This window comes from Vreelandella halophytica, from assembly GCF_968193635.1.
The window spans coordinates 1025338-1083008 of the sequence record NZ_OZ309107.1 but is presented as its reverse complement, the minus strand read 5'-3'; the positions used below and the strand labels follow the sequence as shown (position 1 = coordinate 1083008).

The following is a 57671-nucleotide window of genomic DNA, read 5'->3' as shown; positions in this document are numbered from 1 at the left end:
TACCCCCTCCCGCTACTGACAGTTTCATGGACCCGGTGAACGGCATCGAATACCGATCAGTCCAGGTAGCCAAATTCCTGAGCAAGGCCGCGATAAAATTCGTACTGCTCTTCGGCGTAAGTCGCCATGTCGGCGCTACCAATCGTGGAGATCGAACCACGGTCTTCGGCACGACTCAGCCAGCTCTCGCTTTCAGCTACGCCCTCGAGCACCTCTTCCCAGGTCGTTATCACCTCATCCGGCAGGTCAGGCGGGCCATACAACGCGCTCCAACCAATGACCTGCCCCGCCCGCTCGTAGCCAAGCTCTTGAGCGGTGGGCACATCGGGCAGTGCTTCCATACGCTCGGGCGAGTAAACCATCAAGGGACGCATGTCGCTGCTTTCGATGTGCGGCATCAAGGAGCCGGCGGCAATCGCAAGAAAGTCCACGTGCCCGCCCAAAAGCGCGGTAGCAAGCGCACCGCCACCCCGGAAAGGCACCAGGGTGGCAGCGGTTAGCGGGTCCATCCCTGCATCGGCAAGCAGTGCCTGAACGGTGAAACCGTCGATTGCCGTCGCTCCCGAGGCGGCATAAGCCATTGCGCCCGGATCGCTCTCGATACCCTCAAGTAGCTCATCGACACTCTCGTAGGGCGAGTCTTCGGCGACCGCCAGGATCATCGGCGTGGCTTCGAGTTGGCTTAAAAAGGTGTATTCATCCCAGTCGACGCTGCTATTGGCGTTGACCGCCGGCGATAGCGCCATACCGACCCGTGCCAGCAACAGCGTGTAGCCATCCGGGTCCGCCTGCGTCACGTTACGCGCGCCGGTCATGCCGCCGGCCCCGGACTGGTTGGTTACGGTGATGGGCTCGCCAAGAAACGGCCGAGCGGCTTCAGCAAAGGCACGCCCAGCGAGATCCGAGGCGCCACCGGGGCCATAGGGGACGACCAGGGTGACCGCTTCCGACGGGTAGCTTTGGGCATGGGCCGTACACGTTACCGCCAGGCTCAGCGCGGTGAGGGTCAAGATACGTTTCATTCCTGTCTCCAACGTTGTTATTGCTTATATTTATTGACGTAGCGCTTGCCTACGCCACCACGACGCTAAAAGTATAGGCCTCTATGAAAATAATTACAAAAAACTCATTCAGTATGCAAATATGTACTACTCATACAGCATAATTGCATGCCCAAACGGCGCCAAAGGTGCCGGTCAAAGTGATTCTGAACCGCTAAACACCGGGTGCAGTGACTAGCGCTGCGCTCGACAGATACGGCACGAGATATGAAAATCAAAGAGATAGAAGCGTTCGATGCTTTCATGAAGCACGGCACGACAAAGGCCGCCGCCGAAGCACTGGCGATCAGCCAATCCATGGTGAGCAGGCTACTGACGGGGCTCGAGGAGGAAGTTGGCTTTACGCTTTTCAAGCGAACGCGTAACCAGATAGAACCCACGCCAGAAGCGTTCGCCTTTCACGCCTCGGCGCGGCGATTGATCTCGAGCATACGCGACACACAAAAGGACGCCGAGGCGATCGCCAACAATCAGGTGGGCAACGTGGTAATCGCCGCCCAGCCGATTTTTTGCGACACCTTTTTGCTCGATGTCATCAAGCGCTTCAAAAAGCGCCATCCCAAGGTGGGGGTACGCCTAGTCGACGTCGGGATGCAGGAGTTGCTCAAGATGATCGACAACAACACCTGCGATATAGCGCTGGGTATCACCCTGGAGGCGGATACCTATGGCGCCAGCGTTACCAGCCTGGCGCGCTGCTCGGCGCGCTGCATCATGCACCGACAACATCCGCTAACGGCGCTGGACGAAGTGCCCATTGCCCGACTACGCAACCAGACCTTTGTGGAGCTGATGCCGGATAGCCCGCTGCGCTCGCGGGTCGACTACATCATGCAGACGATCGATATAAAAAGAGATATTGCGGCGGAAATCCGCCCCATGCGAGGCGTGTGTGCGCTGGTCGACCGCAACGTAGGACTGGCGGTGGTCGACCCGATAGCGGAGCTTCTACTGGCAGGCACCAACATTGTTTCAAAGCCGATCACCCCCAGTATCGAGTGGGAAATAGCGTTACTCAAATCCAAGCGACGCCCGCTCAGCACCGTCTCGGCCGCCTTTTACGATGAAATATGCCAGGAAATCGACACCCTCATCGATATGGGTATTCTCCAAAAAAGACGATGAGCATGAGCCCGTGAAAAGCGGCAGCGCTTTTTACGCCTCAATGCAGTATCCGTTGATCCCCGGGTAGGGTGTCGATATGCAGCGGGGCAAAGTGGCGCGGTTTGGTGCCGGGGAAGTCCAGGCTCGTCCAGGGGCCGGCCAGAATCGGTGCGCCGCTCAGCCAGGCGGTTAGGGCCTGGCGGAAGCCGGCCAGAAACTCCTCGCGCTCGGGCGTTTCGCCCATGAAAAAGGAAAATCCGGCGTACATGCCCGCCGCGTACTCCTGCCAACCGGCGTAGTGTGCGTCGGCCAGTTGGTAGGCGCGGTCCAGCACGCGGTTGAACGCCTCCCGCTCCAGCCAGCCAAGCTGGCGCGCGGCAATCGCCAGGTCCATCAACTGGGCGATGTCCCAGGCCGCCATGTCCACATCGTTGCAGCCATCCTCGTTGTCACGCACCCGGCGAAGGCGAAGCAGATGGTGGCGCTCTTCCTCCACGCAGTCGCCGGACTCCAGAATGGCGATTTCGCTGGCCAGCCGCCCGGGGTTGAGCGTGTAGGGGGCGTAGTTGATCTGATACTCCTGACGGTCGCCGGATTCGAGCATGAAGTTCAGAAAATCCTGCATGTCGGCGGCGCTGGCCAAGTGGTAGTGACTGTCCACCCACTCGCGAATCGAGGCCTGTTCGCGCTCGCTTTCGGGCTGGGGGTCGCTCCACACGGCGCTGTTGAGCGGACCGACCAGCGCCATGGCGGTAAAGTGGCTGATGCTGGGCCGCTCGCCGGGCTCCTGCCAGGCGCCGGGCTGCCAGTCAAGCCAGTAGAAGAGGCTGCCCGGGTCTTCCAAGTGCCAGGCGATTTCGCCGATCAACGAGTCGTGTTCGGGCTCGGGCAGGCAGCTCTCCCAGGCAAACCAGGCCTCCAACAAGCGCCGCGGGGAGGTATAAAAGCGGCACAGGCAGCTCTTCAAGGCGCTGGCGTAGTTCAAAAGCGCTGGCTGCTCGAACAAGCGGCTATCAAACGCCATGTGCAGATAAAAGGCGAACTTCTCGGCCATGTGAACCGTGGCGGCGTGGCGGCTCACGCCCTTGAGGCTTTGCAATTGGCGGACTTCATCGGCGCCGGGCTGGCCAAAGGGCGTGCGTTTGGGCGGCATCACACCGTGAACCGCGTCGGCGGCCAGCTGATTGAGGTGATGCGCCTGGGCCGGCAGCCAGTAACGGGCCAGCGCCCCCGCCCCTTCGTCGGCGTGAAGCCCGAGCGCGTCCTGCAAATAGACCGCCGCATCGGCGCGGCGCTTTTCGCCCATAAAGGCGCCGGGGTCGAACTGGCGCAGCATCGCATCGGGTTCGCGAACGCTTGCAAGCGCCAGCAGCCAGTGGTGGTCCGTCGAGCGCCACGCCTTGATACGCGCCCGCGAACCCGACAGCACCGCCGGGTCCAAAAGCGCGCCGGGCTCCATGTCCCAGGGGCTACAAAACGCTTCCAGCAGCAGCGTATGCTGGGCACTGGGCGTCATCGCGCGCCGGTCGATGCCTTCGAACAGGCTCTGCCCACGGCGGTAGGCGGCCAAAAGCGCCGACCAGTCCGCGTAGCGCTGGGTAATCAGATCAGCGCCGTGGGCGGCAATATCATCGGCTTCCTGCTGACTCAAAAGCCCGCTGCACGCCCCCGCCCAGGCAAGCTCGACCATACGCAGCCAGTCCCAGGCGGCCCACTCGAGCGGCTCGTTTTGACTAACGAACCGATCGAGCACCGGTGCGTAGGCAAACTCGTCCTGGGCGCCACGCTGCCACTCCAGCCGCTGGGCGGCGTCCATACCCGGCAGCTCCCGCGCCTCGATATCCCAACGCTGGCGGTCGCCCTGGGCGCTGAGCCACAACGCCACACCCAGAAGCTGGTCGCGGTCGTTGACCTGCCAGATTTGCGCAAGCCACTGGCGCGCCTCGGGCCAGTCCCCCGGCGTTGCCGGGTAGCACATGACCGGATGAAACAGCGCGCCCAGCCGCCAGGGCCGGGCGTTGGGCGTATCCGGCCAAAGGGGGGTCGGCGGCGGTGTCTCGGCGAGTGCCCGCTCGAAGGTGGGCCAGCTCACGGCGCTGGCCTCGCTCTCCCATTGGGTCAGGGTTTGGCACGCTTCCAAAAAGCGCTCTTGAACCTCGGCGGGAGCACTTTCGCCCACGGCCTGGCGCAGGTCGCGCAGCCAGCTGCGCAGGTCACGATACTTCGCGGCGATGCGGCGCATCACGTGGTGTGCCCAGCTCACCGCCTGTTCAGAGGAGATCCACCCGGCGGCGCCGGCGAGCGCGCTCCACTCGAGCGCACCCAGCAGCTGGTGAGGGTGCGCATCGAACGCCCCCAGCCCATGCAAAAACTTTTCGACCAGCTCCCCCCGATGGGTAATGCCCAATGCCTGCAGGCGCTGTTCGGCGTTTGCGCTATCCATCGCTAAAGGGTGTGACAGGAACGCCCAATCGCACAGCACAAGCTGTTGGGACCACCAGGAAGTTAATGCTTCGGCCAAAAGACACCTCGAAAACGACACTCGGCAACGCGCCAGAAAAAGCGCCCTAGTGTAACGGAAACTCCCGGCAAGGCCGATAGCGCGCTTGGCAATTAACCAAAAACACCGCCCCGAAGAAGACTCCGGGGCGGTGTTTAAAAACGTAGTGCCGGCTTAGCGGGTAAACCGTTTGCCTTTAGTGCTTGGGCAGCCAGCGTTTAGGCGCTTCGCACCTTGCTGATGATCCACAAAAGCACCACGGCACCGACAGTCGCCGTCACCAGCGAGCCAATGAAGCCCCCGGCGGACAGGCCCAGAAGGCTAAACAGGAAACCGCCGATCACCGCACCCACGATACCGACACCGATATTGGCGATAATGCCGAAGCCGCCGCCGCGCATAATGTTGCCAGCGATCCAGCCAGCCAGACCACCGATAATAAGCCATGCTAAAAAGCCCATAATTCCTCCTTGGTTTTTTCACTTATACGCAGGTTTTACCTACCGTGCGCGCTTGTCCTAACATAGCACACAGCGCTAAGGTTCTGCCTGGTTTATGTGCGCCGTAACCACCCCATAAGCGCCCCCGCCAACGCGATACGCTGACCCAATTGAGGAAACCCCATGATCCCCGACTCGCTCAACGCCCTTATCTCCAATGTGGCCGATCAGGCACAAACCACCTGGCAAGGCCGCGAGGTGATCATTTTCAACATGGCGTGGGGGGAAATGGTCATCAGCCTGCAGGGTGGCCAGGTGCTGCATTTCAAGCCCCATAACGACACGCCTTGGCTTTGGGTGACGCCCACCCCCGCGCCGCTGCCCGCCACCATTCGCGGCGGCATACCGCTTTGCTGGCCCTGGTTTGCCGACGAGCGCTACGCCGATGAAAGCCCTAATCACGATGGCCCGTTCCATGGCCTGGCCCGCCAGGCCCAGTGGCGACTGGACGCCGTGGACGAGCACGCCGAAGGTATCGAGGTCCACCTCTCCCCGGCCGAGCGTCTGCACGGCCTGCTGACCGCCCGCGTGGTCGTTCAAGCCAACGCCCAGCGTCTGAACGTGGAGCTCATTAGCGAGAACATCGGCGAAACGCCGGTGAAAATCAGCGCTGCGCTGCATACGTATCTGGGCGTGGCGAACACCCACCAGTGTCGTCTGGAAGGCCTGGCCGGGGCCCGCTATCTGGACAAGCTCAAGGATTTCGCCGAGGCCGAACAACAGGGCGTGCTGGCCGTTCAAGGCGCGGTCGACCGTATCTATCACACCAACGAAGCGGTAACACTCAGTGACGGCGAGCGCACCCTGCGCGTCGCCAAACAGTCCAGCGACTCCACCGTGGTGTGGCACCCAGGCGATGTGCTACCCGCCGACACCCCGGCAAAAGCCGCCTACCGCTTCGTGTGTGTCGAAGCCGCCAATACCCGGCTCGACCCGGTATGGCTGGTCCCCGGCGCCCAGCACCTGCTCGGCACGACGATCAGCCGCGGTTAATCGCTGGTTAATGAACGCTTTGCTATGCTGTAGCGCTACCCGCCGAACCCTTTGCCCAAGGAATGCCCAGCATGCCCCAGCCGTTAAGTCGGGAGCTCAATAATTTACTCGAACGCGGTCGCGACCGGCAGCTAAGGCTTGCCGTGACCGGGCTTTCCCAGGCGGGCAAGACGGCGTTTTTAACCTCGCTGGTCAACCAATTGCGCCATGCCGGGCTCGATGCCCGCCTCGATTTACTACCTGCCGCCCGCGAAGGGCGGCTTTTAGGCGCCATGCGGCTCAACCAGCCGGATCTGGGCGTGCCGCGCTTTCCTTATGACCCGGGCATGGCGGCGCTTTCGGAGACACCGCCTCGCTGGCCCGCGCCGACCCGCGGCATTAGCGAGCTTCGCCTGGAGCTTCGCTTCAAACCGGCGCAAAGTGGCTGGTTCACGCCGGAAACCGCCAAGCTGACGCTGGATCTTTTCGACTACCCCGGCGAGTGGCTTTTGGATCTGCCGCTTTTGCAGCACGATTTTTATAGCTGGTGTCAGGCGCAGTCGCACCACCAGGGCCCCCACCGCCGGGCGCTATTTACCGAATGGCTCGAGGCGGTCGAAAAGCTCGACCCCGCCGCCGAGGTCGACGAGAGCACGCTGGCGAGCCTGTCCCAGGCCTACGCCGAAGGGCTAAAGCGCGCCAAGCAGGCGGGTTTTTCGGATCTTCAGCCCGGGCGATTTTTGCTGCCCGGCGAGCTCGAGGACGCACCGGTGTTGCAGTTCTTCCCCCTGCCGGACTTGGCGCAGCCCCAGGAAATGCTCGAAGCGCTGCCGGCACAGAGCCTTTACGCGACGCTGGCCGCGCGCTTTCGCTACTACCAGCAGCAGGTGGTGCGGCCCTTCTACCGCGACCACTTCCGCCGTTTCGATCGTCAGATCGTACTGGTCGACGTGCTCGGCGCGCTCAACGCCGGCCCCGAACGCTTCGAGGATCTCTCCAGCGCCCTGGGCCAGCTGATGCAGAGCTTCAACTACGGCAAGCGCAGCCTGCTCACGCGGATGTTCGCCCCCAAAATCGACCGCCTGGCCATCGCCGCGACCAAGGCCGACCACGTCACCCCGAACCAGCACGCCAACGTGGTCACGCTATTGGAGAACCTGTTGGCGGAGCCGATCAAAGACCTGCGCTACGCCAACGTGCCGGTGAAAGCGTTGTCGCTGGCCGCGATTCGCGCCACCCAGGCCCGCGAGGTGCAGGAGAACGGCAAGCGTACCCCGGCGCTGCGCGGTACGACCCTGGATGGCGAGGAGGTGCTGCTCTACCCGGGCGATGTCCCGAGCCGCCTGCCCACCGCGGAATTCTGGCAGCGCCAGGGGTTCGACTACCCGAGTTTTCGCCCCGCGAGCCGCGACGGCGACGCCCTCGACCACATTCGGATGGACGCCGCGCTTGACTGGCTGATTGGAGACAAACTGCAATGACACCCACCGAGCCGCGCCGCCACTTCGCGCTTGACGACATACCGCCAGCGGCTGATAAACGCGTTGATGAAGCGCTCGATGAGCCCTTCGATGAAACGCTTCGCGCCCACCAGCGCTTCGACCCGGCACAGGGAGATGCGCCGCTTGCCGAAAGCGAAGCGCGGGCGCTACCCGAGGCCACCCTGGGCGCACCGCGCAAGCGCCGCTGGGGGCTGATGTTCGCGTTGGTCGGCTTTGCGGGGCTGGGCGCGGCGGAGTTTGCCACCGGCATCCCCGAGGCGATCGAAGGCTCGGCGTGGCTCAATGTCGCCTGGCAGGCCTTTGGACTGGGCCTGATTACCCTGGGCGGCGTATCGCTGGTCAAGGAGCTTGGCCGTCTCAAACGGCTCAAGCGCCACGACCAATTGCGTGAAGAGCTCGCCACGCTCCCCCACTGCTCTTTCGAAAAGGCCGAGTCGCTTGCCGAAAAGCTGAGAGTGCAGCTCAAGCTCAGCGACGACGACCCCCACTGGCAGGCGTTCACGAAGGCGTGCCAGCCGCACCACAGCGGCGAAGAGGTCCAGACGCTTTTGTGCTATCACCTGCTGGCGCCGCGGGATCGCAAGGCGCAGCAGCTGATTACGCGGATGTCCGGGGAGACGGCGCTGATGGTGGCGATCAGCCCGCTGACCCTGGTGGATATGGCGCTGGTCGCCTGGCGAAGCCTGGCCATGGTCGACCGGCTCTGCCGGCTTTACGGGCTGGAGCTTGGCTACGCCAGCCGCCTGCGCCTTTTTCGAAACGTCTTGCACAATATGGCCTTCGCCGGCGCCAGCGAGCTCGCCACTGACGTCAGCATGGACATGCTGTCGCTGGATTTGACCGCCCGGCTTTCGACCCGGGCGGGCCAGGGGCTGGCCACCGGCCTTTTAAGCGCACGCCTGGGGCTTCGCGCTCAGCGCCTTTGCCGCCCGCTTGCGTTCACCGTCGAAGAGCAGCCCAAACTTGCCGACCTGCGCCAGGCACTATGGCGCCAGCTCAAGCGCGCGGATAAAGAGCCCTCTTCCTAAGCGATACGGTGCTCGGTTTGCGCATCGAATAAAATCGCCCGGCCCATATCGACGCGCAGCGCCAGGCGCTGCCCCGCCATCACCGTACACTTGGGCCCGACACGGGCGGTGACTTCCTGCTCACCCAGCGGCAGGCGCAGCAGGATATCCGCGCCGGTCGGCTCGACCACCGCCACGTTCGCCGTCAGCAGCGTGCCCTCGGCCTGGGCGGTCAGCCGCTCGTCCTCTTCGCTGAAGTGCTCGGGGCGCAGGCCCAGAATCACCGTCTGGCCTACCCGCTCGGCAAGCTCATCCGCGTAGCGCTCCTGGGGCCAGGGGAGCACCAGGTCCTCTTCTTGAGGCGTGGCGATACGCAGCTGATAGCCACCGTCTTCACCTTCGAGCGTTGCCTGGATGAAGTTCATCGACGGCGACCCCATGAAGCCGGCCACGAACATGTCCACCGGGTCGTTGTAGACTTCGTTCGGCGAGCCCAGCTGCAAAATGTGCCCGTCGCGCATTACCGCGATACGATCTGCCAGGGTCATCGCCTCGACCTGGTCGTGGGTCACGTACACGATGGTGGTACCCAGGCGCTGGTGGAGCTTTTTGATCTCGGTGCGCATGTCCACGCGCAGCTTGGCGTCCAGATTCGACAGCGGCTCGTCGAACAAATACACCTTGGGTTCGCGGGCCAGCGCCCGGCCCATCGCCACCCGCTGGCGCTGCCCACCTGAGAGCTGAGCAGGCTTGCGCTCCAGAAGGTGCGATATCTGCAGAAGATCCGCCACCCGCTCCACCGCTTGTGCCCGCTCGGCCTTGGGGACCTTGCGCATCTCGAGGCCAAAGCTTATATTCTGGCGCACCGTCATGCTCGGGTAGAGGGCGTAGGATTGAAACACCATGGCGATATCACGCTCGGCGGGGGTGCGCGTGGTCACGTCCTCGCCATCGATGCGGATATGGCCGCTGGTGACCGGCTCCAGCCCGGCGATGGCGTTCATCAACGTCGACTTGCCGCAGCCCGACGGCCCCACCAGAATCAGAAACTGTCCGGACTCGATGGAGAGACTGACATCCTTGAGTACTCGCTCGCGACCGAACTCCTTGCGTACCTGATCAATTTCAAGCGCTGCCATAAATATCGTTCCTGTTGTGACGCTCTATTGTGAGTAATCGACCGACGACTTAGCCCTTCACCGACCCGGCCGTTAACCCGCGCACGAAGTACTTGCCCGCCAGCACGTAGACGATGAGGGTCGGAAGTGCCGCGATCATCGCCGCGGCCATATTGACGTTGTACTCGCTCACCCCGGTCGAGGTATTCACCAGGTTGTTGAGTGCAACGGTCACCGGCTGGGTGTTGTGCCCGGAAAACGCGACGCCGAACAAAAAGTCGTTCCAGATCTGGGTGAACTGCCAAATGATCGACACCACGATGATCGGCGCCGAGACCGGCACCAGGATGCGCCAGAAAATGCGAAAGAACCCGGCGCCGTCGAGCTTGGCCGCCGAGACCAGCTCGTCGGGAATGCCCACATAGAAGTTACGGAAAAAAAGCGTGGTAAACGCGATGCCGAACACCACGTGGACCAGTACCAGGCCCGCCCGTGAGCTCGAAAGCCCGAGCCAGCCAAGGGTTTGCGCCATGGGCAGCAGCACCACCTGAAACGGGATGAAGCAGCCAAAGAGCATCAGCGCGAATACCAGCTCCGAGCCCTTGAAGCGCCACTTGGTCAAGGCGTAGCCGTTGAGTGCGCCCACCGTGGTCGAAATCAACACCGCCGGAATCACGATGGCGAAGGAGTTCCAGAAGTAGCCCCCCACCCCTTCGCAGCGCATGCCGGTGCACGCCTCGCCCCAGGCCTTGGTCCAGGGCGCCAGGGTTGGGTTTTGCGGCAGCGACAAAAGCGAGCCGGCGGTGATCTCGCTGAGCGGTTTGAAGGAGGTCATCAGCATCACGATCAGAGGCAGCACGTAGAAAAGCGCGGCGATGATCAGCACCAGGTAAAGCGCCCCCCGCCACAGGCGCGCCGCGGGGGACTGGCGGCGAATCACGTTAGCCATGCTTGCGGCTCCTTAGTTCGGAGTAGAGATACGGAATCAATATCGCCAGCACGCCGCCGAGCATCAGCATGGCGCTGGCGGAGCCCAGCCCGATCTGGGCGCGATTGAAGGCGTGGGTGTACATGAAGGTCGCGGGCAGGTCCGTGGCGTAGCCGGGCCCGCCGCCGGTCAACGCCACCACCAGGTCGAAGCTCTTGATGGCGATGTGCGAAAGAATCATCACCGCGCTGAACACCACCGGGCGCAGGCACGGCATGACCACGCGCCAGTAGATGCGCGGCAGGCTCGCCCCGTCGAGCTGGGCGGCCTTGATGATGCTGTCGTCGATACCGCGAAGCCCCGCCAGGAAAAGCGCCATCACAAAGCCCGAGGCCTGCCAGACCGCGGCGAGTACCAGGGTGTAAATGGCCATGTCCGGGTCGACGATCCAATCAAAACGAAACGACTCGAACCCCCAACTACGCACCATGGCCTGGATCCCCAGCTGCGGATTCAGAAGCCACTTCCAGACCACGCCGGTGACGATGAACGAAAGCGCCATCGGGTAAAGATAGATCGTGCGAAGCGCCCCCTCCTGGCGGATTTTTTGATCCAGCAAAATCGCCAGCACGGCCCCGAGTACCAGGCACACCGCGACGAACAAGACGCCAAAGATCATCAGGTTGGTCGAGGCCACCCACCAGCGGTCGTTGGCCATGAGCCGCGCGTACTGGCCAAAGCCAACGAAGTCGTAGCTTGGGAGCATCCGCGAGCTGGTCAGCGAGAGCACGAACGTCCAGAGCATGAAGCCGTAAACGAAAAACAGCGTAATGGCAATGGAGGGGGCCAACACCAGCCGCGGAAGCCAGCCTTGTAGCCAGCCGGAAACCGTCGGCCGATGGGCCTTGGGCAAAGTTGTGTCGCTCATAGGGAGTTCGCCTGTCAGCGTGGCGCCGCCGGACGGCGGCGCACCTTGATCAAAAGGCTTTTAGAAAGAAGCGGCCTGCGCGGCACTCACCAGGCGCTCGGCGGCTTGCTCGGCGGGCATGTCGGCGTCGTTGAAGTAGTTGGTGACGACATCGAAGATCGCCCCCTGGACATCGGCGCGCACGGCCATGCCGTGGGACATGCTGGGCACCAGGCCGCCCTCTTCGGCGGTGCGCTGGAAGTCGGCCAGGGACTGCTCGGCGCAGCTATCGAATTCACTCATGTCCAGGTCCGGGCGCGCAGGGATCGAGCCCTTGGCCAGGTTGAAGGCTTCCTGGAAGGTAGGCTCGAGCACCAGCCGCGCCAGCGCCTGCTGGGCTTCGCGCTCGTCATCGTCGCTGACGCGGAACATGGCGAGGCTGTCGATATTGAACGAGAAAGCGTCCGCGCTTCCCGGTGCCGCGGCGCAAAGGTAGTCCTCGCCGGCGGTGAGCCCGGCGGCGGTGAATTCACCCTTGGCCCAATCCCCCATCAGTTGAAAGCCCGCATCCCCCTCGATCACCATATTGGTGGCGATGTTCCAATCGCGCCCGGGCATGCCGTCGTCCATAAGCTCGCGCAGACGCTTGAAGGTCTCGAGTGCGCTGATCATTTCGTCGCTACCCAGCGCCTCGGGGTCGAGCTCCACCAGCGACTGGCGGTAAAAATCCACGCCCTGGCTTCCAATCACTACGCTCTCGAACACGGTGGCGTCCTGCCAGTCCTGGCCGCCGTGGGCAAGCGGCACGAAGCCCGCCTCGCGGATCGCCTCACCGGCGGTGAAGAGCTCGTCCAGGGTCGTCGGCATCTCCACCCCGGCGGCGTCCAGCACCTCCGGGTTCGCCCACAGCCAGTTCACCCGATGAACGTTGGCGGGCACGGCCACGTATTGGCCGTCATAGCGCATGATATCGGCGACCACCTCGGGAAGCAGGTCGTCCCAGCCCTCCTGCTCGGCCACGTTGTCCAGATCGCCCAGCAGGCCAAGCTCGCCCCACTCCTGAATTTCCGGGCCCTTGATTTGCGCCGCCGACGGCGGGTTGCCGGACATGGCGCGGGATTTGAGCACCGTCATGGCGGTTTCGCCGCCGCCGCCGGCCACGGCGAAGTCTTCCCAGCCGTAGCCTTCGGCTTCAAGAAGCTCCTTGAGCACGTTGGCCGCGCGCGCTTCGCCGCCGGAGGTCCACCAGTGGAGGACCTCGACGTCGCTTGCCTGGGCAGAAGTAGTCGCGGCCAGCGCAAGCGCGAGGCTGAGGGCGGACTGGCGCATGGAGGGTAAACGCAATGTCGACATGATGACTCCTGGCGTTGTTATTGTCGGATCGTTTTTTATAGATCGCTTGTGCGAACCGTTTGAGTGAAACACTCGTTTGAATCGTTTGTCTGAATCGTTCGTGGGAATGGTTACGCGTAGCGCTTACTGCAGAGTACGCCGCAATACCTGCCAACGGGAGTTACCCTTTACTACATAGTCCTGGGGTTTTCTTACAAACCTGTAATAGGTGCGTGGCGCAACAGCACCAGGGTGGCGACGAGCCCGCCTTGTGGATGATTGGCCAAGGTGATATCGCCGCCGTGGGCGCGGGCGATATGCCGGGCGATGCCCAACCCAAGGCCACTGCCGCCGGTGTTGCGGCTACGCGAAGCTTCCAGGCGCACGAACGGTGAAAAAACCCGCGCCCGTTGGTCTTGAGCAATACCGGGGCCGGCGTCGTGAATACGTAACGTGATTTGCTCGGGCGTATCGCTTATGTGCACCGTCGCGCGCTTGCCGTAGAACACCGCGTTTTCCAGAAGATTGGCCAGGCAGCGCTTGAGCGCCAACGGCTTGGCCGTAAGCGGCGCGGCCTGGCCTGTCACCCGGACCTCGCCACCCTGCAAGCCAAGCTCGTCGGCAAGCGTTGTGGCCAGGGCGGTGATATCCACCGCGGCGGGGTCTTCGTGCAGATCGAGCCCCTTTACCGAGGCAAGCGCGCCTTTGACGAGCTCGCCCAGCTCATCGAGCGAGGCGCAAAAACGCTCGCGTTGAAGTGGGTCGTCGAGCATTTCGGCGCGCAGGCGCATCCGGGTGATCGGCGTTTTAAGGTCGTGGGAAATCGCCGAGAAGAGCCGCTCGCGCTCGTCGAGCTGCTCGCGTATGCGCCGCTGCATACGGTTGAACGCCACCGCGGTGGCGGCGACCTCTTTGGGGCCGCTCTCCTTGAGCGGCGGGCGGTCCAGGTCATCGCCGAGCTGGCGGGCGGCGCTGGAGAGCCGCGCCAGTGGCCGGGTGACGCTGGTAATGCCCCAAAAGGAGAGCGCCAGCACGCTCATCAACACCAGCAAGCCCACCAGCAGGCGCTCTTCGGAAAGCCAGCGATAGCCGTTAAAGATATCCGGCACGCCCAGTAGCGTGGCCACGTAAAGCCACATGCCCGGGGCAAGCTCGAGCTGTACCACCAGAATCGGCGGCGACAGCGGCTCCATCAGCAGGCTGTGCTGGCCCCAGCGCGGCGGTAAATCGTGAAGCAGCACTTCGTTGTTGAAAACGCGCAGGGTTTCCGGCCGCGAGAACTCGACCACGACGTCGTCGATGGCCAGTTCCTGGGTCAAAATACGATGCACGTTCCCCACCACCAGCGCTTTTTCGGCGCCGCTGCCGATATCGGTCACCGGAATACGCCGCTCGTTGACGCTAACGAAAAAGCGCGTTCCGCCCATGTTGCGTAACTGGTCGAGCACGATATGGCGGTAGTCCACCGGCAGCGAACGGAAAAACTTCATGGTGGAGGCGATGCTCAGCGCCATGTTGTTGGAAAGCTCGTCGAGCTGTTCGAGCTGGCTAGCGCGCACCTGGGAGCTCCAGAGCGCGTAGCTCGCCGCCTGGGCCGCCAGCACCCCGGCAATCATGATGATCACGAAGCGCCCGCGCAGCGTACTCGGCAGACAGCGTTTCAAGACGCCTCTGAGCGTGCTCACACGACGGCTTCGACCTGGGCGGTGAGCACGTAGCCCGCGCCGCGCACGGTGCGAATCAGCTGCGAGTGCTGGGCGTCCTCACCCAGGCGCTGGCGCAGCCTGCAAACGTGAACGTCGATGGAGCGATCCAGCGGCGGCGCGTGGCGCCCGCGTGACAGCGTATAAAGGTCGTCCCGAGTGATCACCGTGGCTGGGCGCTCGAGAAACACCTGCAGCAATTGAAAGTCCGCCCCGGAGAGCGACGTATGCGCCCCGCCCTGGTCCACCAGCTCGCGGGTGGTGCGATCGAGCTGCCAGGGGCCAAAGCGCACCCAGCGGGCGTGGCCGGCGCTGGGTGGCTCGGAGCCGGCGCGAGTGCGCCGCAGCACCGCTTTGATGCGCGCTAAAAGCTCACGGGGGTTGAAGGGCTTGGCCATATAGTCGTCGGCGCCCAGCTCCAGGCCGAGAATCCGGTCGGTTTCATCACTGCTTGCGGTGAGCATGATGATCGGCATATCGCCCTGGCGGCGAAGCGCCCGACAAACGGCGAAGCCGTCGTCGCCGGGCATCATCACATCCACCAACACCAGGCTCGGCGTTTGCTTGTCAAGTATGGCGTAGAGCGACTGGGCGTTGTCGGCGGTCAGCACCTGGTAGCCGTGGCGGCCCAGGTAATCCGCCAGCAGCTCGCAAATCTCCGGGTCGTCGTCGACGATCATGACGCAATCAGACGCGTGGGTCATAGTAGCGGGCTCCCTCTCTTTTATTATCGTCGTTATTATCTTTTTCGCGCTAGATAATGGTGGAGAGCCCTGCCGACCACAAGCGGCTATCGACTAAGGTGGTAAAGCGATCACAGCTGTTGGCTCAAAGCCCAAAGCGCTCGCGCAAAAGTGCAGCGACCCCGGCTTCGCCGTGGTGGCCTATTTGACGGCCACGCCCCAAGCGCCCGGCCATTTCCGGGTGGGCGTTGGCCATGAAGTGCGCCTCGCCTGCCAGGCTCAGCATTTCGATGTCGTTCAAGTTATCGCCAAAGGCCAGGCACTGCTCGGCCTCGATATCCAGCCGTTCGAGTAGCGCTTTCAAGGCGACGCCCTTGTTGACGTTGCCCGCCATGATCTCGAGCGACTCCGGGGTCGAGTAAGTAACGTGCAACTCGCCGTCGCTAATGTCGCGCACCGTTGCCTCGATCTTTGCAAGCGCCTCGGGTTTGCCGCCGTAAAGTACCTTGCCGATGCCCTCGGCGGGCATGTTGGCCGGCGAAACGACCTGATAGACGAAGCCCGTGGCGGCGTGCATGGCCAGGTGCCCAGGCGAGGCGGCATCGATGTACCAGGCGTCGTCCACATAAAGGCTCAACCGGACATCCTCCGGGCGCGGTAGATCGATCAAGGCGCGGGCCTTTTCCGGCTTCACGTGGTGGGCGCTCAGCAGCGTATCGTCGGGGGCGTGGGTGTAGGCCCCGTTACTGCTGATCAGGTGCATGGGCACATTGAGCTCATCGCGAAACACCCGCATGTCCAGGTAGTGGCGGCCGGAGGCCAGGGTCAGGTGGTGGCCCTGCTCGACCAGGGCGCGCAGTACCTCCTTGGTACTTTCGTGCAAAACGTGATCGCTTCCTAAAAGCGTTCCATCCAAATCGGAAACAATCAGCCGGGGGGTCATCGCACGCTCCTCTCAAGTGGTCGCTCTTGGGGGTTTATAAGGGTCTTTCAGCTTAACCGATTATACAAAGCGCGGGTAAGTCATTGACCTTACGCCCGCGCGGCGACTTCATCGCGGCGGGTAATTGGCGCGGTGAGCGGGAATCCGTATAGTGGCAGGCTACCCTCGTTAACTGATAGAGCTCATGCTGCAAAATAACTCCGCGCTTGCCCAGCTCAAGCAACAGATTCGTGACACCACGCCCCGCGTCGAAGGCGTGATCAAGGGCACTGAAAAAGGCTTTGGCTTTCTAGAAACCGAAGGGGGCGAGTCCTATTTCGTGCCGCCTCCCGCCATGAAGCAGGTGATTCACGGCGACCGCGTCGAGGCGGTGATTCACGAAAACGGCGACAAGAAATCCGTCGAGCCGGAAAAGCTGCTCGAAGCCGGGCTCGACCGCTTCGTGGCCCGCGTTCAAAAGCGCGAAGACCGCCTGGCCGTGGTGCCGGATCACCCGTCGATTCGTAACGTCATCAAGTCGCGCATCAAGAACAGCCTCGATGAATCGACCATCGCTGACGGCGACTGGGTCGTCGCGCGGCTGGTGCGCCACCCGATGAAAGAGAACGACCGCGGCTTTTTCGCTCAGATTGACGAACTGGTGGCCAAGTCCGACAACCCGGCAGTGCCCTGGCGCGTGACCCTGGCCCGCCACGCCCTGGAGCAGGCAAGCCCGGAGGCCGGCAACGACTGGCCGCTGCGCGATGAAGGCCTGACCCGGGAAGATCTTACCGCCGAGCCCTTCTTCACCATCGACGGTGAAAAGACCAAGGACATGGACGATGCGCTGCGCATCACCACCCGCGACGACGGCGGTTGGGATTTGTCGGTGGCGATCGCCGACCCGACCGCTTATGTCGACGAAGCGCACGCGGCGGACCTGGAAGCGCGCGTACGTGCTTTCACCGTTTACCTGCCGGGCCAGAACGTCACCATGCTGCCCGAGCAGCTGGCCGACGATCTCTGCTCGTTGTGGGAAGGCAAGAGCCGCCCGGCGCTGGCCTGTACGCTGACCATCCACGCCGACGGCCGGCTGGGCGACTACCGCTTCTTCGCCGCCGACGTGCAGTCCCATGCCAAGCTCGTTTACGACCGGGTGTCGGATTGGATCGACGGTGAAGGCGACTGGGCGCCGGCGGACAACATCGCCGAGCAGCTCAAAGCGCTTCAGGCGCTGACCGAGGCGCGCACCGCCTGGCGTAACGAGCACGCGCTGGTCTTCAAGGACCGCCCGGACTACGTGTTCGAACTCGACGAAGCCGGTAACGTGCTGGCGATCAACACCGAAGATCGCCGCATCGCCAACCGCATGATCGAAGAGTCGATGATCGCCGCCAACGCCTGCTGCGCGGACTTCCTCGCCGCCAACATCGGTCACGGTATCTTCAACGTGCACCGCGCGTTCGAGCCGGACAAAGCCGAAGCCGCCCAGGAGTTTTTGGCCGGCCAGGAGATCGAAGTAGCCCTCGAGGCGCTGACCGACCTGGACCACTACAAGGACCTCAAGCGCGCACTCGAAAGCCGCGACGATGCCTGGCTCGACGCCCGCCTGCGCCGCTTCCAGGGCTTTACCAGCATGTCCGCCCAGCCCGGGCCGCACTTTGGCTTAGGCCTGGCCGCCTACGCCACCTGGACCTCGCCGATTCGTAAGTACGGCGATATGGTCAACCACCGCTTGATCAAGCGCGTGCTGAAAGGCGAGCAGGCCCCGGCCGAGGCAAGCCAGGCGCTCACCGAGCAGCTCACCGAGCGCCGTCGTCTGAACCGTATGGCCGAGCGCGACGTGAAAGACTGGCTCTACGTGCGCTTTTTGACCAGCGCCGCCCAGAACCAGGACGGCTTCGACGCGGAAATCATCGCGATCAACCGCGGTGGCATGCGCGTTCGCCTGGTCGAAAACGGCGCCACGGCCTTCGTCCCAGCTCCCTTGATGCATAGCGACCGCAGCAAGGTGGTGATCGACGACAAGGAAGGCCGCATCCAGATCGAGGGTGAAGAGCGTTACAAGCTCGGCGACAGCCTGCGCGTGCAGCTCACCGAGGCCCGCGAAGAGACCCGCTCGCTGGTGGCCAAACCCGCCCAGTAACCCCGTACCGGTCTCCCCACAGAGCAGCGGCGCCAAAGGCGCCGCTGCTTTTTTATGCGCCGCCCCCCGACTCACCATTCACGACTCACCATTCACGACTCACGATTCACGATTCACCATTCACGACTCACCTTTCAGCTGATGCTCAAGAAAGAAGCGCAGCATCTCCTTCGAGGCATCCGGCCCTTTGGGGTCGGTGTAGCTTCCCCGAGCGCTGCCCCCCGCCCAGGCGTGGCCCGCGCCGTGAATGCGCCACTGCTCCAGGCGCGTTTCGCCCTGGGCGTCCCGGTGGACCGTGCGCGTATAGCCGTGGCCGCCAGCCACCTGCCCTGCCTTCGCATCGCCGGGTGTGGCTTTGCTGGCGACATATTGGCTCGCCACACGCTCGGCGTTGTTCAGATGCACGGTACTGTCCCGGTCCCCGTGGAAAATGATCGCCGGCACGTTCGAGGCAAAACCTTCACTCGCCCCGCCCGGTGCCGGTCTTCCGCCCTGCATGGCCGCCAGCGCATCCGGCAGGCTCTTGGCAACGCCATGAGGCAACCCCGAGTGCACGCCCACCGCGGCGAAGAGTTCCGGGTAGGTCATGGCAAGGGTGGTCGCCATGGCGCCGCCGGCGGAGAGTCCGGCCACGTATACCCGGGCGGCGTCGAGCCCGTGGGTATTGACGATCTCTCTGGTCATCCCCGCCAGCACTTCAGGCTCGCCGCCTTCGCGGCGCTGGTCGCCGGCCTTGAACCAGTTCCAGCACTTCGAGGTATTGGCGCTTTGCGGCTGAGCCGGGTAGAGCACGCAGAAGGTTTGCGCCTCGGCCAGCGCGTTCATTTGGGTGCCGACGGCGAAGTCGTCCGGGTTTTGGGTGCAGCCGTGGAGCATGACGACCAGGGGCAGCGCCTGGCCGTGGTAGCCGCTGGGCATATAGAGTTTATAGTCGCGCGTACCGGCGCGGTTTTCAAAGCGACCCGCGGTGAAGGCGCCAGGCCTGGGCGTTTCGTGCGCGGCCGGTGGCTGCGGCCCGGCGCCGGCTTGAAAACCCGCCCATTGATCGCGAAAGCGAAAGCCCTGGCGCTTGTGCCCACGCCCCGACGATCCCGATGTGAACGCCGTAAACGTCTTCTCTCCGATCGTCTCGCAGGTACTTTCGAACACATTGCCCTCTTGAGCGGCCGCCGGTGTCGCCTGGCGCTCGGGCATCGGGTCTTGGCCTTGCAACATCTGCATGGCCTCAGAAAGCCTGCCGGCGCGGGTCAGCCGCGTCGCTTCTTGCATTCGTTGGGTCATGGTGGCATCGATCATGGTCAAAGCCCTCGTCAATACATCAGTGGATGCGACCTGCCAGAGCGGCCTTGACCGCCTTGCTTGCATGCAGGGCGCCGAGCACGACGACGGATTCGATCGTCGCGGCGGCAAGTTCCGGCGTTACATCGTCGGCAATGGTGGCAAGTCCCAGCACCTGGATTTGCAGGGTTTCACCATTGGCCTTTAGCGCTTCGAGATCCGCGCGGCTGTAGTGTTCAAGCCCCAGCACGAACGCCTTGCGCGAGACGGTCTCCTTGACGACGTCGGCGTGGCTTGCCAGCTGGTTGCGAATGGCGGTACGGATCAGATCGGTTCGGTTGGAGTAAAAGCCCTCTTGCACCAGCAGGTCGATTTGGCCCAGATCGACGACGCCCAGGTTAATGGTGATTTTCTCGTTGGTGTCGCCGGGCTTGCGGCGCAGTTCGTGTACGCTCATGAGCGCTCCTATCGGGTGAGAAGCTATTTTCAATCCCTAAGGATTCCATATACCATCCATATGGATGTTATATTAGGCGGTATTGGGGTTTAAGCAAGGTTTTTCGCAAGCGACAGCGTTTGCGGCGCCCAAAGCATAGCCGCCCTGTCGCATAACTGACTTATTCGTTGGCTATGGTGATGAATGACCCTTGTGTGGCGCGGAGACGACCTTGCATATTGCCGATATCACCATGTTTCACGCCCCGGCCAGCGGCGGCGTGCGCACCTACCTGCAAGCCAAACACCGCGTACTACAAAAAGCCGGTGCCCGCTGTAGCCTGCTGGTACCCGGCGCCGAGCGCGATAGCCTGGGCGAGCACCATACGCTGCCTGCCCTGCGCCTTCCGCTGGGTCAGGGTTACCGGTTTCCGCTACGCGGCGCGCCCTGGCGGGATGCGCTGATCGAACTAGCGCCGGACATCATCGAGGCCGGCGACCCCTACGTGACCGCCTGGGCCGCGCTGGGCGCTGGTCAGCGCTTGGGCGTGCCGGTGGTCGGGTTTTACCACTCGGATTTGCCGCGACTGATGGGCGACCGCTTCGGGCGGCGTGTCGAGCGCCGCTTGATCCGCTACGTGGCCGACCTCTACCGCCGCTTTGACAGCGTGCTCGCCCCTTGCCAGGCCATGGCCGACCGCCTCACGCAGTGGGGTGTAGAGAACGTGCACGTGCAGCCATTGGGGGTAGATCTCGAGCGGTTTCATCCCGACCACTTCGACCCGCACTTTCGCCAACGCTTGGGCATCAATGAGAACAAGCGCCTGCTCATTTTCGTCGGCCGCTACTCCCGGGAGAAGAACATCGACGTGCTGCTGGCCACCATGAAACGCTTGGGGCCGGACTACCACCTGCTGCTGATGGGCCCCGGGATGCCTACCCGCGTGCCGGACAATGTCACCGCAGTCAGCCGCTGCTGCGGCGTGCACGAGGTGGCCGCCGCGCTTGCCAGCAGCGACGCCCTGCTCCACGCCGGTACGCGGGAAACCTTTGGGTTGATTGCCCAGGAGGCGATGGCCAGTGGCCTGCCGGTCATCGGCGCCCGCGCCGGCGCCCTGATCGAGAACGTGCCCTTGGGCGGCGGCGTGCTGTGCCCGCCACTCGACCCCGCCGCCATGGCTCAGGCCTGCAGCGCGCTGTTCGATAACGACATCGCCGCCAGCGGGCGCTACGCGCGCCACTACGTCGAGCGTCGCTTCGGCTGGGATGTAGTGATCCACCAATTATACGAGCACTATCGAGCGCTACATCAAAGCGAGCCGGCCCATGCCCGCCCCCGCATTCATACAAGGTAAATCCCGATGGCGACCGCGTCCGTTGCACGCGGTGCTGCTGCTCATCGCACTCATCACACCGCTACTGCTGACATCGCTTGCCGGCGGGCGGGCCGCGCTTGGCCATGTACAGGCGTTCCCGCTGGGGCTTTTGGCGCTCATGGTGGCAACGGCCGCTGTCTGCTGGAACCTGAACGCGCTCAGGCTTCGGCTGATGCTCGGCGCTCACCCAGGCGCGCCTAATCAGGCGGGCGCGCTGGGTATCGAGCTTGCCGCCAAGTTCGCGCTGTGCGCTACCCCGGGCGGCAGCGGCGGCCCGGTTACGATGCTGGCGCTTCTGGCAAAGCGCGGTGTGCCCCCGGCCAGGGGCACGGCGATGTTTCTGATCGATCAGGGGTGCGACTCGCTTTTCTTTCTGACCATGCTGGGTGTGGCGGTGGCCGCCACGCTGACCGGTATCGTCGATTGGCCCCACCAGGGGCTTATTCAGGCCGCCCTGCTCGCCCTTGGCGCGTTACTGGTGAGCGTGGCGCTGACCATCGTTTATCTGCCCAGGCTTTTACGCCTGCGCCCGGCGGCGCGGCCCAACGCCGTTAAAAGGCGCTGGCTCATTCGGCGGCTGCTGCGCTGTCGTCACGCGCTGCGGGTCACACTACACCTGCCCGGGCGAACGCTTGCCGCGATACTGCTGCTCACCGCGCTGCACTGGGTACTGCGTTATAGCCTTTTGTACATGGCGGTGCTGGGTGTGGGCGGGCAGGCGGAGTGGCTCTGGACATTTCTGGTGCAGATGCTGGCCATGGCGGCCAGCCAGCTGAGCTTTCTGCCCGGCGGTGCCGGGGCGGCGGAGCTTGGCGTGGGCACGCTTTTACTGCCGCTGATGGCGCCGGAGCAGGTCGCCGCGGCGGTACTGGTCTGGCGGCTGGTGAGCTACCACCTTTATTTGGCCGTGGGGGCCCCGGTGTTCGTCGTGCTCGGCTCACGCTGCCTGCAACGCCGCGGCTAAGTTTTACAAAACACAGATACAAAAAAGGGCACCCGCAGGTGCCCTTTTTGCGCTTTCCTACCGACAAGCGCCTACCTCGACCGGCCTGACTTACCAGCCGGTGGCTTCTTTCAGCGCGTCGCCGATTTCGGCCAGCGAACGTACGGTTTTGACACCCGCCGCTTCGAGAGCGCCGAACTTGTCGTCCGCCGTGCCTTTACCGCCGGAGATGATCGCACCCGCGTGGCCCATACGCTTGCCAGGAGGGGCGGTAACGCCTGCGATGTAGGCAACGACCGGCTTGGAGACGTTGTCCTTGATGTACGCCGCCGCTTCTTCTTCCGCGGTGCCGCCGATCTCGCCGATCATGACGATCGCTTCGGTCTTCGGGTCCTTCTCGAACATCTCGAGGATGTCGATGAAGTTGGAGCCCGGGATCGGGTCACCACCGATGCCGACACAGGTCGACTGGCCGAAGCCGTGGTCGGTGGTCTGCTTGACCGCTTCATAGGTCAACGTACCCGAACGGGATACGATGCCGACACGGCCCGGCTGGTGGATATGGCCCGGCATGATGCCGATCTTGGTTTCGCCAGGCGTGATGACGCCGGGGCAGTTCGGGCCGATCAGGCGAACGCCGAGCTCGTCGCATTTTACTTTCGCGTCGAGCATGTCGAGTGTGGCGATACCTTCGGTGATGCAGACGATCAGCTTGATGCCGGCGTTGGCGGCTTCAAGGATGGAGTCTTTACAAAACGCAGCCGGTACGTAGATGACGCTGGCTTCGGCGCCGGTTTGCTCGACTGCTTCCGCTACGGTGTTGAACACCGGCAGGCCCAGGTGCGTCTGGCCGCCTTTGCCCGGCGTTACACCGCCGACCATTTGCGTGCCGTAGGCAATCGCCTGCTCGGAGTGGAACGTGCCCTGGCCACCGGTGAACCCTTGGCAGATGACCTTGGTGTTCTTATCGATCAGGATACTCATTACTTGCCCTCCGCTGCTTTGACAACCTGCTGAGCCGCGTCGCTCAGGCTGGTGGCAGCGATGATGTTCAGACCGCTGGACGCCAGTTTCTCGGCACCCAGCTCGGCGTTGTTACCTTCCAGACGCACAACGACCGGCACGTTGACACCGACCTGCTCGACGGCACCAATGATGCCTTCGGCGATCATGTCGCAGCGCACGATACCGCCGAAGATGTTGACCAGCACGGCCTTCACGTTGTCGTCGGACAAAATGATCTTGAACGCTTCTGCCACGCGCTCTTTGGTCGCGCCGCCGCCTACGTCCAGGAAGTTGGCCGGCTTACCGCCAGACAGGTTGACGATGTCCATGGTACCCATGGCCAGGCCCGCGCCGTTGACCATGCAGCCGATGTTGCCGTCGAGGGCTACGTAGTTGAGCTCCCACTTGGCAGCATCCGCTTCGCGCTGGTCTTCCTGGCTCGGATCACGCATCGCCTGCAGGTCCGGATGACGGTACAACGCATTGCTGTCGAGGCCCAGTTTGGCGTCGAGGCAGTGCAGGTTGCCTTCATCGGTGATGACCAGCGGGTTGATTTCCAGAAGCGCCAGATCCTTGTCGTGGAACAGCTTGGAAAGCCCCAGGAAGATCTTGGTGAACTGCTTGATCTGGTCGCCCTTGAGGCCCAGTTTGAAAGCGAGTTCGCGCGCCTGGTAGGGCTGTGCGCCGACCAGCGGGTCGATCTCGGCTTTCAGAATCTTTTCCGGTGTCTCTTCGGCGACCGTTTCGATGTCTACACCACCTTCGGTCGAGGCCATGAAGACCACGCGACGGCTGGTACGGTCGACGACGGCGCCCAGATAAAGCTCATCGGCGATATCGGTGCAGTTCTCGACCAGAATCTTGGCAACCGGCTGACCTTTTTCGTCAGTCTGGTAGGTGACCAGGTTCTTGCCCAGCCACTGCTCGGCGAAGGCCTTCGCTTCCTGGGGGTCCTTGATCAGCTTCACGCCGCCCGCTTTACCGCGGCCGCCCGCGTGGACCTGGGCTTTGACTACCCACATCTCGCCGCCGATTTTTTTGCACGCTTCTACCGCTTCTTCTGGCGTGTCCACGGCAAAGCCCTTGGACACCGGCAGACCATAATCAGCAAACAGCTGCTTGCCTTGATACTCGTGAAGGTTCATCGATTCATGCCATTGGTTGCATGTGACTCGAACGACAACCGGTGCCGAGCACCGGCTGTCCCCGTGCTATCAGCTCGGCAAGCCGGGCTGATAGCGTTGCGCCACCGGAAGGTGGCGCCTGGTCGTTACTAGAATTACTTACGTTTTTTACGGTTCGCCATGTGGATGGCGTGCCCGTCCACGGCCAGTGCGGCTTCGTGAACCGCCTCGGACATGGTGGGGTGGGCATAGCAGGTCAGCGCCAGATCTTCGGCGCTGGAGCCGAACTCCATCGCGATCACGGCCTGAGCGATCAGCTCGCCGGCATGCTGGCCAACGATGTGAACACCCAGGATGCGATCGGTTTCTGCATCGGCGATGACTTTCGCGCTACCTTCGGTGGCGTTGTTCGCCATGGCGCGGCCGCTGGCGGCAAACGGGAAAGTACCGGTTTTGACTTCGATGCCCTTGGCCTTGGCGTCCTGCTCGGTCATACCGACCCAGGCCACTTCCGGGGCAGTGTAGATCACGCAGGGAATGGCGTCATAGTTCATCTCGGCTTTGTGGCCGGCGATGATGTCCGCCACCATGATGCCCTCTTCCGAGGCCTTGTGCGCCAGCATCTGACCGCGTACGCAGTCGCCGATCGCGTAAACGCCCGGCACGTTGGTGCGGCACTGGTCGTCGACGAAGATGAAGCCACGCTCGTCGAGCTCGATGCTGACGTCGTCGGCGATCACACCCTTGGTGTACGGGCGGCGGCCAACGCAGACGATCAGCTTATCGAAGGTGATTTCCTGCTCGCCTTCGCCGTCGGTGTACTTGACGACGACTTCATTGTCTTTCACTTCGGAGCCGGTCACGCGGGCGCCGAGTTTGATGTCCAGGCCCTGCTTTTTGAGAAGCTTCTGGGTGTCCTTGGCAACGGTCGTGTCGACCATCGGCAAGAAATCGTCCATCGCTTCGAGCACGGTGACTTCAGACCCCAGGCGGTTCCAAACGCTACCCAGCTCGAGCCCGATAACGCCGGCGCCAATCACGCCCAAACGCTTCGGCGCTTCCTTGAATTCAAGCGCGCCGGTAGAGTCGACGACCAGGTCTTCGGTCAGCGGCGTGGGCGGAATTTCAACCGGTACCGAGCCCGCCGCGATCACGATGTTCTCGGCTTCGTACTTGGTCGCGTTGCCGTCGAGATCGGTGACTTCGACCTGCTTGTTACCTACGACTTTACCGGTACCGTCGATCGCGGTGACGCCGTTGGCCTTGAAAAGGCCTGAGATGCCGCCGGTCAGGTTCTTAACGATGGTGTCTTTACGCGACATCATCTTGGTGATGTCCATGCTGACATCGCTTGCCTGGATACCCAGGTCGTCGAAGTCGTGCTTGGCTTCGACATACTTGTGCGAGGCTTCCAGCAGCGCCTTGGACGGGATACAACCCACGTTCAGGCAGGTGCCGCCGTGTACCACGTTGCCTTCCTTGCCAATCCACTTCTCGACACAGGCAACGTTCAGCCCGAGCTGGGCCGCGCGAATGGCAGCGACGTAGCCGCCGGGGCCGGCACCGATAACGATTACATCAAACTTGTCAGCCATGTTGGCTCCTTCCGCTTGGTGACGCTTTGTCTGGATCAATGCATACGCGTCGATCAAATCATGGACAAAGGGCCGTGTGCGATAACATAAAAACGCTCGAACTCAAGGTTCTCTCACCCGATCACGCGGCCAGGGTCAGCCCTTGGCCGCGGGCATCGTTACACGTCCAGCAGTAGGCGCGCCGGGTCTTCCAGCAGTTCCTTGATGGTGACCAGGAACTGAACCGCGTCTTTACCGTCGATCATGCGGTGATCGTAGGAGAGCGCCAGGTACATCATCGGGCGAACCTCGACCTTGCCGTTGACCGCCATCGGGCGCTCCTGGATCTTGTGCATACCCAGAATGGCCGTTTGCGGCGGGTTGATGATCGGCGTGGAAAGCAGCGAGCCGAAAATACCGCCGTTGGTGATGGTGAAGGTACCGCCCTGCATTTCGTCGATGCCGAGCTTGCCATCGCGGGCCCGCTTGCCGAAGTCGACGATGCCTTTCTCGACATCGGCGATCTTCATGGCGTCGGTGTCACGCAGTACCGGTACGACCAGACCGCGGTCGGTGGACACGGCAACGCCGATATCCTGGTAACCGTGGTAGACGATCTCGTCACCGTCAATCGAGGCGTTGACATCCGGGAAGCGCTTGAGCGCCTCGGCGGCGGCCTTGACGAAGAAGCCCATGAAGCCGAGCTTGACGTCGTGGGCCTTTTGGAAGGTGTCCTTGTACTGTGCGCGCAGGTTCATGACCGCGCCCATGTCCACCTCGTTGTAGGTGGTCAGCATGGCGGCGGTTTGCTGCGCTTCGACCAGACGCTTGGCGATGGTCTTGCGCAGGCGCGTCATCGGTACGCGCTTCTCGGCGCGCTCGCCTTCGGCGGCGGCCGGGGCTGCAGCGGCTTTCTTCGCTGCCGGCGCGGAGGACTTGGCGGTTTTCTTGGCGCTGCCGTCTTTCACGGCCTTCTGAACGTCTTCTTTCAGAACACGGCCGCCCTTGCCGGTGCCTTCGATCTTGGCAACGTCCAGGTCGTTTTCGGCGATCATCTTGCGCGCCGCCGGGGCCACGATCTTGTCGCCTACTTTCTCGTCGGCGCCTTCATCGTCGCTGGTGCTATCGGCGCTGTCATCGCCTTTGCTTTCGCTTGCGCCGCTGTCGCTACCGCCGCCTTCGGAGAAGATCGCCAGTACGGCTTCGGACTCGACCTGGCTGCCCTCTTCGGCCTTGATTTCGGCAAGCGCGCCATCGGCGGGTGCCACGACTTCCAGCACGACCTTGTCGGTTTCGATGTCGGCCAGCACTTCATCGCGCTTGACCGCTTCGCCGACTTTCTTGTGCCAGGTGGCCACGGTGCCTTCCTGAACGGATTCCGGGAAGCTCGGCGCTTTAACATCGTGCTGCTTACCGCCGCCGGCTTTCTTCTCTTCTTTCTTGTCGTCTTGCTTGGCGCCGTCGTCTTTAGCGTCGCCGCCGTCCTCTTTCTCGGACTTTTCGGCTTTCTCTTCAGTCTTGCCGCCGCCGCTTGCTTCGCCGATCTTGCCCAGTACCTGCTCGGACTCGACGGTGTCGCCTTCTTCAGCCATTACTTCGGAGAGCGTACCGGCTTCTGGTGCCACGACCTCGAGCACCACCTTGTCGGTTTCAATTTCAACAATCAGCTCGTCACGCTCAACGCTGTCACCCGGCTTCTTGTGCCACGCGGCTACCGTGCCTTCGGCAACGGATTCCGGAAAGGTTGGCGCTTTGATATCAGTAGCCATGTCATTTCCCTTAATAGGTTCTCTAAACCCGGTGGCGCTTATAAATTAAAAGCGTCTTCCACCAGCTGGCGCTGCTGTTCTGTATGAACGGACATGTAGCCTGCCGCGGGAGCCGCAGAGGCCGGACGTCCTGCAAATTTCAATTCGCGGCCAAAGCCGTTTTTGAGCGTATCCGCCGCAATCCGCATGTGGTGCTGGCTGGGGTACCAGGCGCCCTGGTTCATCGGCTCTTCCTGGCACCAGACGATGTCTTCCAGATTGGGATACGTCTCGAGCACTTCCAGAAGCTCGTCCTTCGGGAACGGGTAGAGCTGTTCCAGACGGATGATCGCCGTATCGTTGCGCTCGTTTTCAGCACGCCAGTTGGCGAGATCGTAATAGACCTTGCCGGCACACATGATGACCCGCTTCACCTCCTCCGCCGGGCGATCCGCCTGGTCCGGCAGCACCATGTGGAACTTGCCTTCGGCCAGATCTTCAAGGCTCGATACCGCCTCTTTATGGCGCAGTAGCGACTTGGGCGTCATGACGATCAACGGCTTGCGTAGCGGGCGAATGACCTGACGGCGCAGCAGATGGAAAATCTGCGCCGGCGTGGTCGGTACGCACACCTGCATGTTGTGCTCGGCGCACATTTGCAAAAACCGCTCCAGACGCGCCGAGGAGTGCTCGGGCCCCTGACCTTCGTAGCCGTGGGGAAGCAGCATGGTCAGACCACAAAGCCTTCCCCATTTGGTCTCGCCAGAGGAGATGAACTGATCCACCACCACCTGGGCGCCGTTGAAGAAGTCGCCGAACTGGGCTTCCCAAATGACCAAATCGTTGGGCGCGGTGGTCGAGTAGCCGTACTCGAAGGCCAACACGGCTTCTTCCGAGAGGATCGAGTCGTGAATGGTGAAGCGCGGCTGGCCGTCCTTGATATTTTGCAGCGGCACGTAGGTGCTGCCGTCTTTCTGGTTGTGAATCACGGCGTGACGGTGCGAGAAGGTGCCGCGGCCTACGTCCTGGCCGGTAATACGGATCGGATGGTTCTGATCCACTAGCGTTGCGTAGGCCAGCGTCTCGGCAAAGCCCCAATTCACGCCCATACCGCCCGCCTGCATCTTGCGGCGGTCTTCGTAGATCTTGCCGACCTGGCGCTGCACGTCGATCCCGTCCGGGATCTCGCACATCCTGGCCGCCAGCTGCTGAAGGCGCTTCATGTCGATGGAGGTATCCGTGTCGCCGGACCACTCGTGGCCCAGATACGGCGCCCAGTCGACGAACAGCGACTTGTTGGGCTCCTGCACCAGCGCGTTGGCAACGTGGTTACCGGCGACCAGATCGTCGCGGTAGGTTTCGACCATTGCCTTGGCATCGTCTTCCGAGAGTACGCTCTGCTCGACCAGGCGCTGCGCGTAGAGCGTGCGCGAGGAGGCGTGATCCTTGATCTTGGCGTACATCATCGGCTGGGTGCCGGAGGGCTCGTCCGCTTCGTTGTGGCCGCGGCGGCGGTAGCACACCAGGTCGATCACGACGTCTTTCTTGAACTGCTGACGATAGTCCAGCGCCACTTGCGTTGCGTGAATCACCGCGTCCGGGTCATCGCCGTTGACGTGGAAAATCGGCGCCTGAACCATCTTGGCGATATCGGTACAGTATTCGGTCGAGCGGGCGTCTTCCGGGTGAGAGGTCGTGAAACCCACCTGGTTATTGATCACGATATGGACCGTGCCGCCGGTCTTGTAGGCGCGGGTTTGAGACATCTGGAATGTCTCCATCACCACACCCTGGCCTGCAAAGGCCGCGTCGCCGTGTACGTTGATCGGCAGTACTTTGCTGCCGTCTTCATCCTGGCGGCGGTCCTGGCGTGCGCGAACCGACCCTTCGACCACCGGCGCTACGATTTCCAGGTGCGACGGGTTGAACGACATGGCCAGGTGGACTTCACCGCCGGGGGACATGACGTTCGAGCTAAAGCCCTGGTGGTATTTGACGTCGCCGGAGCCGCGCTCGATGACTTTCTTGCCATCGAACTCGTCGATCAAATCCGCCGGGTTTTTACCCAGGATATTGACCAGCAGGTTCAAGCGCCCGCGGTGGGCCATACCGATGACGACTTCCTTGGTACCGTAACCACCGGCGCGCTGAATCAGCTCGTCCATCATGGGTACGAAGGTTTCGCCGCCTTCCAGGCCGAAACGCTTGGTGCCCGGGTACTTGGAGGCCAGGTAGTTCTCCAGGCCTTCCGCCGCGGTCAGGCGTTCGAGCACGTGCTTGCGCACGTCGTCACTGAATTTGGGCGCGCTTCTTACCGACTCGAAGCGACGCTGCAACCAGCGCTTCTCTTCGGTATCGACAATGTGCATGATCTCGCAGCCGATGGAGCGACAGTAGGTCTGCTCCAGCGCTTCGACGATATCCCGAAGCGGGGCCTTGTCGATGCCCAGAAAGAAAGAGCCGGTTTGAAATTCGGTATCGAGATCCGCTTTTGAAAGCTGGTGAAAGGACAGATCAAGATCCGGAATGGGGGTAGGATTACGCAGACCCAGCGGGTCGATATTCGCCTTTTGATGGCCACGAAAGCGGTACGCGTTGATCAATTGCAGGACTTTGACCTGCTTTTTGTTCTCACCACCGCTTGCCTGGGCAGCGCCCTGGGCCGGGCGGTTTTCGCGCCCTAGCTGGTAGAACTGATCACGGATGGGGCTAAGTGGAACATCCTGGGAGGCACTGTCATCGGACTTACGCAGCTCGTCAAAATAACGGCGCCATTCGTCGGTGACAGAATCGGGATCGTCGAGGTACTGCTCGTAAAGCGCTTCCACGTAGTGAACATTGCCGCCACTAACGTGAGAGGAACGCCACATCAACTCCATTATGCCTTGTTGCATCTCTCGGTCACCCTACACTGATGGGGTGGTATCGGCATCACTGCAAAATGCAGCGACATCGCTGTTGCCCTGCCGGCGGGGCGAAACGTTAGCCGGCGGCACCGGCACAGGCCGGGAACCTTCACGTGGTTCGATATCTAGCAATTCGCTTTCAGTTCATGCTCAAAAGCCGGTACAAGGGCACCGGCTTTTAAACGTGGCTGATTGATACTGCGACGCGGCGTCGCACCACATGATATATACCATGATAACAAGCGAAGCGCCGGTATTTAAGTAGCTTTGTACGACAACCGGCACTTCACTTGCTTTTTTCTAAAAGATTAAACGGTTACGTGGCGTCAGCCAGCAACATTTCACGAATTTTACCGATCGCGCGGGTCGGGTTGAGCCCTTTGGGGCACACCGCCACGCAGTTCATGATGCCACGGCAGCGGAACACGGAGAACGGGTCTTCCAGGTCCGTCAGACGCTCGCGGGTCGCGGTATCGCGGGTATCCGCCAAAAAGCGGTAGGACTGCAACAGTCCTGCCGGGCCAACGAACTTGTCCGGATTCCACCAAAACGACGGGCACGAGGTCGAGCAGCACGCACACAGAATGCACTCGTACAGGCCGTCGAGCTTGTCGCGGTCTTCCGGCGACTGCAAACGCTCGATGGCGGGCGGCGTGGTATCGTTTTGCAGGTACGGCTCGATGCGCTCGTACTGCTTATAGAAGATACCCATATCCACGACCATGTCGCGGATGACCGGCAGGCCCGGCAGCGGACGCAGGGTCAGCTTACCGTTTTTGACCACATCGGAAAGCGGCGTAATGCACGCAAGACCGTTTTTGCCGTTCATGTTCATGCCGTCGGAACCGCATACGCCTTCACGGCAGCTGCGGCGAAACGCCAGGCCGCTGTCCTGCTCTTTCATGATATGCAGAACGTCGAGGACCATCAGGTCACGGTCTTTCGTGTCGACCTGAAACTCCTGCATGTACGGCGCGGAGTCGGTTTCCGGGTTGTAGCGGTATATCGATACCTGAAGATTGGACATAGTGACTCCCTCGTCAGTGCGAAGACTGGTTCAGCGCAAAATTAGTAAGTACGAACCTTCGGCTCGAACGTATCAACGGTTTTCGGCTTGAAATTGACGTCGCGCTGCTTGAGCTCCTTGGTGAGCGGGAAGTAGAGCGAGTGCTTCAGCCAGTTGACATCATCACGGTCTGGATAATCATAGCGCGAGTGGGCACCACGGCTCTCTTTACGCTCGAGGGCAGCAATCGCCGTTGCTTCAGCCACTTCCATCAGGTTGTCGAGCTCGAGCGCTTCGACACGCGCCGTGTTGAACGCGTTGGACTTGTCCGGCAAGTGCGCGTTGGCAATACGCTTGCGCAGCTCAGAAAGCCTCTGAACGCCTTCCTGCATATTGTCTTCTTTACGGAACACGCCGAAGGAGTTCTGCATGATGTCCTGAAGCTCGGCTTTAAGCTCCGGAATGCTCTCGCCGCCTTCGGATTCGTTCCAGCGCGTAATACGCTTCATGGCGGTTTCGATGTCGGACTCGGTAGCGTCCAGGTACTCGATACCTTCGTTCAGCGCGCCTTCGATGAACATGCCCGCCGCGCGGCCGAAGACCACCAGGTCGAGCAAGGAGTTGCCGCCCAGACGATTAGCGCCGTGTACCGATACGCAGGCCGCTTCACCACAGGCAAACAGGCCGTTGACGATATGGTCGTTGCCGTTTTCGTCCTGAGTAATCGCCTGGCCGTGAACGTTGGTGGGGATACCGCCCATCATGTAGTGGCAGGTCGGCACGACCGGGATCGGGTCCTTGGCCGGGTCGACGTGTGCGAAGGTCTTGGAAAGCTCCACGATACCCGGCAGGCGCTTGCCCAGTACTTCTTCGCCCAGGTGGTCGAGCTTCAGGAAGACGTGGTCTTCTTTATCGCCACAGCCGCGGCCTTCGAGGATTTCCATGACCATGGAACGTGCGACGACATCGCGACCCGCCAGATCTTTCGCGTTGGGCGCGTAACGCTCCATGAAGCGCTCGCCGTCCTTGTTGACCAGGTAACCACCTTCGCCACGACACCCTTCGGTGACCAGCGTACCCGCTCCGTAGATGCCGGTGGGGTGGAACTGCCACATCTCCATGTCCTGCATGGGGAAGCCCGCACGCAGCGCCATGCCGATACCGTCACCGGTATTGATCAAGGCGTTGGTGGTCGAAGCATAGATACGACCCGCGCCGCCGGTCGCGAGTACCGTGGCCTTGGATTTAACGTGAACGACTTCGCCGGTTTCGATGCACATGGCGATACAACCCACGACGTCGCCTTCGGCGTTCTTGACCAGATCGACCGCGTACCACTCGTTCAAGAACGTGGTGTTGTTCTTGAGGTTGTTCTGATAAAGCGTGTGCAGCAGCGCGTGACCGGTACGGTCGGCCGCAGCGCAGGTACGTGCCGCTTGGCCGCCTTCGCCGAAGTTTTTCGACTGGCCGCCGAACGGGCGCTGATAGATACGGCCTTGATCAGTACGCGAGAACGGAAGCCCCATGTGTTCGAGTTCGAACACTGCTTTCGGGCCTTCGGAACACATGTACTCGGCGGCGTCCTGGTCGGCGATATAGTCGCCCCCCTTGACGGTGTCGTACATGTGCCAGCGCCAATCGTCATCCGGGTCGGAAGAGGCGATCGCGCAGGTAATGCCGCCCTGGGCAGACACGGTGTGCGAGCGAGTCGGGAACACTTTCGAAAGAACCGCTGTCTTCTTACCGGATTTGGCAAGTTCCAGAGCAGCGCGCAGGCCAGAGCCACCGCCACCAATGATAATGGCGTCAAACGTCAGGCTACGAAGGTTAGACATGGATTAAGCTCCCCACAGAATTTGAATGCCCCAGACCAGGTAGACAAAGATGGCCAAAATGATAACGGCCTGGGCACCGACACGCAGACGAGTGGACTTGAGGTAGTCGGTCGTGACTGTCCAAAGGCCAATCCAGGCGTGTGCGGCGATAGAGATAAAGGCCAAAAGCGAGAAGATCCGCATCCAGATCTGGTTAAAAAGCCCGCTCCAGGTGTAGTAATCGAGGCCCGGGTTGAACAGCAGGTAGCCAACGATGAACAGCGTATAAATGGCCAGAATGACGGCAGAGACGCGCTGCATTAGCCAGTCGGACAAGCCGCTACGGCCGAAACTCGTGATGTTGGTTACCATACCCAGACTCCTGCCAAAATGATCAGAACGGCGCTCACTACCACGGTGATCTGTGCTTTTTGCACGCTACCTTCCAAAGTGACACCAATATCGGCATCCATGAGCAAATGTTTAACACCAGCTACGAAATGGAAGGCCAACGCTGACAACAGGCCCCAGGCGATGAACTTGGCCAGAATATTGGTGGCTAATGCGTCGCGAACGGCATCGAAGCCAGCCGGTGAGGAGAGGGATTTTCCCAACGCCCAGAAGGCGAAAATCAGGCCGACGAACAGGATAACACCCGTAATACGGTGAGTAATCGAGGTCAGGGCCGGCAGTGGGAAATGTATCGTCGAAAGGTCTAAATTTACGGGTCGTTTGCTATTCACGGCTTTATACACACTCTTTTGGCCCACTCTGTGGAGGTTCGGGCTTACCCCGAGCGGGCAGTGGTTGCTGGAAGGGGCTCGGCCGTTGCCAAGTCGGGCACGACCACCTATGTGCCGGTCGCGCGCGGTGAATTATAAGAACCTTCGCCCCCGCTTACAAACCGAACACAGGCCTAACTCTACTATGGAGCAAAAAAATTGCCCTTGGGTGGAGTCGATTTTGCGTTGCAGCATGGTTATAGTGTTTGAAAGGCAGCAGGCTTAATAAGCCTGTTAACGGTTTCATTCTAGTACGTGTTCACACTAATTTCTTCTCCCTATTAAAAATATTAGACAAAATAACTATCAGATAATAAATTTTGTATAACATTTGCCCCTATTAAGGCTAATTGACAAAAAGTCGCACCCTTCTATAGTAGGCGAGCCTTTTCGCCGGCGCGGTATGCGAAATAACGACTTAACGTCCCAAACCGAATTCGAAAGGAGGCCTTCATGGCTGACAGGAAAGCGACCTTGACGGTAGACGGTCTCGATAAACCGATCGAGCTACCCATGTATTCCGGCACACTAGGCCCCGACGTTATCGACGTACGCGGCCTGGGTGCCGAAGGCCTTTTCACCTACGACCCTGGCTTTATGGCCACCTCCTCTTGCCAATCGGCCATCACCTATATCGATGGCGGCCAGGGCATGTTGCTACACCGTGGCTACCCTATCGACCAGCTAGCCAAAGAGTCCAACTTCGTAGAAGTTTGCTATACCCTGCTGTTCGGCGAACTGCCGACCGACGAGCAGTACGCGGAGTTCGAAACACGTATTCGTAACCACACCATGGTTCACGACCAGATCAACAACTTCTTCAAGGGTTTCCGCCGCGACGCGCACCCGATGTCGATTCTTTGCGGTGTAGTAGGCGGCCTTGCGGCGTTCTACCACGACCACATGGACATCACCCAGGAAGAAGACCGCCACATCAGCGCTATCCGCCTGATCGCGAAAATGCCGACGCTGGCGGCAATGTCGCACAAGTACAACGTCGGTCAGCCGTTCAACTACCCGCGTAACGACCTGAGCTATGCAGAGAACTTCCTCTACATGATGTTCAGCAACCCGTGCGAGGAGTACAAGATCAACCCGGTTTACGCCAAGGCCATGGACCGGATCTTCATGCTTCACGCCGATCATGAGCAGAACGCCTCGACCTCGACGGTCCGCCTGGCAGGCTCTACCGGCGCCAACCCGTTTGCGTGTATCAGCGCAGGCATCGCCGCACTTTGGGGCCCGGCCCACGGCGGCGCGAACGAAGCCGTACTGGCCATGCTCGACGAGATAGGCGACGACTCCGAAGAGAACATCCAGCGTTTCGTCGACAAGGCGAAAGACAAGGAAGACCCGTTCAAGCTGATGGGCTTTGGCCACCGCGTCTATCGCAACTTCGACCCGCGCGCCAAGGTCATGAAAGAGAGCTGCGACGAAGTACTGGCGGAGCTCGGCATGGCCGACGACCCGCAGCTCAAGATCGCCAAGCGCCTCGAGCAGATCGCGCTGGAAGACGAGTACTTCATCGAGCGTAAGCTTTACCCGAACGTCGATTTCTACTCGGGCATCATTTTGAAAGCGATGGGCATCCCCACCAACATGTTCACCGTGATCTTTGCCGTTTCGCGCACCATCGGCTGGATCTCGCACTGGAACGAAATGCTCAGCGAAAGCTACAAGATCGGCCGTCCGCGTCAGCTTTATACCGGCCACGAGAAGCGCGACTACCCCAGCAAGAAGTAACGCGCCGTCGTAACGCCAAAAGGCCGCCCCAGGGCGGCCTTTTTACGTTGGACAGTACACAGTTCGACCAACCCCCTTCTTCGCCCTCTCAGGGGCCGCGCTTCACCCATAAGGCTTGCTCTTTGAATGCTTTCCCGATGCGGTTACCGCCCGCTTCGCTTGCGCTGCATAAAACGCTATAAGCAGGTGGCTTTTATAGGCAAAAAAACGCTCTGCTGCGACCATTTTGACCTTGACAATTTACCCCGGTGGGAAGGGAATCGCGTTTTCCACACTATCTGTGGATAACCCTGTTTACAACCACCATAAAACGTCCCGGAATCGCCATGAACACTGGCTTTTCTTTAAATTGGTTATTTTTTGATCTAACGTAAGTTGCTGATTTATATAGTTAAAAGTTAAAGCGCTGATTTTTTGGGCAATTAGCGATGCCTTGTGCACAACCCCACCTCCGCCAATGCAAAAGTGGACAAGTCAAGCATAAAAAAGCAAAAAATTGGCCCTGAAAACGGAATTCAGACGTCGAAAATTCTCGCCAACCCATCATAGGGTTACGATATAAAAGACATTAAGCAGGAAGGTACTTCAGAGGATGATGTGGCGTCCCATAGGGGGTTCGAACCCCTGTTACCGCCGTGAAAGGGCGGTGTCCTGGACCACTAGACGAATGGGACAAAAACATCACAAGCGTGCGCTTTAAATTGGTGGAGCCTAGCGGGATCGAACCGCTGACCTCGACACTGCCAGTGTCGCGCTCTCCCAGCTGAGCTAAGGCCCCACGTGTCGTGAAGACGCTGCGTATAGTACTGATTAGACTCGCCTTCGTCAACCAGAAAAGCGCCGATTTCTACCTGTAGATACCGGCGCCCTTCCCTACCAGGCCGATTCTGCTCTTTCGCTATTACCGAACGACTCAGGCTTGACTACAGCGCGCGAAACTCTTTTTCAAAGCGCTTCGCCTGCTTTTTCGAAACACCGCCCAGCACCTCGATGGCGTGACGAAGCCGTGCCCGCGTTACGTCAGAGCCAAGAATCGCCATCGCGTCCATGACCGAGGTACTGGCACTGGTGCCGGTAATCGCGATGAACACCGGCGCCAGAAACGCCTTCATCTTGAGCTCGAACGCACCGGCCAGCATTTGAACCTCGGCCAGCAGTGCTTCCTTGTTCCAGGCGGCTACGCCTTCGAAACGCCAGACCAAAAACTGCAAAAGCTTCACCAGCTCTTCGCGCTCGAGCTTCACACTTTCGAAGTCTTCCTCTTTCAGGTTGGGCAACCCGGAGAAAAAGTGGCCGGCCAACGGCGCCACCTGGGAGAGCGTTTCCACCCTTGTGCGTACCTGGGGCAGGATCTGCTTCACGTACTCTTCGTTGAACGCCCATTCGCGCAGCGCCTTCAAAAGCGCATCGTCGTCCAGGTCTTCGCGAATATAGACGCCGTTGAGCCAGGTGAGCTTCTCCAGATCGAACACCGGCCCGCCCAGCGACACCCGCTGAATATCGAAGGACTCGACCATTTCGGTCAGGCTGAACTTTTCGCGTTCGTCGGGCATCGACCAACCCATGCGGCCCAGGTAGTTGGTCACGGCCTGGGGCAAAAAGCCCATGCGACGGTAGTAGTTGATCGAGGTCGGGTTCTTGCGTTTGGAGAGCTTCGATTTATCCGGGTTGCGCAGCAGCGGCATGTGGCAAAGCGTGGGCATGTCCCAGCCAAAGTACTCATAAAGCAGCTGATGCTTGGGGGCCGAGTTGATCCACTCTTCGCCGCGCAGCACGTGGGTGATCCCCATTAGGTGATCGTCCACCACGTTGGCCAGGTGGTAGGTCGGCATCCCGTCGGACTTCATCAGGATCTGCGCATCCACCTGGGCCCATTCGACCTCGATACGCCCGCGCAGCATGTCGTCCACCACGCAAACGCCGTCACTGGGCACATTCATGCGCACCACAAACGGCCAGTTCTCGGCTTCACGGCGGCTGTGCTCCTCTTCATCGAGGGCCAGGTCAGCGGGCTTGAGCGCCAGGTGAAGACCGGCTTCCTTACGCGCCTCGCGCAGCTCGTCCAACTCTTCACTGGTGCGGTAGCATTTGAACGCGTGACCGGCCGCGATGAGCTTTTCGGCGTGGCGCGCGTAGATATCGCCGCGCTCGCTTTGCCGGTAAGGGCCGTGGGGGCCGCCTACATCCGGGCCTTCTTCCCACTCGATACCCAGCCAGCGAAGCGAATCCAGAATCATTTGCTCGGATTCCGCCGTGGAGCGCACGCGGTCGGTATCTTCGATACGCAAAATGAATTCGCCGCCTAGCTTGCGCGCAAAGCACAGATTGAAAAGCGCGATATAGGCCGTGCCGACGTGGGGGTCGCCGGTGGGTGAAGGCGCGATGCGCGTACGTACGGTCATGCAGGTATCCTTTTTAACAGCTAAGTGGCGCCATTATACGCGCCGATTGCGTATCCAACAGCCTGGCCGGGGAACATCTTCGGCCAAAAAGCGTCCTAACAAAAGTTGCTAAGGATATAGCGACCAAGGCCCAGGTATCTTTGCTATTTCTAGCGCAATACCTATGATGCACGACCATGCTGAAAAAACCCTGTTTTTCAGCGTGTAAAGTACGCCATTGGCGACAATGGAAGTAATTCAAACGAGTTTGTTTGGCTCATCAATGGGAAACTACAATGGAATCGCTAGGCTCACGTATCAAACAGCTTCGACAGCGGGTAAAGCTTAATAAAGCTGCGCTTGCTCGAAAAGTTGGCGTGTCGGATGTGACTATTTCGTATTGGGAGTCGGGCGCGATCAAGCAAATCGGTCATGAGCGCCTGGTGGCGCTGGCCGACGCGCTGGATTGCTCGCTGGCGACCTTACTGGAAGGCGATAGCGCGCCTCCCTTGCTGACGCTGACTCACCAGGGCCCCCTTCCCTGGGAGCAAGTGCAAGCCACCACGCTGACGCCGCCCCCGCATCTGCCGCTAAAAATCGACTGGAAAGCGCCCTGTGTCATGACGACGCCTGGGGCCAACACGGATTTCGCTCCCGCCTCCCCGGGTGATCTTCTGTTACTTGGCCCGACCCACGTCTTTCATAAAGCCGGGCATTACCTGGTCAAACGCGAGGATCGATTCACGCTCGAGCACTTCTCGAAAGCGCCCAGCGATGAAGAGATCCACGCCGTCGTACTCGCTCACTGGTGTCCTGCCTAAAGCACCCTTTACGTCATTCTTCGATAATTTCCACCTGGTCACGCGTGCGTCTTGGCTCACTCCCCACCAAAAAGCGCCGTGAGTAGGTGGCCACCTGCCCCAACCCGTGGCGAGTTTGTGTAACGAGCTCGCCGCTCAAGTAATCCCCCCGAGGCCCAATGATCTCCTGCACGGCACGAGGCTGAACGCTGGCTTCGCTCGACTGCACACGCACGAGATAACCGCCATCCGGCAGCCCGCTGCCCGAGCCAAAGGGGCCCGCGGTAAAGGTGCCACCGCTTACCAGGGTACGCGACTGCCAGCGCACGCGGCTCAGCTCGCGCTCGACGATGACCTGCACGCGCGCGCCGTCCGGCAGGTTGGACTCACCTTCCACCATCAAGCGCCGGTCGGAGCGCAGTTGGGCGTGAAGCGAAAAGCTCACCTCGAGCGAGGGTGTCTCAACGCGCTCTTCGCCTTCGCTTTGCACGGCATTGTTGGGCACCTCATCGGCCGTGGGCGCCTCCTCCATCTGCTCGTTGCAGCCAGCCAGCAGTAAAAGGCCCACCACCGCTCCGGCGATAACACCACGTGCTTTGCGCATACCCTCTCCTCTCACCGAACGTGACCCTCTACGCTATACCATTAAAGACGTGGGTGCGTCACTAATGCTCAGGGGCTTGCCATCGGAATCCGGTCAACCTTTACGAATGTGGAGCCGTGCGCTTTTTTGACTCTTTTATTTTTACGGGGTTATAGTAACCCTATAACGATGGGTAAAGGGGCCGGAGGTGAACAGCAGAGCACTGATCAAGGAGTTGGAAGCGGAGGGCTGGGAGCTCGTCAGAATCAAGGGCAGCCACCACCACTTTCGACACCCGACCAAGCCCGGCACGATCACCGTGCCGCATCCTAAAAAGGATCTACAAACGGGCCTGGTCAAAGCAATCAGGAAAAGCGCTGGCCTCGAATGAGGCTCACCACTGCGGCCCCACTGAGCATTACAGAGAGAGAAGAGCCATGTTATTTCCCATTGCCGTCGAACGCGGCGACGAACAGCACGCCTATGGCGTTGTGGTGCCCGACCTCCCCGGCTGCCATTCGGCCGGTGACACCTTTGAAGATGCCTTGGCCAACGCCCGGGAAGCCATCGAAGGCTGGCTGGAAGTGGCCGTCGAGGTGGGCGATCCCATTCCCGAGGCCACGTCCATCGAACACCACATGGATAACCCCGACTTCGCCGGCTGGATCTGGGCCGTGGTCGAGATCGACATCGCCCCGTACCTGGGCAAGAGCCACAAGATCAACGTCACCATGCCCGACTTACTGCTCAAACAGATCGACGACTTCGTGGCTCGCCATCCTGGCGACAAGTCTCGCTCAGGGTTTCTTTCGCGCGTCGCCATGGCCGAGTTGGCCCGGGCGCGGCAAACGGGCTGATTTCATCGACAAGCTTCCATCGAAAAAGCCTGCATGCGCGGAGGTTAAGTCTTGTAGGCCGGTTCTCCTTGGCAATTGCTCATCATCGTGAATCTTTTGAAGTGGCGCAAAAGAGCCTCGCTTGGGAAACTTTCACTGCGACCGGCGCCAGCCTAAGCACGCCTATAAGAAAGCCAGCGTGATGATGCTCGACCTCACCGACCAGCACGGCCAACAGCTTAGCCTGATGAATACCCCACAAACCGACGAAAACCGCCAGCGCAGCCAGCAGCTCATGGCCAACATGGATGCGCTGGACGAAAAGATAGGGAAAGGCAGGTGCGGATGGGGCTACCGGAGAAGAACGCGCCTTGGCACCTGCGCTGTGCTCATCGCAGTCCGCAGTATACGACGAACTGGGATGAGTTGATGGTGGCTTATAGGAATGAGTGTGCGGCTCACAGAGCCGCTAATCAAGAAAAAACTTAAGCTAACAACCTTTAATAAGGTTTTATCAGATCAAACATTTACAAAACTTTCACTTATTCAAAAAACAATGCTATTTTAACTTTTTTTCTTCAACTTGATCATCATACTTCTCTAATTGCTTGTTAATGAGCTTGTCAGGTAAAACTATAGAAAATAGAAAAGCGATGACTGAAAAAAAGACAAACGATCGTTCAAGCCACAAATGAATAAGTGGAAAGGCGTCATCATCAACTAAACGTGACAAAAAGATTAAAGCCAAAGTAATAAGATAAGCATGAAAAAGATCCTTATGCCTAACTAAAGACTTGACGTAATTATCACGCGCTACTTTATTATATCTCCATGTCCTTTTTCGATGAAAAACAGGTTCACCCATGATAGTCATTACCGCCACAAGAAAACCTGCCAAAATTGAAAAAACATTAATTAGAACATCTGACGCATCCGAGTTATCATGTATCAACGGCTGCCCATAAAATGCAGCTAACGCTGCAAATAGACATATAGCTAAAAACTTAATTAGAGCAAACCAGTCAAAATCAATTTTTTTCATTTTATTGACCTAATAATCGATCTCTCTCTAACTTCCTATAATAAAGCTTTAACTTACTCCATACACTATCATAATATACACTCTTACCAACTTTATCTACTGAAGACCTTGTTTGCAATCTCATATCTTGAGATTGCAAAGGTTCTCCATCATGAGTATATATGACAATACCATCATCTTCTATCGCTTCTTCAGCAATTTCTCTAAGCTGAGATTTAGCAATATCATCAGCTCTTGTATTACCCTTTAGCTTAACAGTGCCTTCGACAATTAAATCTTCCATTGCTGTCATTTGAGCTTCATCATCAAATCGCCCAAGCCTGTTTCTAACAGCGTTAGCCGCAGCTTCTAAAATATAAGTTCTAAACCAATTTCCATGATGATGCTGCGCGTTAAAGCTCGCACTATAAGCACTAGCTGAAAACTCTACTTTTGATACACCATGTTTTTCAATTACTTGATATTTTTCTAAATCAAGTGCAGTACTTAATTCAAACCTATACTCAATGCCTTCTGGGTTATTTTCGTCAATGGTTGCTATTTGGAAGTAATATTTTAAATACTGCGCAATTTTTGAATGATGCATATTTCTACCATGGGACGTTGCAATAACATCATGACCACGGCAATACATGAAAAAATCACCGTCCTTATACTCCATGCCTTGTGGAGCAGGATGAAGTTCTTCGTTATCTTCTTCTCCCTGCGCACCAGGTAAAAGAGTATCGCTACTCTCTCCGGGCACATAGCGTACAAAGTGCAATAGTACTCCTTGCTCTTCTTGTCGATAATGCTGAATTCTTACAACTTCATCAACTTGACGCCATTCTGATTCGGCAACAGTACACACCAGCTCTCTTGAAAAGCATATTAATCTTTCCAAGTCAAAAGCAGTATCATTAGAAACACATCTAAAATAACGAATAACTTTTGTAGTTTTAGCCATAGCCATAACCTTAACCTTAATTAAATACTTAGTATTATCTCGATTAAAAAAATCCTGCGACTTGACCATCTCCGGCTAGTAGCAGCGTGCCAAAGTAAATTAATTCAAATACTGCTCTGCGGTATCAATCAGTGTTTTAGCCTTTTCAAAGCTGGAAACAGCATCAGGTACGCACGATAGACAACGATTCAGATCAATGACCGCCATATGCCATATCCAGATTGGATTTAGACACGCTATAAGGTAGCCCCGCGATACGAGAGCGCAGTTCATAGGCTTGAGGTTGGCTTTCACGCATCATAGCCATACACTGCGCCACTCCGTCGCTGTTCGACGATGAACCATAAGCCGACAGCCCAATTCGAATTTCACATCGCCCCAGAATCTCCAGCCCCCCATATCCTGCGGCTTGATCATCTCGGGCTGGTACAGCTCGTTATCACTAATCAAATACAGCGCGCGCCCGGCCAAGCGCTGCACCCGCTTGATCCGCCGCTCCCCACTCAGCAGCAGCAAGAACACCCCTTCCTGCTTCAGATCGCGGTTCGCCCGGTTCACCAGCACCCAGTCAACATCCGCCAGGGTGTCCTATCTTCGCGCACCTGTTCGTTCACGATCCTCGCCGGGTCGAGTCACTACCCAGTCGACTCTGCATTTTGGTTAAGCGAGCTTAACCCACCAAAATCATACGCACCATCGCAATAGCACTGGTCTTTGGTCTCAATTATGCGCTTAGAAACGCCAGTAGACGCTTGACGACTCTTCCATGTCACTGTAGCTCGACGCTGGCTCTGGGAGCGCTCCTCTTTCTTCCGTACAATAGCCGCCAAACCTCTTTACGTCCCTGGAAAGCACCTGCTGTGTACCATGCTACTGATTTTTGAATTCGTCTCCGCCGAGTACACTCAGGATGCATTTTCAAGCACCCAACACCATTATAGCTGTATTTTTATACAGCTAAAGAAATTATCTAAATGACTGATTTAACTATCGAAAATAGCGCAGGCCGAGGCCGCCGATTTTCAGTGGCCCCTATGATGGACTGGACTACGAGAGACTACAGAGCATTCGCCCGTACCCTGACCAAGCGCACCCTGCTCTACACCGAGATGGTGACCACCGGGGCGATTTTGCATGGCTCGCCGCGGGAGCGGTTTTTGGGTTACAACGAAGTCGAGCATCCGATTGCGCTGCAGTTGGGCGGCAGCGACGCGGGGGAGCTGGCCGAGTGCGCGGCGATTGCCCAAGAGTGGGGCTACGACGAGGTGAACCTGAACGTGGGTTGCCCCAGCGACCGGGTGCAGAACAACCTGATCGGGGCGTGTTTGATGGGCTACCCGGAGAAAGTGGCGGCGGCGGTGAAGGCCATGCAGGCGGCGGTCACTATTCCGGTGACCGTTAAGTGCCGGATCGGTATCGACGACCAGGACGAAGACGCGGACCTGGCGCGGTTTATCGACATGGTCGCGGATGCTGGCTGCACCACATTTAGCGTGCACGCGCGCAAGGCCTGGCTACAGGGCTTGTCGCCCAAGCAGAACCGGGACGTGCCGCCGCTGAACTACCCGCGCGTACACCGCTTGAAGGCGGCGAACCCGGCGCTTCATATCGGCATCAACGGCGGACTTAAAACCCTCGATGAGTGCCAGGCCCAGCTCGAGCACGTAGACAGCGTCATGGTGGGCCGCGAAGCGTACCAGAACCCGTGGCTTCTGGCCGGGGTGGACCAGGCGATCTTTGGTGAGCCGGGACCGGCGGCCACGCGCCTGGAGGCGGCTCAGGCGTTCAAGCCCTATATTCAGATGCGGTTGGATGAGGGCGCCAAGCTCAACCATATTACCCGCCACCTGCTGGGGCTCTTTCAGGGCTGTTCCGGCGGGCGGCGTTTTCGCCGCCACCTTTCTGAAAACGCCCATAAGGAGGGCGCAGGCCTGCGCTTGTTCGATGAAGCGCTAAGCCTGGTCCGCGAGCCCGAAACCAGCGCATAAAAAAACCCGCCACGGTCAGCCGTGGCGGGTTCGTTTTAGCGAACGCCCTGGGGCGTTACTTGCCTTCTTTCCGGCGATTTTCCATGACGCCTTTTTCGACGCGCTCGCCGATCGTTTGATCGACGTTTTTCCAGTACTCGAATACGCGGGACAGAACCGGCTCTTCCACGCCGCTGGAAACGTGGCCGACGATGTTGCTCACCAAACGGTCACGGGCCGCGTCGTCCATTACCTTGTTGACCAAGTCGTTGGCCTGGTTGAAGTCGCCATCGCCCGGGCGCAGCGTGTAGGCGGCGCGTACCAGCTCGCCATCGGCTTCCCATACTGCGTCTTCCGGGAAGGCGTTCGGGTCGGCGTGGGCGCCGCCCTTGCTGTTGGGCGCGTAGACCGGGTCCGACGTGTTGGCAACACGCATCCGGCCGCCCTTGGCGTAGCTGTTCACCTCGGCTTTCGGGGCGTTGACCGGGATCTGCTGGTAATTGATACCCAAGCGGGCACGGTGGGCATCGGCGTAGGAGATGACCCGCGCCAGCAGCATCTTGTCCGGCGAGAAGCCGGTACCCGGCACGGAGTTGCTGGGCTGGAACGCCGCCTGCTCGATTTCGGTGTGGAAATCGGTCGGGTTACGGTCGAGGGTCATCCTGCCCACTTCCTGCAGCGGGTAGTCGTCGTGCGGCCACACCTTGGTCAGGTCGAACGGGTTGATGTGGTAGGTCTTGGCATCCTCGAAGGGCATGATCTGGACTTGTAGCGTCCAGGTCGGGTGTTCACCGCGCTTGATGGCGTCGAACAGATCGCGACGGTGGTAGTCCGCGTCGGTACCCGCCATTTCGTCGGCCTGCTCTTGGGTCATGCACTTGATGCCCTGGTCGGTCTTGAAGTGGTACTTGACCCAGAAACGCTCACTCTTGTCGTTGACCCACATATAGGTATGGCTGGAGTAGCCGTTCATGTGGCGCCAGCTAGCCGGCACGCCGCGGTCGCCCATCAACCAGGTGACCTGATGGGCGGATTCCGGCGAAAGCGACCAGAAGTCCCACTGCATGTCGTGATCGCGCAGGCCGTTGTCGGCGCGGCGCTTCTGCGAGTGGATGAAGTGCTGGAACTTGAGCGGGTCGCGCACGAAGAACACGGGGGTGTTGTTGCCCACCATGTCGAAGTTGCCGTCTTCGGTGTAAAACTTCAGCGAGAAGCCCCGTGGGTCGCGCCAGGTATCCGGGCTTCCGCCTTCGCCGGCCACCGTGGAGAAGCGCGCGAGCATTTCGGTTCTCTTACCCGGCTGCAGGAACTTCGCCCGGGTGTACTGGCTGACGTCGTGCGTCACCTCGAAATGCCCAAAAGCACCGCCGCCTTTGGCGTGGGGTTGGCGGTCCGGAATCATTTCCCGGTTGAAGGCCGCCATTTGCTCCATCAAATAATGATCGTGCAGTACGATCGGGCCGTCCGGGCCTACGGAGAGCGAATGCTCGTCGCTGGCTACCGGAATACCGGCGTCGGTGGTGGTGTTATTGGATTTACCGTTCGTCATACCTTCCTCCATGTCACGATCCGGGGCCTCTAAAGGGCCACCTTCGTTTTGGGCTTTGGCAAGTCGCCCATTGGTTGATGCTGGCGTGTGTATGTGTCCATCAGTTATAGCCAGGATGGGCTTATCATGCCATGTACTCGGGCCAACGGCTTGCTATAGCACCCATAGCTATAAACCATCGACTACTCGCCACTTCAACGCTTTAAGCTATGACGTTAAAACGGCGGACATCAAAGCCGGAGGACATGAAAACCGGCGAATGGGCACAGCGTTCAAAAGCACTTTTTTCAATACATGTTCAATACATCTTCAATACATGGGGTCGGAGACGGGCTCCAGGCTCGACTGGAAGCTTTCGATCGCGGTTTCCGCCTCTTCGATCTCGTCGAAGCGGGCAATGTGGTAGAGCGCCTCGCCTTCGTTGGCCAACGGCAAGCGGCTCATGCCGATCACGATACCGTCGGCCATGGCCAGCACGTCTCCCTCGTCGTTACCGAAGGGGTCGGCGACCTTACCCAGCACCTCGCCCTTGGAGACCCGGGCCCCCAGGCGCACCTTGGGCCGCAGGATGCCGTCGATCGGCGCGCGCGCCCAGCTGGAACCGTTGGCAAGCTCCGCCGGGGCCGGCAGGCGGCGGCGCTGCTCGCCGGAAAGCATCTTGAGCCGGCGCATGACGCGCAAAATACCGCGCACCCCCGGCGCAATCGCCCACTCGTCGAAGCGCAGCGCCTCGCCGGCTTCGTAGGTGAGCACCGGGATACCCCGGTTCTGGGCGTAGTGACGAAGGCTGCCCTCGCGCAGCTCGGCGTTCAAGATGACCGGGGCGCCGAAGGCGTCCGCCATGCGGGCGGTTTCGCTGTCGGGTTCGAGCTGCGCGCGAATTTGCGGCAGGTTGGTGCGGTGAATAGCGCCGGTGTGCAGGTCGATGATGTGCGTGGCGTGATCGACGATCTCTTCGCGCAACAGCGCGGCGATGCGCCCGCCAAGCGAGCCCTTTTCACTGCCGGGAAAGCAGCGGTTCAAATCGCGCCGGTCCGGAAGGTAACGGGTTTGCTGGAGAAAGCCGAACACGTTGACCACGGGAACGGCGATCAAGGTGCCGCGCAGGCTTTTGATCGAGCGCGAGCGCAGCAGACGCCGCACGATTTCCACACCGTTGATCTCGTCGCCGTGAATACCGCCGCACACCATCATGACCGGCCCGGGCCTGCGCCCGTGAACGACCTCGATGGAGATATGCAGCGGCGTGTGGGTGTAAAGGCGCGCGACCGGCACATCGATTTGCAGCCGCTGGCCGGGCTGAAGAGTGTGGCCTGCTATCTTGAACGGTGCTTGTGCCATGACGGTTCCTATCGATGTGATGAAAGCGCGGCCTAAAGCGGCGCGGGTGCCCCGAATGAGTCACTCTTTTACACCAGATTAAACGTTAATTGTCATCGATGATGACATTGGTCAGCTAACCATACAGTTTTGAATGTAAAAAGGCGGCATTTCAGATAAAATGTCTCTCTTTCGAGGTAGTTATCAGGGTTGCGTTATGGCTAGAAAAACCAAGGCAGAAGCGGCAGCGACGCGTGAAGCTCTGCTCAACGCAGCTGAAGAGGTGTTTTTCGATAAAGGCGTTGCCCGCACCTCGCTCGAGCAGGTGGCCCGCCACGCCGGGGTGACCCGCGGCGCGGTTTACTGGCACTTCAAGAACAAGGGCGATTTGTTCATGGGGCTGGTCGAGCGCGTGCGCATGCCTTTTCAATCGCTGGTCGAAGAGGTCAAGAATGTCGACCCCAACGTCTCGCCCGTGGACGCCATACAGTTGGCGTGCCTGGCGGGCATGCGGCGTTTGGAGAAACCCTCGCACCGGCGCATCCTCTCCATCTTGCTGCACCGCTGCGAGTTTTTTAGCGACATCAACCCGCTCGAGATGCAAAAAGAGATCAACGAAGAGTGTTTCAATGAAATGCTCTGCCTGTTCAAAATGGCCAGCCAACAACAGCAGCTGCGCGAAGGCGTAACGCCGGAAGTTGCCACGCGCCTGGTGCAGGCCACCCTGGGCGGGCTTTTTCATGACTGGCTCAGAGCCCCGGAAAGCTACTCGCTAAGCGAGCGCGGTGCGGAAATCATCGAGACGCTCATCAAGTTGATACGCCATCAAAACGGCTGAATCTCCCTGACTCTGCCCTCGTTACTCTACAAAGAACGCTGCCAGGAACTTGCCTGTAAAAAGCCCGCCTATAAGGCGGGCTTTTGCTTCTCATAAAGACTGGGAGTGCGCGGCGGCGCCCTGATGTTTGTGGCGCAGGCGCAGCGTGTTCAAACGCTGGCGGGTGTCCATGTAGGTTTGCTCCTCTACGCTGCGGTAGGCGCCTTCGTCCTCGAGATACTTGACCAGTACCCGGCGCTCGCCAACGTTGAATGCGTCATCTTCCTTGCAATGAAGCTTCACACTACAGCGCGGCCTGTGCGCCACCACCGCCTGGGCAAGCTCGGCACCTTCGAGCGTGGTCACCTCGACGGTTACCCCCAAAAGGCTACGGCGCTTGAAAGGCGCAAAGCGGTTAAGCCCCCGTGCCAGGCCCTGGCAAATAGCGGCGGCCAGGGGCGAGGCAATGGCCAGCGCCCCCCAAACGATCACCACGCCGAGCGGCACGCGCAGCATGCCAAGCTCCAGCCAGCGCAGTACCAAAAGTTCCAGCGTAAGCGTCATGCCACCGGCCAGTAGCATCAGTATGGTCAGCGCAAGCGTCGCCGGCACACCGGTAAACCCAAGCGATACCAGCGTGCTGGCCATGTGGTCATCGCGCAGGCTGTCGTGTTCGAACAGCTCGAGCGGGGCGATTCTGACCAACACCAGCAGCCAGTAAAGCGCTAACAAGCCGAGCACGAACGTAAAGACGATAGTAGGAAATAATAAAGCGGCCGAGAGAATCGGTTGCATGGCGTGTCCTCCTCCAGGTGGTTGCCTGGTCGGTTTTGGCCTGTTGTTGTGGTTTTTGGTACAAGCCTAAACGTTTCATAAGCAAGTTTAGGTCAAATTACGCGCTTTTGCCCAAGTGCACTTTGACGGCGATCAAGGGGGCCATAAAAAAGCGGGCCCCGAAGGGCCCGCTTTACGTGAATAGCGTATCTAAAACGACTGAATACGTTATTCGCTCTGGTGCTCCAAGCGCTCATCGTGCTTGTTGCCTTTACGCTTGCGCTGTAGCCAGTCAGCGCTATAGGCGATCATGGCGTAGAAGCTTGGCACGAAGAGGCTGCCTAGAATCGCCACCGAGAGCATGCCCATCGCCACCGTGGTGCCGATATGGTGGCTGCTCACGTCACTTGCGCCGGTCGCCAGTGCCAAGGGCAGCGTACCGAAGATGAAGGCAAGCGATGTCATCACGATCGGCCTAAAGCGAAGCTCCGCGGCGGTAATCGCGGCCTCGCGAATGCTCTTGCCCTCCTCCTTGCGCTGCAACTCGGCGAACTCGACGATCAGGATGGCGTTCTTGGCCGCGAGACCAACCACCACCAGCATGCCGATCTGCACATAGACACTGGTGTCCAGACCACGCAGCGCGATGCCGCCGATACCACCAAGGAAAGCAAACGGTGTCGCGGTGAGTACCGCCAGCGGTAGCGCCCAGCTTTCGTACTGCGCCGCGAGAATCAAGAACACCATCAGGATACCGAAGATGATCGCAAGGCTTGCGGCATTGCCCATGTTGGCTTCCTGATACGCCGTGCCGGTCCAGCCCATGCCCCAGTTGGAGCCGAGGGTTTCTTGCACCACCTGGTCCATCGCCTCGATGGCCTCGCTGGAGCTATAGCCCTCGGCGGGGCCGCCCTGGAACTGGGCACCGGTGTACACGCCGAAGCGGGAAATCACCGAGGCCCCGACCTGACGCTCGAGGGTCACGAACTCGGAGAGCGGAATGCGCTCGCCACTGCCGCCGCGCACGAAGACATTGTTGATGTCGTCCGGCGTCTTGCGGAACTCGTCCTCATTTTGCAGGTAGACCTGGAAGTTACGGTTTTGATAGCTGAAGAAGTTGACGAACCCGTTACCGAAGGTATTGGAGAGCGCCGAGTTGATGTTCTCCAACGGCACGCCGTAACTGAGCGCCTTCTGCTGGTCGATCTCGGCACGATAAGACGGCACGTTGACGTTGAACGTCGAGAATACCTGATTGAGCGCCGGGTGCTCGTTGGCCGCGCCCATCACTTGCAGCGAAGCTTCGTAGATCTCCCGGGGCGAGGCGCCCTCGAAGGACTGCAGGTAGCCGGTAAAGCCGCCCGTGGTCGAGAGTCCGAGAATCGGTGGCACGTTGAAGGCCATGGCGGTACCGCCATCGATCCCCGCGCCCAGCTGCATGATCTGCCCCACCAGTCCTTCGACGGACAGGTCGCGATCGCCCCAGGGCAGCATGTTGACGAAGATGACCCCGCGGGCGGTGTTCACCGAGCCCGCCAGCAGATCGTAGCCCGCCACCGACGAGGAGTACTGTACGCCGTCGATCTCTTCGATCGCCGCGCTCAGCTTCGACATGTAGTTCTCGGTACGATCCAGCGAGGCGGCGTCGGGCAGCGATACGCTGACCAGCGCGACCCCCTGGTCGGTTTCCGGCACCAGACTGGAGGGCGAGGAGACAAAGAGCCAGTAGGAGCCCGCGCCCACCGCCAGGGTAAGCGCCAGCGCCAGCAGCCAGAAGCGCACCAGCTTCTTCACGAACCACATGTAGACGGCGGTAATACCGGCGAACATCCGATCGAACAGGCGTAGCGGCGTGGAGATCGCGCGGCGGAACTTCGACGGCCGGTCGTGGTTCAGGTTGTGCTTGATGAAGATCGCCGACAGCGCCGGGGTGAAGGTCAGCGCCATGATGGCGGAGAGCGCTACCGAGATCGCCACGGTGATGGCGAACTGCTGGTAGATCTGGCCGGTGAACCCACCCAAAAACGCGACGGGCACGAACACCGCCGCCATGATCAAGGACGTCGCGATTACGGGCCCGCCGACCTCACGCATTGCCTGGGCGGTGGCATCGCGCACGGTGATATCTTCGTCTTCGCTGAGCACGCGCTCGACGTTCTCCACCACCAGGATGGCGTCATCCACCACGATCCCGATCGACAGCACCATCGCGAACAGGGTCAGCAGGTTGATCGAGAAATCGAACATGTAGAAGCCGGCGAAGGTACCGATGACCGAGACCGGCACCACCGACATGGCGATGACCGTAAAGCGCCAATTCTGCAAAAAGATGAACAGAATGACGATGACGATCAGGAAGGCTTCGATGAAGGTGTGGAAGACCGTTTCCACCGAGGCGTCGATGAATAGCGTGGTGTCGTAGGGCGTGACGTACTCGAGCCCCGGCGGAAAGCGTCCGGCAACCTCGTCCATGGCGTCGCGCACCGCCTCGGCAGTGGAGAGCGCGTTGGCGCCGGGCTGCTGGTTGATGATGATCGGCGTCATCGTCGAGCCGTTCAGCCGCGCGCTGATGCCGTAGAAGGAAGCGCCCAGCTCGATCCGCGCGACGTCCTCGAGGCGCAGCGACGAGCCGTCCGGGTTGGTGCGCAGGTAGATGTCGCGGAAGTCGTCCGGGTCGTTGAGACGCCCGCCCGCGGTCAACGTATAGGTGTACGCGCGGGGCTCGCCCTGGGGTGCGGAGGCGAGGTTACCCGCGGGTACCTCGGTATTTTGCGATCGAATGGCACTGGCCACCTCGCTGGGGGTCAGGTCGTACTGTGCCAGCTTGTCCGGGTCCATCCAGATCCGCATGGCGAACTCGCCGCCCCCCAACACCTCGGCGTTACCCACGCCAGGTACCTGGCGCAGCTCGTCGAGAATGTTGAGCGTGGCGTAGTTCTGCATGTAGACGTTGTTGTAGTCGTCGTTAGGCGACGTCAACGCGATCAGCATTAGAATGGAGTCCGAGCGCAGCTCGACCGTCACCCCTTGAGACTGCACCTCTTCGGGGAGCTGGGAGAGCGCCCCTTGCACGCGGTTGTTGACGTTGATGGTGTTGATGTCGCCATCGGTGCCGATGTTGAACGCCACGCTCAGGCTCATGATGCCGTTATCGGCGCTGTTGGAGGTCATGTAGAGCATGTCCTCGACGCCGTTGATCGCCTCGGCCAGCGGTGCGGCCACCGTTTGCGCCACGGTTTCGGCATCGGCCCCGGGGAACTGGGCCTGAACCGAGACGGTCGGCGGCACCACGCTGGGGTACTGCTCGATCGGCAGCACCCGCATCGCCATGACCCCTACCAGCGTCAGGATGATCGCCAGTACCGTGGCGAAAATCGGTCGGCTGATGAAGAAGTTAGAGAAGTTCATTATTGCGCACCCTCTTCCCCTTCACCGGCCGGCATACCGCCGCCCGCCATTTCGGAAGCTTCCTCGGCTTGCTCGCGCTCCTCTTCGGCTTCGGCCTCTTCCACGTCTTCGACGATATCGTCGGCGTCGCCGTCGAAGGGCTGGGGGTCGATGACCATGCCCGGCTCGATGCCGGCGGGGTCACCCACGATCACGCGTTCGCCCTCTTCGAGCCCGTCCAGAATGATCTGCCAGGGGCCGGCGATGTCGCCGAGTTGCACGGTACGCTCGCGCGCCTTGTTCTCGTCGTCCAATACGAAGACGCGCGGGCCCATCAGGCCCTGAGTAGCCGCGATTTCCGGTATGGCGATGACGTTGAAGCGCTTGAGGCCATCCAGGCGCACACGCACGAACTGGCCCGGCAGCACCGCGCCGTCCGGGTTGGCGAAGGTCGCCGAGGCTTGCACGGTGCTGGTGCCCCCATCCACCCGGGACCCCAGGAAATCGAGCTCGCCTTCGAGCTCGGCGTCGGCGCTGCCGCTAAGGCCGGGCACACTCAGCCGAGCGACGATGGTGGAGTTGGTGTCGTCGTCGTTCATCTGACGGCGCAGCTCGAAGGCATCGCGCTGGGGCAGTTGAAAACGAACTTCCAGCGGGTCGAGCGGCGTAATCGTGGCAAGCTCGGTTCCCGAAGTGACCACGTTGCCCAGGTTGATCTGGCTCAAGCTGATCAAACCGCTGACCGGCGCAGTCACGTTGGAGTAGTCGAGATCCAGATTGGCACTGGAGAGCGCGGCCTGGGCCTGAGTAACGTTGGCCTGGGCGACGCGCTGATCGGATACGGCCTGGTCGTACTGCTGACGGCTCACCGAGTTCTGACTTAAAAGCTGCTCGAAACGCTCGGCGTCGCGCTGGGCCCGCGAGGCCTGAGCGCGGGCGCTTTCAAGGTCCGCCTGGCGCTGGTTGGTCGTGGCTTCGTAGCGGTCCGGCTCGATAGTGTAGAGCGAATCGCCCTGCTCGACCATCTGGCCTGGTTGAAAGTGGCGCTCTTCCAAAGCGCCGTCGACCCGCGCGATCAGCACGACTTCGTTATCGCTTCTAAGCATCGAGGGGTAGGATTTGTTGATCGGTAAATCCTGGCGCTCGACCTCGGCCACCTCGACTGCATGCGGCGGCTGCTCTTGCGCGGATTGTTGCTGCTGTTGGGGCTCTTCATCCCCGCCACAGGCACTTAGCGCCAGTGCAGCTATCAACGTCACCAGACTCGCTCTCGTTGAGTGAATCACTCTGCTCATACGTGGTATTCCCATTCATTTCTGTATTTTGACGGATAGCTACACGGGGCTGCGTCCACAGCCCCTGGTATCAATAGGTGCCCGATTGGCCACTGTCTGGGCCGCCGGGAGAGTAAGCGCCGGATTGGCTACCCCCTGCCGGATAGCCGCCTTGCTGGCCACCGCCGTAGGGGGCGCCGCCCTGCTGGCCGCCGGCAGGATAACCGCCGGACTGACGGCGGGCGGGGGCGTACTCTTCTGAGGAATAACTGGTCGACGGCGAGGATTCCGGCCGGGGCGGCGCGCCGATATCCAGCGCGCGCTGGTAGTCGTCGCCCTCGTTGGTTTCGGGCAGCGTGAAATTGACGTCTTCGCCGGTCAGCCAACCGTTGACTTCCTCGAGCGCGGCGACGTCCAAAAGCCCGGACTGTTGACGCAGTGACAGTAGATTGATCACGTAGTCGTAGCGCGACTCGGCGTAGTTGGCGATCGCGTTATACAGGTTCTGCTCGGCGTTGAGCACGTCGACGATATTACGCGTGCCGACTTCGTAACCGGCCTGGGTCGCCTCCAGGGCGCTTCGCGTCGAGACGATCGCCTGCTGGCGGGCATCGACGGTTTCCACGTTGTTGCTGACTTGGGTGTACAGCGAGCGAACCTGCTGAATGGTGGTGCGCCGCTGGGACTCGAAATCGTACTGGCTGCTCTCGAGCTGGTAGGTGTTCTGGCGAATGTTGGCGCTGGTGCTGCCGCCGGTATAGAGAGGAACACTTGCCGATACCCCGAGCTGGCTCGAGGCATTGTGGCCGTCGAGATAGTCGATGTCGGAGTCTGAATACTGATAGTTGGCGAACGCCTGCAGAGACGGCAAGCGCCCGGCCCGGGCGACTTCGACGCCGGCGCGGGAGACTTCGATACCTGCGCGCTGAGCCAGCACCTGCGGGTTGCGCTCGAGCGCCTGTTCGACCCAATAGTCGCGCTCGCTGGGCGCAGGCAGGCCGACCGGCATATCGCCGAGGGACTCGATGTTGGCGTAGCGGCGGCCGGTCAACTGCTCCAGCCGCTCGAACGCCACCTGTAGGTTGCTCTCGGCCGTGATGCGTTCGGCGCGGGACTGATCGAAGCTCGAACGCGCCTCCTCTACCTCGGTAATCGCGATCAGACCCACCTCGAACTGCTCGCTGGACTGCTCCAACTGACGGCCGATCGCACGTTCCTGGGCGCGGCGCGCTTCGAGCACTTCATAGGCGCGCAGAATATCGAAGTACGCCGACACCACGTCGATCAACAGCTGCTGCTCGGTCGCCGCCAGCACATACACCTGCTGGTCGATTTGGCGCTCGGCCTGGTCGACCTGGCGAGCGGTCGCCGCGTTGAACAGTGCCTGGGTCGCTTCTAGCGAGAGCGAGACATTGTTGTAGCTGTCTTCACTCGCCGGAGCGCCGGTGGCGGGTGTGCCCCCACCCCCGGCGCCGCCGGTCGGGTTGGTCGGCTCGACTCGACCCGCCGACTGACTTTCGTATTGGCGGTTATGTACCACGTTGCCCGAGGCGTTGACCTGGGGAAGCAGTTCCCCGCCCACCACGTCTCGCGCGGCTTCTACACCGGAAAATTCGGAACGCGCGGAGGCAAGCTCGGCGTTGTTGTTGAGCGCATCGCGGGTGATGGTAATCAGGTCCGCCGCTTGGGCGGGCAGTACGAAGGAGCTTGTCAGCACGGCTAACAATAAAGGGCGTAAGGGGGCATTGACTGCCCAGTTTGCCAGTCGCATGGGAGTGCCTCTAGGTGTCAACGTGGGATGGTGCGCCACACAGTGGGAGTGTGAAAGGGTGGCATTATAGTTACATTCATGTATGTATGCTAGCCTTGAAGTTCTAGAAAATCTGTGTCTCGCCAAACGTCAAGACTAGCGCACCTTACTTTAGTCAAAAGGGTGAAAAGCGTGTACTTCTAACATCGGCCTTTTTTTATCGAGGGATACCGCCCTCGAGGCCCGCTTCAACCGCTTGCGTCTTACGCGGCGTACTGCTCCAGCCGGTTCACGCAGCGCTCGACCCCGCTTAAGTACATGCCGCCAAATAGCAGCACGTGATTGAGCAACGGGTAGAGTTGAAAAAGCGCTTCGCGCCGGGGCCAGTCGTTGGGGGCGTAGCCGTTCCAGTAGGCGTCGAAAAAGCGTTCATCGGGGCTGCCGAAAAGCGTCAGCATGGCCAGATCGACTTCCGGGTAGTGGCGGTAAACGGCGGGGTCGATCAGCGCGGGGCCGCGGGCGGTGTAGAGCACGTTACCCGACCATAAATCGCCATGCACCAGGCTAGGCGAGGCATCCGGCAGCCACTGCTCCAGGGCCCGGGCCTGGGCGTCGATACGCTCGCCCAGTGCGGGGCTGATCAAGGCTTGCTCGAGGCAGGCCTGGCTTAGCGCCCGCAAACGCCGCTCGCGCTGGAAAGCGCGTCCGTCGCTTAGCGGGGCGTTGGGTTGGGGGGTGCGGCCGCAGGCGTTGTCGTGCACCCAGCCGTGCTGGCTGCCGATCACGCTGTGCAGTTCACGAAGCCCTTCGCCAAGCTCGACACTGGCCCGGGCGGTTTCGGGCACGGTGTGCAGCGCCTCGATCACCAGCCACTGCCCGGATTGACCGAGCACCTCGGGAATCACCAGTGAAGAGCCCGCCCCTTTCAGCGCGCGAAGCCCTTCCGCCTCGCCGCGCAGCCTTGCCGGATCGTCCTGCTTGATAACGACCGTGCCGTGGGCCGTATCGAGCTCGAACACGGCGGCGATATCGCCCCCGCTGAGCGGAGTGAGCGAGCCCCGCGGCTCGAGCGCCAGCACGCTTAGAATATCCTGTAGCTCGGTGTTCACGGTATTCCCCTCCCCCAGCGTCATTATCACATTATAGCGATAACGCTACAGGGAGGCGCAGGCGTTAGGCAATGCCGTGGCGCCCCTCGAGCGCCTCACGATAGCGCTGGTACACCTGTTGATAGGCGTCGACCCGCGCCGGGTCCGGCTCGGCCCGCGAGCCCGCATCCAGATGCACCAGCCGCTTGCACAAGGCCTCCAACGTGGTGCCTTGGGGCTTTTGCTCGCACCAGGCCGCCTGCAGCGCCGCGCCGAGGGCGGCGGCGTCGGTCACTTCGGGGCAGATGACATCGATACCGGTGATATCGGCCACCATTTGGCGCCATACCGGGCTTTTCGCCCCACCACCGCTTAGCCGAATCTGGCTGGCACCGGCGGTGAGATCGCCTAAAAGATCCAACCCGTAGCGAAGCCCGAAAGTGGCCCCTTCCATCACCGCTCGGCACACATTGGCCTGGCTCATGTTGAGGCTGGTCAGCCCCAGAAAATCGCCGGTGGCGGCGGGCAGCATCGGCACCCGCTCGCCGTTGAAGAAAGGCAAGCAGGTTATCCCCTCGGCGCCGATCGGGGCGCTGGCCACGCGCTCGGCGAAGGCGTTTAGATCGAGGTCGAAAAGCTCGCGTACGCGGGTAGTGGCCGAGGTGACGTTCATGGTGCAAATGAGCGGCAGCCAGCCGCCGTGGCTGGCGCAGAAGTTGGCCACCATGGCGTTGTCGGTGGCGACCGGTTGGGGGGAGTAGGCGCATACCGTGCCGGAGGTGCCCAGGCTCAGGGTAATCAGCCCGCGGGTGATATTGCCGGTGCCGATAGCGCCGAGCATGTTATCGCCACCGCCAGAGGAGACGACGACGTTATCCGCAAGGCCCAGCTCAGAGGCGACCTGCGCCCGCACGACGCCCGCCGGGGCGTCGGGTTCGATGAGCCTTGGCAGCACCCGGGCAGGGTCGAGCTCCGGGGCGATCTGGTGGAACACTTCGAGCTGCCAGTCGCTGGTGCGGGTGTCGAAATAGCCGGTGC

At 60.5% G+C, this 57671-nt stretch carries 50 protein-coding genes and 2 tRNA genes (2 of these 52 only partly in view); 15 read left to right on the top strand and 37 right to left on the bottom strand.

Annotation, left to right across the window (positions count from 1 at the left end):
- Together ACWHXT_RS05100 and ACWHXT_RS05095 are read right to left on the bottom strand one after the other, a co-directional pair.
- Nucleotide 1 carries a 1-nt sliver of a tripartite tricarboxylate transporter TctB family protein gene (locus ACWHXT_RS05100; RefSeq protein WP_447928439.1) on the bottom strand. Its footprint begins 509 nt before the window's first position, so just 1 of its 510 coding nucleotides falls inside the window; only part of the start codon is in view: it crosses the left edge, with 1 base visible at nt 1; the stop codon falls past the left edge of the window.
- Nucleotides 2–56: 55 nt separating this feature from the next.
- A complete protein-coding gene (locus ACWHXT_RS05095; protein WP_447957494.1) occupies nt 57–1022 on the bottom strand; it encodes a Bug family tripartite tricarboxylate transporter substrate binding protein in 966 nt (321 codons plus the stop codon).
- A gap of 246 nt (nt 1023–1268) precedes the next feature.
- On the opposite strand from ACWHXT_RS05095, the gene ACWHXT_RS05090 reads away from it, so the two are divergent.
- On the top strand, nt 1269–2186 hold the full coding sequence (locus ACWHXT_RS05090) for a LysR family transcriptional regulator (RefSeq protein ID WP_447957493.1): 918 nt from the start codon (nt 1269–1271) through the stop codon (nt 2184–2186).
- 37 nt (nt 2187–2223) lie between these two features.
- On the opposite strand, the gene ACWHXT_RS05085 is transcribed toward ACWHXT_RS05090, so the two are convergent.
- The gene (locus tag ACWHXT_RS05085; RefSeq protein ID WP_447957492.1) at nt 2224–4686 is read right to left on the bottom strand and encodes a DUF1266 domain-containing protein; all 2463 of its coding nucleotides are present in this window, start codon (nt 4684–4686) and stop codon (nt 2224–2226) included.
- 197 nt (nt 4687–4883) lie between these two features.
- A complete protein-coding gene (locus ACWHXT_RS05080) occupies nt 4884–5126 on the bottom strand; it encodes a GlsB/YeaQ/YmgE family stress response membrane protein (protein ID WP_227388245.1) in 243 nt (80 codons plus the stop codon).
- 162 nt (nt 5127–5288) lie between these two features.
- On the opposite strand from ACWHXT_RS05080, the gene ACWHXT_RS05075 reads away from it, so the two are divergent.
- From ACWHXT_RS05075 to ACWHXT_RS05065, 3 genes are all read left to right on the top strand, one after another.
- Nucleotides 5289–6158, top strand: coding sequence for a D-hexose-6-phosphate mutarotase (locus ACWHXT_RS05075; RefSeq protein ID WP_447957491.1), 870 nt, complete (start codon nt 5289–5291; stop codon nt 6156–6158).
- A gap of 71 nt (nt 6159–6229) precedes the next feature.
- A complete protein-coding gene (locus tag ACWHXT_RS05070) occupies nt 6230–7618 on the top strand; it encodes a YcjX family protein (RefSeq protein WP_447957490.1) in 1389 nt (462 codons plus the stop codon).
- Nucleotides 7615–8667 carry a YcjF family protein gene (locus ACWHXT_RS05065; RefSeq protein ID WP_447957489.1) on the top strand — a complete coding sequence of 351 codons (1053 nt, stop codon included), beginning with the start codon at nt 7615–7617 and terminating at the stop codon, nt 8665–8667. Before ACWHXT_RS05070 ends, ACWHXT_RS05065 begins: the two co-directional genes overlap by 4 nt.
- On the opposite strand, the gene ACWHXT_RS05060 is transcribed toward ACWHXT_RS05065, so the two are convergent.
- The 7 genes from ACWHXT_RS05060 to ACWHXT_RS05030 form a co-directional block, all read right to left on the bottom strand.
- Complete coding sequence (locus ACWHXT_RS05060; protein ID WP_447957488.1) at nt 8664–9785, bottom strand: ABC transporter ATP-binding protein; 1122 nt, start codon at nt 9783–9785, stop codon at nt 8664–8666. The two genes, ACWHXT_RS05065 and ACWHXT_RS05060, sit on opposite strands and share 4 nt — an antisense overlap.
- Before the next feature lie 49 nt (nt 9786–9834).
- A complete protein-coding gene (locus ACWHXT_RS05055) occupies nt 9835–10713 on the bottom strand; it encodes a carbohydrate ABC transporter permease (protein WP_447928431.1) in 879 nt (292 codons plus the stop codon).
- On the bottom strand, nt 10706–11620 hold the full coding sequence (locus tag ACWHXT_RS05050) for a carbohydrate ABC transporter permease (RefSeq protein ID WP_447957487.1): 915 nt from the start codon (nt 11618–11620) through the stop codon (nt 10706–10708). The genes ACWHXT_RS05055 and ACWHXT_RS05050 overlap by 8 nt, the downstream gene beginning before the upstream one ends.
- Nucleotides 11621–11680: 60 nt before the next feature.
- Nucleotides 11681–12952, bottom strand: coding sequence for an ABC transporter substrate-binding protein (locus ACWHXT_RS05045; protein ID WP_447957486.1), 1272 nt, complete (start codon nt 12950–12952; stop codon nt 11681–11683).
- A 191-nt stretch (nt 12953–13143) separates the two neighbouring features.
- On the bottom strand, nt 13144–14547 hold the full coding sequence (locus tag ACWHXT_RS05040) for an ATP-binding protein (RefSeq protein ID WP_447958011.1): 1404 nt from the start codon (nt 14545–14547) through the stop codon (nt 13144–13146).
- Nucleotides 14548–14612: 65 nt separating this feature from the next.
- Nucleotides 14613–15338 carry a response regulator gene (locus tag ACWHXT_RS05035; protein ID WP_447957485.1) on the bottom strand — a complete coding sequence of 242 codons (726 nt, stop codon included), beginning with the start codon at nt 15336–15338 and terminating at the stop codon, nt 14613–14615.
- Nucleotides 15339–15462: 124 nt separating this feature from the next.
- On the bottom strand, nt 15463–16260 hold the full coding sequence (locus ACWHXT_RS05030) for an HAD family hydrolase (RefSeq protein WP_447957484.1): 798 nt from the start codon (nt 16258–16260) through the stop codon (nt 15463–15465).
- Nucleotides 16261–16444: 184 nt separating this feature from the next.
- On the opposite strand from ACWHXT_RS05030, the gene ACWHXT_RS05025 reads away from it, so the two are divergent.
- A complete protein-coding gene (locus ACWHXT_RS05025; RefSeq protein ID WP_447957483.1) occupies nt 16445–18385 on the top strand; it encodes an exoribonuclease II in 1941 nt (646 codons plus the stop codon).
- A 120-nt stretch (nt 18386–18505) separates the two neighbouring features.
- Here the strand turns inward: ACWHXT_RS05025 and ACWHXT_RS05020 are convergent, their stop codons facing one another.
- Nucleotides 18506–19681: an extracellular catalytic domain type 1 short-chain-length polyhydroxyalkanoate depolymerase gene (locus ACWHXT_RS05020; protein ID WP_447957482.1), complete on the bottom strand. Its 1176-nt coding sequence runs from the start codon at nt 19679–19681 to the stop codon at nt 18506–18508.
- A 22-nt stretch (nt 19682–19703) separates the two neighbouring features.
- The gene (locus tag ACWHXT_RS05015; protein ID WP_447528142.1) at nt 19704–20120 is read right to left on the bottom strand and encodes a CopG family transcriptional regulator; all 417 of its coding nucleotides are present in this window, start codon (nt 20118–20120) and stop codon (nt 19704–19706) included.
- A gap of 211 nt (nt 20121–20331) precedes the next feature.
- On the opposite strand from ACWHXT_RS05015, the gene ACWHXT_RS05010 reads away from it, so the two are divergent.
- Entirely contained in the window at nt 20332–21453 is a 1122-nt protein-coding gene (locus ACWHXT_RS05010) for a glycosyltransferase (RefSeq protein ID WP_447957481.1), read from the top strand.
- The gene (locus ACWHXT_RS05005; protein WP_447957480.1) at nt 21425–22438 is read left to right on the top strand and encodes a lysylphosphatidylglycerol synthase transmembrane domain-containing protein; all 1014 of its coding nucleotides are present in this window, start codon (nt 21425–21427) and stop codon (nt 22436–22438) included. Before ACWHXT_RS05010 ends, ACWHXT_RS05005 begins: the two co-directional genes overlap by 29 nt.
- Before the next feature lie 90 nt (nt 22439–22528).
- On the opposite strand, the gene sucD is transcribed toward ACWHXT_RS05005, so the two are convergent.
- From sucD to sdhC, 9 genes are all read right to left on the bottom strand, one after another.
- Nucleotides 22529–23401, bottom strand: a complete 873-nt coding sequence (sucD, locus tag ACWHXT_RS05000) for a succinate--CoA ligase subunit alpha (RefSeq protein WP_447528139.1) — start codon at nt 23399–23401, stop codon at nt 22529–22531.
- Nucleotides 23401–24567 carry an ADP-forming succinate--CoA ligase subunit beta gene (sucC, locus tag ACWHXT_RS04995; RefSeq protein ID WP_447528138.1) on the bottom strand — a complete coding sequence of 389 codons (1167 nt, stop codon included), beginning with the start codon at nt 24565–24567 and terminating at the stop codon, nt 23401–23403. Before sucC ends, sucD begins: the two co-directional genes overlap by 1 nt.
- Nucleotides 24568–24701: 134 nt before the next feature.
- Nucleotides 24702–26141, bottom strand: coding sequence for a dihydrolipoyl dehydrogenase (gene lpdA / locus ACWHXT_RS04990; protein WP_447928423.1), 1440 nt, complete (start codon nt 26139–26141; stop codon nt 24702–24704).
- Nucleotides 26142–26299: 158 nt separating this feature from the next.
- Nucleotides 26300–27889 carry a 2-oxoglutarate dehydrogenase complex dihydrolipoyllysine-residue succinyltransferase gene (odhB, locus tag ACWHXT_RS04985; protein WP_447957479.1) on the bottom strand — a complete coding sequence of 530 codons (1590 nt, stop codon included), beginning with the start codon at nt 27887–27889 and terminating at the stop codon, nt 26300–26302.
- Between the two features lie 38 nt (nt 27890–27927).
- A complete protein-coding gene (locus ACWHXT_RS04980) occupies nt 27928–30762 on the bottom strand; it encodes a 2-oxoglutarate dehydrogenase E1 component (RefSeq protein ID WP_447957478.1) in 2835 nt (944 codons plus the stop codon).
- Nucleotides 30763–31090: 328 nt separating this feature from the next.
- Nucleotides 31091–31801 carry a succinate dehydrogenase iron-sulfur subunit gene (locus tag ACWHXT_RS04975; RefSeq protein ID WP_447528134.1) on the bottom strand — a complete coding sequence of 237 codons (711 nt, stop codon included), beginning with the start codon at nt 31799–31801 and terminating at the stop codon, nt 31091–31093.
- Between the two features lie 41 nt (nt 31802–31842).
- Nucleotides 31843–33615 carry a succinate dehydrogenase flavoprotein subunit gene (gene sdhA, locus ACWHXT_RS04970; RefSeq protein ID WP_447957477.1) on the bottom strand — a complete coding sequence of 591 codons (1773 nt, stop codon included), beginning with the start codon at nt 33613–33615 and terminating at the stop codon, nt 31843–31845.
- Nucleotides 33616–33618: 3 nt separating this feature from the next.
- A complete protein-coding gene (gene sdhD / locus ACWHXT_RS04965; RefSeq protein ID WP_447528132.1) occupies nt 33619–33966 on the bottom strand; it encodes a succinate dehydrogenase, hydrophobic membrane anchor protein in 348 nt (115 codons plus the stop codon).
- Nucleotides 33960–34337 carry a succinate dehydrogenase, cytochrome b556 subunit gene (gene sdhC / locus ACWHXT_RS04960; RefSeq protein WP_447928418.1) on the bottom strand — a complete coding sequence of 126 codons (378 nt, stop codon included), beginning with the start codon at nt 34335–34337 and terminating at the stop codon, nt 33960–33962. The genes sdhD and sdhC overlap by 7 nt, the downstream gene beginning before the upstream one ends.
- A gap of 492 nt (nt 34338–34829) precedes the next feature.
- Here sdhC and gltA point away from each other — a divergent pair, with 492 nt between their 5' ends.
- Nucleotides 34830–36119 carry a citrate synthase gene (gene gltA / locus ACWHXT_RS04955; protein WP_447928417.1) on the top strand — a complete coding sequence of 430 codons (1290 nt, stop codon included), beginning with the start codon at nt 34830–34832 and terminating at the stop codon, nt 36117–36119.
- A 598-nt stretch (nt 36120–36717) separates the two neighbouring features.
- Here gltA and ACWHXT_RS04950 read toward each other — a convergent pair.
- From ACWHXT_RS04950 to gltX, 3 genes are all read right to left on the bottom strand, one after another.
- A tRNA-Glu gene (locus ACWHXT_RS04950) sits at nt 36718–36793 on the bottom strand.
- 28 nt (nt 36794–36821) lie between these two features.
- Nucleotides 36822–36897: transfer RNA gene (locus ACWHXT_RS04945), tRNA-Ala, on the bottom strand.
- Nucleotides 36898–37042: 145 nt separating this feature from the next.
- Complete coding sequence (gene gltX / locus ACWHXT_RS04940) at nt 37043–38521, bottom strand: glutamate--tRNA ligase (protein ID WP_447957476.1); 1479 nt, start codon at nt 38519–38521, stop codon at nt 37043–37045.
- Between the two features lie 275 nt (nt 38522–38796).
- Between gltX and ACWHXT_RS04935 the strand changes: the two genes are divergently transcribed.
- Nucleotides 38797–39321 (top strand): helix-turn-helix domain-containing protein, encoded by a 525-nt coding sequence (locus tag ACWHXT_RS04935; protein WP_447895464.1) that lies wholly within the window; start codon nt 38797–38799, stop codon nt 39319–39321.
- Between the two features lie 13 nt (nt 39322–39334).
- Here ACWHXT_RS04935 and ACWHXT_RS04930 read toward each other — a convergent pair whose 3' ends face one another.
- The gene (locus ACWHXT_RS04930) at nt 39335–39904 is read right to left on the bottom strand and encodes a hypothetical protein (RefSeq protein WP_447957475.1); all 570 of its coding nucleotides are present in this window, start codon (nt 39902–39904) and stop codon (nt 39335–39337) included.
- A gap of 187 nt (nt 39905–40091) precedes the next feature.
- On the opposite strand from ACWHXT_RS04930, the gene ACWHXT_RS04925 reads away from it, so the two are divergent.
- From ACWHXT_RS04925 to ACWHXT_RS04910, 4 genes are all read left to right on the top strand, one after another.
- Nucleotides 40092–40274 (top strand): type II toxin-antitoxin system HicA family toxin, encoded by a 183-nt coding sequence (locus ACWHXT_RS04925; protein ID WP_447957474.1) that lies wholly within the window; start codon nt 40092–40094, stop codon nt 40272–40274.
- Nucleotides 40275–40320: 46 nt separating this feature from the next.
- Nucleotides 40321–40740, top strand: coding sequence for a type II toxin-antitoxin system HicB family antitoxin (locus tag ACWHXT_RS04920; protein ID WP_447957473.1), 420 nt, complete (start codon nt 40321–40323; stop codon nt 40738–40740).
- Between the two features lie 121 nt (nt 40741–40861).
- The gene (locus ACWHXT_RS04915) at nt 40862–41149 is read left to right on the top strand and encodes a hypothetical protein (protein ID WP_447958067.1); all 288 of its coding nucleotides are present in this window, start codon (nt 40862–40864) and stop codon (nt 41147–41149) included.
- Nucleotides 41098–41208, top strand: a complete 111-nt coding sequence (locus ACWHXT_RS04910) for a DUF4113 domain-containing protein (protein ID WP_447958010.1) — start codon at nt 41098–41100, stop codon at nt 41206–41208. The genes ACWHXT_RS04915 and ACWHXT_RS04910 overlap by 52 nt, the downstream gene beginning before the upstream one ends.
- A 70-nt stretch (nt 41209–41278) precedes the next feature.
- On the opposite strand, the gene ACWHXT_RS04905 is transcribed toward ACWHXT_RS04910, so the two are convergent.
- The 3 genes from ACWHXT_RS04905 to ACWHXT_RS04895 form a co-directional block, all read right to left on the bottom strand.
- Nucleotides 41279–41761 carry a hypothetical protein gene (locus ACWHXT_RS04905; RefSeq protein WP_447957472.1) on the bottom strand — a complete coding sequence of 161 codons (483 nt, stop codon included), beginning with the start codon at nt 41759–41761 and terminating at the stop codon, nt 41279–41281.
- A gap of 1 nt (nt 41762) precedes the next feature.
- Nucleotides 41763–42707, bottom strand: coding sequence for a hypothetical protein (locus ACWHXT_RS04900; RefSeq protein WP_447957471.1), 945 nt, complete (start codon nt 42705–42707; stop codon nt 41763–41765).
- Nucleotides 42708–43004: 297 nt separating this feature from the next.
- Nucleotides 43005–43289, bottom strand: coding sequence for a S24 family peptidase (locus ACWHXT_RS04895; protein ID WP_447958009.1), 285 nt, complete (start codon nt 43287–43289; stop codon nt 43005–43007).
- 392 nt (nt 43290–43681) lie between these two features.
- Here ACWHXT_RS04895 and dusA point away from each other — a divergent pair, with 392 nt between their 5' ends.
- On the top strand, nt 43682–44695 hold the full coding sequence (gene dusA / locus ACWHXT_RS04890; RefSeq protein ID WP_447957470.1) for a tRNA dihydrouridine(20/20a) synthase DusA: 1014 nt from the start codon (nt 43682–43684) through the stop codon (nt 44693–44695).
- A 55-nt stretch (nt 44696–44750) separates the two neighbouring features.
- On the opposite strand, the gene ACWHXT_RS04885 is transcribed toward dusA, so the two are convergent.
- Entirely contained in the window at nt 44751–46223 is a 1473-nt protein-coding gene (locus ACWHXT_RS04885; protein ID WP_447957469.1) for a catalase, read from the bottom strand.
- Between the two features lie 309 nt (nt 46224–46532).
- Nucleotides 46533–47564, bottom strand: a complete 1032-nt coding sequence (locus ACWHXT_RS04880; RefSeq protein WP_447928356.1) for a succinylglutamate desuccinylase/aspartoacylase family protein — start codon at nt 47562–47564, stop codon at nt 46533–46535.
- Nucleotides 47565–47760: 196 nt separating this feature from the next.
- Between ACWHXT_RS04880 and ACWHXT_RS04875 the strand changes: the two genes are divergently transcribed.
- The gene (locus ACWHXT_RS04875) at nt 47761–48381 is read left to right on the top strand and encodes a TetR family transcriptional regulator (RefSeq protein ID WP_447957468.1); all 621 of its coding nucleotides are present in this window, start codon (nt 47761–47763) and stop codon (nt 48379–48381) included.
- Nucleotides 48382–48471: 90 nt separating this feature from the next.
- Here the strand turns inward: ACWHXT_RS04875 and ACWHXT_RS04870 are convergent, their stop codons facing one another.
- The 6 genes from ACWHXT_RS04870 to xylB form a co-directional block, all read right to left on the bottom strand.
- Nucleotides 48472–49155 (bottom strand): hypothetical protein, encoded by a 684-nt coding sequence (locus ACWHXT_RS04870; protein ID WP_447957467.1) that lies wholly within the window; start codon nt 49153–49155, stop codon nt 48472–48474.
- Between the two features lie 207 nt (nt 49156–49362).
- Entirely contained in the window at nt 49363–52542 is a 3180-nt protein-coding gene (locus tag ACWHXT_RS04865) for an efflux RND transporter permease subunit (protein WP_447957466.1), read from the bottom strand.
- Nucleotides 52542–53816: an efflux RND transporter periplasmic adaptor subunit gene (locus ACWHXT_RS04860; protein WP_447957465.1), complete on the bottom strand. Its 1275-nt coding sequence runs from the start codon at nt 53814–53816 to the stop codon at nt 52542–52544. Before ACWHXT_RS04860 ends, ACWHXT_RS04865 begins: the two co-directional genes overlap by 1 nt.
- Nucleotides 53817–53886: 70 nt before the next feature.
- Entirely contained in the window at nt 53887–55566 is a 1680-nt protein-coding gene (locus ACWHXT_RS04855) for a TolC family outer membrane protein (RefSeq protein WP_447957464.1), read from the bottom strand.
- 242 nt (nt 55567–55808) lie between these two features.
- Nucleotides 55809–56654, bottom strand: a complete 846-nt coding sequence (locus ACWHXT_RS04850; protein ID WP_447957463.1) for a fructosamine kinase family protein — start codon at nt 56652–56654, stop codon at nt 55809–55811.
- A 64-nt stretch (nt 56655–56718) separates the two neighbouring features.
- On the bottom strand, nt 56719–57671 hold the 3' portion of the coding sequence (gene xylB, locus ACWHXT_RS04845) for a xylulokinase (protein ID WP_447957462.1). 535 nt of this gene lie beyond the right edge of the window; only the last 953 of its 1488 coding nucleotides appear in the window; its start codon lies beyond the right edge, outside the window; it ends in the stop codon at nt 56719–56721.

Excerpts from the sequence above, each read along its gene's own strand:
- ACWHXT_RS05095 (WP_447957494.1), bottom strand. The coding sequence starts at position 1,022 with ATGAAACGTATCTTGACCCTCACCGCGCTGAGCCTGGCGGTAACGTGT.
- ACWHXT_RS05090 (WP_447957493.1), top strand. The coding sequence starts at position 1,269 with ATGAAAATCAAAGAGATAGAAGCGTTCGATGCTTTCATGAAGCACGGC.
- ACWHXT_RS05080 (WP_227388245.1), bottom strand. The coding sequence starts at position 5,126 with ATGGGCTTTTTAGCATGGCTTATTATCGGTGGTCTGGCTGGCTGGATC.
- ACWHXT_RS05075 (WP_447957491.1), top strand. The coding sequence starts at position 5,289 with ATGATCCCCGACTCGCTCAACGCCCTTATCTCCAATGTGGCCGATCAG.
- ACWHXT_RS05070 (WP_447957490.1), top strand. The coding sequence starts at position 6,230 with ATGCCCCAGCCGTTAAGTCGGGAGCTCAATAATTTACTCGAACGCGGT.
- ACWHXT_RS05065 (WP_447957489.1), top strand. The coding sequence starts at position 7,615 with ATGACACCCACCGAGCCGCGCCGCCACTTCGCGCTTGACGACATACCG.
- ACWHXT_RS05060 (WP_447957488.1), bottom strand. The coding sequence starts at position 9,785 with ATGGCAGCGCTTGAAATTGATCAGGTACGCAAGGAGTTCGGTCGCGAG.
- ACWHXT_RS05055 (WP_447928431.1), bottom strand. The coding sequence starts at position 10,713 with ATGGCTAACGTGATTCGCCGCCAGTCCCCCGCGGCGCGCCTGTGGCGG.
- ACWHXT_RS05050 (WP_447957487.1), bottom strand. The coding sequence starts at position 11,620 with ATGAGCGACACAACTTTGCCCAAGGCCCATCGGCCGACGGTTTCCGGC.
- ACWHXT_RS05045 (WP_447957486.1), bottom strand. The coding sequence starts at position 12,952 with ATGTCGACATTGCGTTTACCCTCCATGCGCCAGTCCGCCCTCAGCCTC.
- ACWHXT_RS05040 (WP_447958011.1), bottom strand. The coding sequence starts at position 14,547 with ATGATTGCCGGGGTGCTGGCGGCCCAGGCGGCGAGCTACGCGCTCTGG.
- ACWHXT_RS05035 (WP_447957485.1), bottom strand. The coding sequence starts at position 15,338 with ATGACCCACGCGTCTGATTGCGTCATGATCGTCGACGACGACCCGGAG.
- ACWHXT_RS05030 (WP_447957484.1), bottom strand. The coding sequence starts at position 16,260 with ATGACCCCCCGGCTGATTGTTTCCGATTTGGATGGAACGCTTTTAGGA.
- ACWHXT_RS05025 (WP_447957483.1), top strand. The coding sequence starts at position 16,445 with ATGCTGCAAAATAACTCCGCGCTTGCCCAGCTCAAGCAACAGATTCGT.
- ACWHXT_RS05020 (WP_447957482.1), bottom strand. The coding sequence starts at position 19,681 with ATGATCGATGCCACCATGACCCAACGAATGCAAGAAGCGACGCGGCTG.
- ACWHXT_RS05015 (WP_447528142.1), bottom strand. The coding sequence starts at position 20,120 with ATGAGCGTACACGAACTGCGCCGCAAGCCCGGCGACACCAACGAGAAA.
- ACWHXT_RS05005 (WP_447957480.1), top strand. The coding sequence starts at position 21,425 with ATGCCCGCCCCCGCATTCATACAAGGTAAATCCCGATGGCGACCGCGT.
- sucD (WP_447528139.1), bottom strand. The coding sequence starts at position 23,401 with ATGAGTATCCTGATCGATAAGAACACCAAGGTCATCTGCCAAGGGTTC.
- sucC (WP_447528138.1), bottom strand. The coding sequence starts at position 24,567 with ATGAACCTTCACGAGTATCAAGGCAAGCAGCTGTTTGCTGATTATGGT.
- lpdA (WP_447928423.1), bottom strand. The coding sequence starts at position 26,141 with ATGGCTGACAAGTTTGATGTAATCGTTATCGGTGCCGGCCCCGGCGGC.
- odhB (WP_447957479.1), bottom strand. The coding sequence starts at position 27,889 with ATGGCTACTGATATCAAAGCGCCAACCTTTCCGGAATCCGTTGCCGAA.
- ACWHXT_RS04980 (WP_447957478.1), bottom strand. The coding sequence starts at position 30,762 with ATGCAACAAGGCATAATGGAGTTGATGTGGCGTTCCTCTCACGTTAGT.
- ACWHXT_RS04975 (WP_447528134.1), bottom strand. The coding sequence starts at position 31,801 with ATGTCCAATCTTCAGGTATCGATATACCGCTACAACCCGGAAACCGAC.
- sdhA (WP_447957477.1), bottom strand. The coding sequence starts at position 33,615 with ATGTCTAACCTTCGTAGCCTGACGTTTGACGCCATTATCATTGGTGGC.
- sdhD (WP_447528132.1), bottom strand. The coding sequence starts at position 33,966 with ATGGTAACCAACATCACGAGTTTCGGCCGTAGCGGCTTGTCCGACTGG.
- gltA (WP_447928417.1), top strand. The coding sequence starts at position 34,830 with ATGGCTGACAGGAAAGCGACCTTGACGGTAGACGGTCTCGATAAACCG.
- gltX (WP_447957476.1), bottom strand. The coding sequence starts at position 38,521 with ATGACCGTACGTACGCGCATCGCGCCTTCACCCACCGGCGACCCCCAC.
- ACWHXT_RS04935 (WP_447895464.1), top strand. The coding sequence starts at position 38,797 with ATGGAATCGCTAGGCTCACGTATCAAACAGCTTCGACAGCGGGTAAAG.
- ACWHXT_RS04930 (WP_447957475.1), bottom strand. The coding sequence starts at position 39,904 with ATGCGCAAAGCACGTGGTGTTATCGCCGGAGCGGTGGTGGGCCTTTTA.
- ACWHXT_RS04920 (WP_447957473.1), top strand. The coding sequence starts at position 40,321 with ATGTTATTTCCCATTGCCGTCGAACGCGGCGACGAACAGCACGCCTAT.
- ACWHXT_RS04905 (WP_447957472.1), bottom strand. The coding sequence starts at position 41,761 with ATGAAAAAAATTGATTTTGACTGGTTTGCTCTAATTAAGTTTTTAGCT.
- ACWHXT_RS04900 (WP_447957471.1), bottom strand. The coding sequence starts at position 42,707 with ATGGCTAAAACTACAAAAGTTATTCGTTATTTTAGATGTGTTTCTAAT.
- dusA (WP_447957470.1), top strand. The coding sequence starts at position 43,682 with ATGACTGATTTAACTATCGAAAATAGCGCAGGCCGAGGCCGCCGATTT.
- ACWHXT_RS04885 (WP_447957469.1), bottom strand. The coding sequence starts at position 46,223 with ATGACGAACGGTAAATCCAATAACACCACCACCGACGCCGGTATTCCG.
- ACWHXT_RS04880 (WP_447928356.1), bottom strand. The coding sequence starts at position 47,564 with ATGGCACAAGCACCGTTCAAGATAGCAGGCCACACTCTTCAGCCCGGC.
- ACWHXT_RS04875 (WP_447957468.1), top strand. The coding sequence starts at position 47,761 with ATGGCTAGAAAAACCAAGGCAGAAGCGGCAGCGACGCGTGAAGCTCTG.
- ACWHXT_RS04870 (WP_447957467.1), bottom strand. The coding sequence starts at position 49,155 with ATGCAACCGATTCTCTCGGCCGCTTTATTATTTCCTACTATCGTCTTT.
- ACWHXT_RS04865 (WP_447957466.1), bottom strand. The coding sequence starts at position 52,542 with ATGAACTTCTCTAACTTCTTCATCAGCCGACCGATTTTCGCCACGGTA.
- ACWHXT_RS04860 (WP_447957465.1), bottom strand. The coding sequence starts at position 53,816 with ATGAGCAGAGTGATTCACTCAACGAGAGCGAGTCTGGTGACGTTGATA.
- ACWHXT_RS04855 (WP_447957464.1), bottom strand. The coding sequence starts at position 55,566 with ATGCGACTGGCAAACTGGGCAGTCAATGCCCCCTTACGCCCTTTATTG.